This window comes from Pseudomonas sp. HC1(2025) (genome assembly GCF_058742075.1).
The window spans coordinates 2,399,130-2,456,069 of the sequence record NZ_CP196017.1 but is presented as its reverse complement, the minus strand read 5'-3'; the positions used below and the strand labels follow the sequence as shown (position 1 = coordinate 2,456,069).

Sequence of the window (56,940 nt, the reverse complement as noted above, 5' to 3'; positions counted from 1 at the left end):
GAACACTGAGTAACTGTCGTTGTAGATCATGTGCCCGGCGCGCCCCCAGAGCATCACCATCGGCACCGGCGAAGCCAGGAGCATCTGCACGGCGCAGGTCAGGCTGGTGGACCAACTGTCAATCGAGCCCAGGTCCGTGGTCGACCAGTCAAAGGCACGAATCCTTTGGGCCATTTCACCGCCCCAGCCGTCACAACCATGGGTATTGGATAAAAATTGCATGGATCAACTCGGTGCAGAGAGAGGGCAGTCGCCAATGTTGGAGCATAGCCGGACGCGATGGTTTCACTGCATCTGCGAACCATTGCAGGAGCAAGCTTGCCGGCGATGGTCGTTAACCATGGCGTGGGCCCTAGGTGTTCTTGCTGGCAAGCCTGCACCCACAGAGGATAGCGCTCCGCGCGCAGGCTCTGCCCGTTACACCACGATGGCCGCAGGAAGGTTGCCCCCCTCAGCGGAAATCCCGGCTACGCACGCTGATCCCCGCCAACAGCGGCGTCAGGTCGCTCAAGCGGCCAGCGATCAAATGGCGCACTTCGCCTACCGCTTCCCAGCGCCCATCCACCTTGAGCAGCCGTGAGCCCACCAGCACCTGGCGCTGACGCTCGGCCAGGTCGCGCCAGACCACCACGTTGATGTTGCCAAACTCATCTTCCAGGGTCACGAAGGTCACGCCGCTGGCGGTGCCCGGTCGCTGGCGCCCGGTGACCAGGCCGGCAACGCTGACATTGCGCCCATGCTCCACCGCCTGTAGCTCCTGGGAACTGCGACAGCGCCGTGCGCGCAGTTGATCACGCAGCAGCGCCAAGGGATGGGGCCCCAGGGTGGTGCCCACGCTGGCATAGTCGGCGTACAGGTCTTCGCCGACGCTGGGGGCCGGCAGTTGCACCGCCTCTTCCTGCGGGCTCGACACCCCGGCAAACAAGCCCAGCTGTTTTTCCACCCCGGCCACGTCCCAGCGCGCCCGATGCCGGTGCCCGGCCAACTGGCGCAAGGCCCCGGCATCTGCCAGTAGTTCCTGGGCCCGGCTGTCCAGTTGGGCGCGTTCACCCAGGTCGGCGATAGTCGCAAACCTGGCGCCCTGGCGAGCTTTTTCGATACGCCGGCCCTCTTCTTCGCGAAAGCCGCTGATCATGCGCAACCCCATGCGAATCGCCGGTTGCTGGCCGTCGATGGGTTCCAGGCTGCAATCCCAGTCACTGGCGGTCACGTCCACCGGGCGAATCTGCAATTGATGGCGGCGTGCGTCCTGCAGGATCTGGTCCGGGCTATAGAAACCCATGGGCCAGCTGTTGATCAGGGCACAGGCGAATGCCGCCGGTTCATGGCATTTGAGCCAGCAACTGGCATAGGTCAGCAAGGCGAAACTGGCCGCGTGGGACTCCGGAAAACCGTAGCTGCCAAAACCCTTGATCTGCTCGAACACCTGGGCGGCGAAGGCCTCGCTGTAGCCGTTTTTGAGCATGCCGGTGCGCAGCCGCTGGCGATGGGGCTCCAGGCCGCCATGGCGCTTCCAGGCCGCCATCGAGCGGCGCAACTGGTCTGCTTCGCCAGGGGTGTAGTGCGCCGCGACAATGGCGATCTGCATCACTTGCTCCTGGAACAGCGGGATACCCAGGGTGCGCTTGAGTACCGCCTCCAGCTCGGGCGACGGATAGGTCGTAGGCTCTTCCTTGTTCCGCCGCCGCAGATATGGATGCACCATGCCGCCCTGGATCGGCCCGGGGCGTACGATGGCCACCTCGATCACCAGGTCATAGAACGTCTTGGGCCTGAGCCGGGGCAGCATGGACATCTGCGCCCGCGATTCGATCTGGAACACGCCTATCGTGTCGGCGCGGCTGATCATTGCGTAGGTTGCCGCATCGTCCGGGGGCACTGTCGCCAGCGTCAGGTCGCGATGGCGATGGCGGCGCAGCAGGTCGAAGCAGCGGCGGATCGCGCTGAGCATGCCCAGGGCGAGGATATCCACCTTGAGTAGGCCCACCGCGTCCAGGTCGTCCTTGTCCCACTGGATGATGGTGCGCTCGGCCATGGCGGCGTTTTCCACCGGCACCAACGTGTCCAGCGGCTGCTCGGAAATCACGAAGCCGCCGGGGTGCTGGGACAGATGGCGCGGAAAGCCGATCAGTTGTTGGGTCAGCCCCAGCACCCGCCGCAATACCGGGCTGTCCGGGTCGAAACCACCCTCGCGCAAGCGTTCCAGGGGCGGCGCCTCATCGCTCCAGCGCCCACAGCAATCGGCCAGCGCGTTGACCTGATCCGGTGGCAGGCCCAGGGCCTTGGCCACATCCCGCACTGCGCCGGCACCGTGGTAGCTGCTGACCACCGCGGTCAAGGCCGCGCGACGCCGGCCATAGCGCTGGAACACGTATTGCAGCACCTCTTCGCGGCGTTCGTGCTCGAAGTCCACGTCGATGTCCGGTGGCTCGTTGCGTTCGCGGGACAGGAAGCGTTCGAACAGCATGTTCATCCGCCCCGGGTCGATCTCGGTGATGCCCAGGGCAAAGCACACTGCCGAGTTGGCCGCCGAGCCACGGCCCTGGCAGAGGATCGAACGGCTGCGGGCGAAGCGCACGATGTCGTGCACCGTCAAAAAGTAGCTTTCGTAGCCCAGTTCGCTGATCAACTGCAGTTCATTATCGATCTGCTCCAGGGTCTTGGCTGGCGCGCCCTCGGGCCAGCGATGGGCGATGCCCTCTTCGGTCAAGGCACGCAGCCAGGATTGTGGGCTCTGCCCTTGCGGCACCAACTCCCTGGGGTATTGATAGCGCAACTGGCTCAGGTCGAAAGTGCAACGGCTAGCAATGTGCAGCGACTCCGCGAGCAAGTGCGCCGGGTACAGCGCGCGCAGGGCCTCCAGGCTGCGCAGGTGCCGCTCGCCATTGGGGTGCAGGCGCTGGCCGGCCTGCGCCACCGGCAGGTGGTGGCGGATGGCGGTCATGGTGTCTTGCAAGGCGCGCCGGCTGCGCACATGCATATGCACATCGCCACAGGCCACGGCCGGCAGGTGCAGGCTGGCGGCCAGTTGCAGGCGCTGCGCCAGGCGGCGGGCATCGTCCTGGGCGCAATGCAGCTCTACCGCCAGCCATAGCCGCCCGCTGAAGGTCTCGCACAGCCACTGGCCGTCGGCAGGCGTATCGCCCTCCTCGGCCAGCCACAGCACCAGCAACCCCGGCAGCGGGTCGGCAAAGTCTTCGCGCAACAGGCGGTACTGGCCTTTTTCGGCACGCCGCCGGGCCAGGGTGATCAACCGGCACAGGTGCTGATAGCCCTGCAGGTTCTCCACCAGCAACACCAGTTTCGGGCCGTTTTCCAGGCGCACCTCACTGCCGACGATCAACCCCAGCCCGACCTCCTTGGCCGCCTGCCAGGCGCGCACGATACCGGCCAGGGTGCATTCGTCGGTGATTGCCAAGGCCTGATACCCCTGCTGTTTGGCGCGCTCGAACAACTCGCGGGCACTGGACGCGCCACGCTGGAAGCTGAAGTTGGACAGGCAATGCAGTTCGGCGTAGCCCTCCATCATGCAAACCAGCCTTGCAGCCACAACCCGGCGCTGTCGCCCACGGTGCGATAGGCCCAGCCTTGCTGCCCGGCGCGAGTGCGCACCAGGTAGTAATCGCGGCGGATATCGGCGCCATCCCACCAACCGGATTCGATACGCTCCGGGCCCAGCAGGATCTGGATGCCCTGCTCGGCCAGCAAGGTCGGTTCGTTGAGCAGCCAGCCAGGGCGTTGCACCGGGCTCAAGGCTGGGCAGGCGCGGCTGTCGGCGCCCGGCAGCCAGGCACACTCGGGGCGGTGGTCAGCATTAAAGCGCAGGCCCTGCACCGCCTCATCCCCCAGGCGCGCCCGCAGACGTTCGCGCAATTGCACCCACGGCAGGGTTTGCTGCGGGCGCTCATCGAACAGGTCCTGGCGCTGTGGCACAAACACCGGCAGGTCCTCGGCCAGCAGGCGCAGGCCACGCACCGGTGCGGCCACTTGCACCTGCTCCAGGCGGCCACGGGCCAGTTCAAACAGCATCGAGGGTTCGCGCTCAGCACTCAGCAGGCCCACCGTGATCACGCTGTCTGGCGCCTCGGCATGCTCCAGGTGCAGGGCAAAACGCTGCACGCCACTGTCGCGGCCACAGAGAAACGCGGCGAGGTCGCCAGTCAGGCGCCGCAAGGGAAACAGCAACGCCTGGTGGGACTGCACATCGAAATTCAATTCGATGCGCAGGTCAAACCGATCCGGCGGCTGATAAAAATCCAGGCCCAGCGGCCGCAGCCCGGTCAAGGCATCCAGGTGCTTGAGCAACCCGGCGTCGAAGCGCCTGGCCAAGGTATGCCGGGGCAACGCCTGGACCTGGGCCAGGGTCCGCAGGCCCATGCGCGACAAGGCTGTGGCGGCTTGCGGGTCGATGCCGACGCGATCGATCGGCATCGGCCCAAGGGCTTGCTGGAGCGCCTCGGCATCGGCCACCGCCAGGCCATCGTAGGCATTGGCCAACACCCGCGCGGCGGCCGGGTTGGGGGCGGCGACGATACGGTGGCGAAAGCCCAGGTCGCTCAGTTCCTCGCGCAAGCGTGCTTCCAGCAGCGGCCACGGCCCGAACAGGCCCAGGCTCGATTCGATTTCAAACAGCAAGGCCCGTGGATAGAACACGCTGACCTGGGAACTGAAACGGTAGGCCCAGGCCGCGAGCAGTTGTTGGCAGCGCTCGATATCCACCGGGTCGTATTCGACGCAGGCAAAGGCCTTGGTCAGGGCATGGGCCGCCGTCAGGGATAGGCCGGGGCGCAGGCCCAAGGCACGCGCGGCGCCATTGACGGTTTGCAGCACCCGGCGTTGCGGCGGGCCGGCCAACAACGCCAAGGGTTGCTCGGGCTCGGGACGTCGACGCAAGACCCCGTCCAACGCCAATTGCGGGAAGACAATACACACCCAGCGCATATCAACCTCAGTGCCCGCTGGCCAGGGCAATGGGTGCGGGATGGGCCAGGCCACCGCGGCACTTGAGCACCCGCACCTGGCTCGGCTCGACGGCCAGGCGCAGGGCGGCCGGTGACGGGTTGATCGCCTCGCCCATGGCCCGCCAGGCAAACGCCAGGGTCTGGCCGGTCTCGGCGGCCACCTGCAAGCGGCGCAAAGCCCGGTCATCCGCCTTGCGCGGCCAGCACAGCACCGCGCCGCAACTGCCGGAGCGCAGGCACTGCTCGGCCGCCCACAAGGCATCGCGCTCATCGGCCTGGATCACCGAGAGCTGGCGCAGGTCCACCCCGGCGTTCTGCCAGGCGTGGGGGTATGGGGTATACGGCGGCGCCACCAGCACAATGCGCTCGCCGGCCGCCGACAGCCGCGCCAGGGTCGGCCAGACCAGTTGCAACTCGCCCACGCCCTGCTGGGCCACGAGGATTTCACTCAAGGCCGCCGGCGGCCAGCCACCGCTGGGCAACACCGCATCCAGGGCCACCAGCCCGGTGGGATACACACTGGCCGGCGGCGAGGCCTGCCGCCCCTTCCACACCCGCCCGCCATTGAACAGCGAGTCCAGTGCAACCACGGCGCCCATCACCCTTGCCTCACCAGGCCACAGAACACGCCTTCGATGGCCAGGTCCTGGTCGGCACGGACCACGATAGGTTGATAGGCCGGGTTGCGCGGCAACAGGCGCACGCTGTGGCCCATCCGCTCGAAGCGCTTGATGGTGACCTCGCCGTCCAGGCGCGCGACCACGATCTGCCCGTTCAGCGCCTCGGCACTGCGGCGCACGCCCACCAGGTCGCCATCGAGGATGCCGTCTTCGATCATCGAGTCACCCTGGACCCGCAGCAGATAATCCGGGACCCGGGCAAAGGTCGCCGGGTCCAGCATCAGCCGCGCATGCACTTCGGCGTCGGCGCCGATGGGCAGGCCGGCGGCCACGCGGCCCAGCACCGGGACCTCCAGCCATTGCGGGCGCGCCGGTTGATTGAGCAGGCGAATACCCCGGGCCTGGTTCGGGTTGACCTCGATAAACCCGGCCTCGGTCAGCGCCAGCACGTGTTTGCGCGCCACACTGCGCGAAGCAAAACCGAAGGCCTCGGCGATCTCGGCGAGGCTGGGGGACTGACCTTGCTGCGCGATACGTTCGCGGATGAAGTTCAGGATGGCGGAGCGGCGGGGAGTGAGAGTCGTCATGGAGTACATTTGTACTCCTGTGGGAAATTTCTGACAATAGCCGCCAGTCAGACAAACACCTTGGCGGCTCCGACAAGGGTGGGCGGGGTCAGGGCTTGCGCTGCAACACCCGATCCATGATGCGGTCGGTCTTCAAGGCCTCGATCGCCAGTGCCGGGTGTACGCTCTCGCCACGGATATGCGCGTTCATGCCCAGCACGTGATGCCACTGGATATGGGGGTGATGGGCAATATGCAGGGTCTGGCTGACCTCGGCCTCAAGGTGCAACGGCTGCTCGTCGAACACTGCAAAGCTGATCCGCCCTTTGCTACCGATCAACTCGACCCGGTCTTCACGCCGGTCCGCCACAAAGTTCCAGCAGCCCATCCCCAGCGCGCCCGAGCTGAAGCTCCAGCAGGCGGTGACCGCATCTTCCGCCGCATAGCGCCCGGCCTGGCGCGCGGTATACCCCGTGACCTCGACGATATCCCCCGCCAGGTACTGGAACAGGTCGAAACCATGGCTGGCGAGGTCGGCAAAATAACCACCGCCGGCAATCGCCGGGTCGGTGCGCCAGTTGCTGGCGTTGGTGTCCGTGGGCGATGGCGGCTTGCACAACGTCCAGCTCAGGTGCCGCAACTCACCGATGCGCCCTTCTTGCAGCCAGGCACGGACCTGCTGGAAGCGCGGCAGGGAACGGCGGTAATAGGAAACAAACAGATGCAGCCCGGCCCGCTCGAAGGTGCGCTGCATCAACGCGCTCTGCTCGGCATTCAGCGACATCGGTTTTTCTACACAGCAATGCTTGCCCGCCGCTGCCACCAACAGGCTGTACTCCAGGTGGCTGTCGGGTGGCGTGGCGATGTACACCGCATCCACTTCGGGGTCATCGATCAGCGCCTGGGCATCCGTGTAAAAGCGGGCAATCCCGTGGCGTGCCGCATAATCGCGCACCGCTTCCTCGCGACGCCCCATCACGGCCACCAGGGCCGAGCCTGGCGCTTTGTAGAAAGCGGGTCCACTCTTGAGTTCAGTAACACTGCCACAACCGATCATGCCCCAGCGGATGGTGCTCATCAGACTTTCCTTCAGCGGTATTTTTTCAGTCGGGCAGTATCGGCGTTTTCCTGCGTGGTCTCCAGCCTCCCCCTATAAAGACCTAGCATGACAATTGCATTACACTTTTATGACAATCATCCAGCTGCGGGGGCACAGACGATGAAAATACGCGCAACGGTGATTTGCGAACACGAGGGGCACATTCTGTTCGTGCGCAAGGCCAGGTCGAAATGGGCATTGCCCGGGGGCAAGGTCGAGCGCGATGAGCGCCCGGTCGGCGCGGCCGAGCGGGAGTTGCAGGAGGAAACCGGGCTGAACGTGGATGGGTTGCTGTATCTACAGGAATTGAAAGCCAGTGACACGCTGCATCACGTGTTTGAAGCCTCGGTGGTGAACATCGACCAGGCCCGGCCCTGCAATGAAATCATCGATTGCCAGTGGCATGCCTACAGTGCGTTGGAGCAACTGGACGCCACCGACGCCACCAAGCGCATTGTGCGCTCGTTTCTGCGCCGGCTCTGACGCCTAGCCGAATGCCGCAAACCCACGGCGCCCGGCCTTGAGCTCGGTGCGCAGCTCGCCGATCAGGTTGGAGATGGCACGGATGCTATCCAGGCCCTGGGGCGACACGCCGGTCAACAGCAGGTCGACGCGACCGGACTCCGGTTCAAAGACACGGATGGTCAAGAAACCCTGGGGGTTGACGCTACAGTCGCACGCCAGCGGGACGAAACCGGACGCCATGATGCGGCTCAACTCAACGATCGGAATCATCCTGGGCACCCTTGCTCGCACATGACGCGATGGACGTGATCCATGCAGGGTAGATCAGGTTGTGCAACGCGTGTAGGCAATCCTACGAAAGTGTTAGCTACCCCACACTTTTCCCCGAAAGCGCCGGCGCAATGACGCCAGAAAAACCACGAACACTTATCTGCCAAGCAGGTATGAAGGTCAAATCCCGGGCAAAAAAAATCCCAAGTAGCTGATGGAAACTTGGGATTTAAAAATGCATAAACCGTGGGAGGTGAACGCCCGGTCATAATAACCACCGAGACAACCTGTAACAAGTTTATTATTAGCCTTTCGTCGGATTGAAACAGCGCTAAGTCATTCAATAACCACACATTTTTCATGGTTCGCGATATCTTTAGTGCCACTTTTTGGTGCAACTTCCAAACTTGCCGGGTTAAAACCCTAATAACTATCAGGTTAATAAACCAGTCTGCAGCGTGTCTATCTACGCGCCAGTTTGTAGCGCACGCACTCTTCATAAAAACTCGAACGCACCGCCGTCGGCTTGAGCCGCGAGGGGCTGTCATAAGTCTGCTCGGTGATGCCCATGGCCATCATGCGCATCCACGACTTGTCGAACTTGTACCGCTGGATCTTCTGCCGCGCCGCATACAACGAAACGCCAGCCAACTTCAGCTCCTGGGCCCTGGCCGCCGTACCCGCGCCCCAACTGCACATGTACCGATCCCCTTCACGCAGCGCCTTGCCCTGGGCTGCCGCTGCCCCGCCCGCCAGGGCCAAGGCAATCAGCGTGATTTTTACGTTGCGCATTGGCATCCACCTAACCACCTGAAAATAAAAGTGATTTTGGCGAAACATGCGGCAGATGGGGGCCAGCAAAATGCCTTCTTGGCGATCTCCCCTTCCCGCGCGGGTTGCCGCCCTACCAGCGGCTGACCATAATCGCGCCCCCCTACCCCCCTCACGCAAGGAAATGCCGTGAAGAAGTTTCTTATGTTGGCCCCACTGGTCTTACTGCTGCTGCAAGGTTGCGGCGTGACCATGACGCAATACGAGCCCAATTTCGACAACGTCCAGCGCCTCAAGCAGACGCCAGCGCTGCAACCCATCAGCCAGGCCAAGGTTACTGCCGCCTCGGGCCAGGGTTCGTTGATGGTCCGGGCCAATCCGATCAGCTCGCCCACCGGCAGTATCCCGGCCCATGTGCAGGCGGCGCTTACCCAGGAACTGTCCCTGGCCGGCCTGCTGAATCAAAGCGCGCCGCGGCGCCTTGACGTACTGCTGGTGAAGAACGAGCTGACAGCTGGCGTGGGTTCCGGCCACGGCACACTGGCCGCGCGCTTTACGTTGCTCAAGGATGACGCCGTGGTGTACGACGCCACCAAGGAAGTGACCAGCGTATGGTCCAGTTCATTCTTCGGCCCCATTGCGATTCCGAATGCGGCGAATGCCTATAACCCGCTGGTGCGTGACTTGCTCAAGGCCTTGTACAGCGATCCGCTGTTCATTCAGGCACTCAAGTAAAAACCCGGGTAAAAAAAAGGGAGCCGGTCAGCCGGCTCCCTTTTTTTGCGGCCAAAATCAGGCCCGCGGCACACCGGCATCCAGTGCCGAGTACTTCAGGTTATTGCTCTCGACCATCTGTTTGAGCAGCGCATTGACCTGGCGCGTGAAGGTATCGGTCACCGCTTCTTTTGGCGTGTAGGCCATCATCGGGATAAACCAGATACCCAACCAGGTGTTGATCGCATCGTGGTTGCTGCCTTTGCTCAGCGCCTGGCCCTGTGGGTCCAGGGCCTCCAGGCTCATGGTGTACTGGTCGGTACCCAGCGCCGGGATAATGGTGAAGGTGAAGCCGCTGATAAACGCCAATGCCATCTGACCGCCACCTGGCGGATGGTTGTAGACCTTCAGGCGCAGGCTGTAGTCGCCCGGCTGCTTCTGGAACTCATCCAGGGTCACGCGGCCGAACAGGCCGGAATCGGTGAGGATCTTTTGCAGTTGCGGACGCAGCATGTCCCGCGCCTGGGGGACTTCGGCAGCGGCAGCGTTGGTCGGTTCGCCCTGATAGAAATCAAAGTCGACATAGACGTTCGGCTTGTTGGCGAAGCTCGCCTTCGATGGCAGGGTGACTGGCGCGACTTCGTCCTTGGTGAAGCTGGCGCAGCCACTCACTGCCAACATCATCAGGGCCAACCCCAGCATTTTTCCAATGTGCATTACGACTTCCTTAGTTGATGGAGCGTCTCCATGGCCGGAGGTGCTGGGGGCGGATAATAGAGAGTCAACGGCCCGGGTAAAAGGCCGCCGTAGGAAAAATCCTCACTCGTTATCGGCATTTACCACTGATACGTCGCACTGGCCTGCACCGTGCGTTGCGAGCCGTACCAGCACCACGAGTACGAATAGCAGGACGCCACGTACTCTTTGTCCGCCAGGTTGGTGGCGTTCAGCGCCAGGCGCAGGTTGTCGCCCAGGGTGTTGATGTGCGGGATGTCGTAGTGCACCGACGCATCGAACAAGGTGTAGCCGGGAACCTTCAAGGTGTTGGCCGTATCGCCCCAGGACGAGCCGACATAACGCGCACCCGCGCCGACGCCGAAGCCCTTGAGGTTGCCGTCATGCAGGGTGTAGTCGGCCCACACCGAAGCGGTGTGGCGCGGCACAGCGTAGGTGGTGGTGCCCTGGGTCGGCACGGCCGGGCCTACGCCGATGTCGGTGATCGGCGCGTAGCGCACGGTGCTGTTGGATTTGCTGATGCGGTTATCGAGGTAGGCATAGGCCGCCGTGATATCCAGGTTGTCGTTGAGGCTGGCCTTGCCTTCGAGTTCAAAGCCACGGGAGCGCACTTCACCGTCCTGGACCTGGCAGCGACCGTTGCCACACAGGTGGGTGGGATCCGGGTCCATGGTCGGCACGTTGTTCTGGCGCAGGTCGAAGATGGCGGCGGTGATAAAGCTGTTGCTGCCTGGCGGCTGGTACTTGATGCCGATTTCGTACTGCTTGCCTTCGGTGGGCTTGAACACCGAACCGCCGTAGCCGGTACCGGTTTGCGGCGAGAAGGATTCGGAATAGCTGGCGTAAGGCGCCAGGCCGTTATCAAAGAGGTAAACCACGCCCAGGCGGCCGGTGAAGGCCTTGCTGTCCAGGGAGGATTTGGTTTTCTTGCCGTCGGTCAAGCTCAACGAGCTGTTATCCGTGCTGGCCCAGTCATAACGACCGCCCATCAACAGTACCCATTTATCCCACTTCGCCTGCTCCTGCAGGTACACACCGGTCTGCTCGCTACGCTGGGTCGCGTCGCTGGAAAATGCCGGGGTGGTCACCGGCGCACCGTACACCGGGTCGAAAATATCCAGGTCCGGTCCCTTGCCGTAACCGGCCTTGGTATCGACGCTGGTGTTCTGGTAATCAAGCCCCATCAACAGCGTGTGCTGCACCGGGCCGGTGTCGAACTTGCCCTGCAACTGGTTATCCAGGTTGTAGGCGTCCATGTCGACATCGGTGGCGATGGTCGAGCGGTTCAAGGTGCGGTAATCGGCCTGCAGGTTGCTGCTGTAGATACTGCGGTAGATCCCTTCGCTGCGCATATAGCGGGCGTTCTGGCGCACGGTCCAGACGTCGTCGAGGTGATGCTCGAAGGCATAGCCGATGGAGTAATGCTCGCGGTCACTCTTCTCGAAGTTTTTCTCGCCATCGTAGAAATCGACATCGATCTTGCGCCCCAGCGGGCTGTGCAACACCGAGCCCCACGCCGGCATCGAGCCGTAGGAAGCTCCCTTGGGATCCTTCTGAAAATGCCCCAGCAGGGTCAGCGAGGTGTCCTCGTTCGGGCGCCAGGTGAAGGCCGAGGACAGCGATTGACGACGGGTCTCGGTGTGCTCCACCTGCCCGTCGGCATCGTCGAACAATCCGGCGACGCGGTAGGAATACACCCCTTGCTCATCCAGCGGGCCGCTGAGATCGAAGGTGGTGCGCTTTTTGTTGAAGGTGCCGTACTCCACGCCGACTTCATGGAACGGCGTATCCAACGGGCGCTTGGTGACCATATTGATCACGCCACTGGGGCTGCCCTGGCCGTACAACACCGAGGCTGGGCCGCGCAGGACCTCCACGCGCTCCAGGTCGAAGGCATCCTTTTGCGGCGAGGCATCGCGGCTCGATGCCACGCGCAGGCCGTCGAGGTAAGTCACCGGCGAGAAGCCGCGAATGGTCAACTGGTCCAGGCGCGAGGCGGTGGCGCCACGGGTTTCCGGAACAACCGCGGCGCTGTAGCGCAGGATCTGGTTGAGGCTCTCGGCATTCTGCGCACGCATCTGGTCTTTGGTGACCACCGAGATCGATTGCGGGGTCTCGATCAGCGCGGTGTCGGTCTTGGTGCCCGACAGGCTGCGCGTGGCCACATAACCGGACACCGGGCCGACGGGGCTTTCACTTTGAGCAGCGCCGCTGATGGTGGTGGCCTGCAACTCCACCGAGCCATCCGCCTGGGGAATCGGCTCGATACGATAGCGCTGGGCAGACAGCGCCTGGGCACGCAAACCGCTGCCCGCCAGCAACTGGGCGAGTGCCGCGTCGCTGCTCAACTGCCCATTCAAACCACTGCTGCGCTTGCCGCGGGTCAAGACCGGATCAAAGGCCAGGACCAGCCCGGCCTGTTCGGCAAAGCCGTTGAGGGCCTGGCTCAGGTCACCGGCAGGGATCGAGAAATGGCTGCTTTCATCAGCCCATGCGGTGTGAATGGTCAGGGGCACAGCGGCAAAAGCCATCGCCACTGACAGCGCCAGCGGGTGCAACGGACGAGCAAAGCGTGACATGAGAGGTCCTGGAAAAGAGGGTTCTATATTCCATGACGGCCATGTCGGGAAATCGGGTATGAATGAGACCGGTTTTTATTTGAACGGGCGTCTTCAGGCAGATCAGAGGGGCTTGATCACCACCAGCAGGTCGGTGAAATACTCCACCTTGATCGGCAGGTTATCCGCCAGGGTCGCCAGCGCCGCGTCGCTGTCATCGAGCTTGAACACCCCCGACACACGCATCCCGTGCAACGCCTGGGCATCAAACCGCATCACCCCATGGCGATAGCTGGCCAGGGTTTGCAGGACTTCGCTCAACGGCCGGTCATCCACCGTGAGCAAGCCCCGGGTCCAGGCCGCCGGGTCGCCGCTGCCGACCGCTTGCGCTGGCTGGGCGTGCCCCTGCCTGAGAATCGCGCGCTGGCCTGCCGTCACCTTCACGGCCTCGCTGTCAGTGCCTTTGGCGGCCACCGCTGACTCGATCACCGTGACCACGGTCGAGCCATCCACCGCACGCTGCACCAGGAAACGCGTGCCCAACGCGGTCGCCGTGCCCTGATCGGTGCGCACCACGAACGGCCGTTGCGCATCCTTGGCCACCTCGACCCACATCTCGCCCTTGAGCAATTCGATCACACGCTGTTGGCCGTCGAACTTCACGTCCAACGCCGAGTTGCTGTTGAGCTGCACCTGGCTGCCATCGGTCAATACCACCTGACTGCGCTCGCCGACGCCGGTGCGTTGGTCGGCCATCCACAGCGGCAGTTGCTCGACGCTCGCCCAGCCGGCCACCAACACCCCCAACAACGCCAGGGCTTGCCCGCCGCGCACGGCGTACCCGGCTTTGCGTGGAATGAAGGCTTGCTTCAACGCCAGGCGTGCAGGTTCCGCAGGCAGTTCATCGAGGCTGCCCCACAACGCCCCCATGCGCTCGAAGGCCACCCGGTGGCGTGGATCGGCCGCACACCAGGCTTCAAATGCCTGACGGTCGGCGGCGCTGACGTCCTCGTCATTGAGCAACGCCAACCATTGCGCTGCCTCGCTGACAATCTGTTCGGCGGGCATCAGAGCGGGTCCGCGCCATAAAGGGTCTGGTAGCAATGCACCAGCGCGCTGGAGATGTAGTTTTTCACCGTGCTGGACGAGACCTGGAGCTGGGCCGCGATTTCACTGTAGGTCAGCCCATCCAGGCGACTGAGCAGGAACGCCTCGCGGGCCTTGTCCGGCAGGCCGGCGAGCATCAGCGCAATGCGTTCCAGGGCCTGCAACGCCACATGAATAGTCGCAGGGTCAGGCATGCCGACGTCTTCGTATTGGATGGCCAGGGCTTGCATATAGGCTTTCTCGATCTTGCGCCGCCGCGCACCGTCAATCAGCAAGCGCCCGGCAGTGGTCGCGAGAAATGCCCGAGGCTCCTGAATGTTGTGGGGCTCGGCCAGCAGCAACACCCGCACGAATGCATCCTGGGCCAGGTCCGCCGCATGCTGCGAACAGCCGAGCTTCTTGCGCAGCCATCCCTGGAGCCAGGAATGGTGGTCGCTGTAGAGCGCGGTGAGTGTCTGCTGGCGGCGGGCTGTATCACAATCGGCCACGGGAAAGTCATGCATGCGCAAAAATTTCTCAAACAAGAAAGATTACCAATCGCGCAAACGATGACAGTAAAACGATGGCAGAGCAAGGGCCCAACGATGGCGCCTGGGTATCGGCGTAGGCACCGGCTTGCCGGCGCCTGCAAGGGTTTAGCGCAAGCTCCAGGAAACGCCGGCGTACACGCCCATGCCGTCACCCGGCGTCGAGCGCGCCATATCGCTGCCATGATCGTCATAACCCGGGGTCACGGTATTGGCGTAGCGCTGGTTGGTCAGGTTGCGCAGGTCGACCCAGGCTTGCCAGTCCTGTTTCGGTGCGTCGTAACCGAGGGTGGCACCCAACAAGCCATAGGCCGACGCGTAGTAGGAGTTGGCATAGTCCACCGCCACCCGCGAGGAATACTCGCCATTGAGGCTGCTGAAAAAGCCGCTGGGATGGCTGTAGCGCAACTGCGCCTGGTAATAGTGCTTGGGGATACCGGGCAATGTGTTGTCGCCAAAGCGCGGGTCGTCGCGGTAGTGGAAGTTACTGAAGGTGTAGGCCTGGCGCAGGGCCAGGCGACCGGTATTGCCACCGTCCCACAGCGCGCTGGTGAGGCTCAGTTCCAGACCTTGGTGGAGGGTCGGGCTGGCGTTGGATTCGGCGACCACCTGCGACAAGTTAGGCGTAGCCGCCTGGGTTTCGACGCTCAGCAGTTCATGGCGCACCAGCGAGTGGTACAGCGCCAGGTCCCATTGGCCGAACCACGCTTCGCCGCGCCCGCCCACTTCCAGGGTGGTGGCCGTCTGGTTTTGCAGCTTCACGCCTTCGCGGGTCAAGCCGGCCTCCGGCCTACCCGAGTCTTTGGCAAAGAACTTGTTGGAACCCCAGATCATCGACCAGGCATGCGGCGGCTCCACCGAGCGGCTCAGGTTGCCATACACCTGCAACTGCGGGTTGAAGTCATAGCGCAGGCCCACGCGCGGGGCATAGTCCCAGTCATGAGTGCTCAAGGGGGCATGGGTGTCGGGATAGGTGACTTCGGTTTCGCGACGGGTATAGATCGCCGCCAGGCCGGTGGTCAGCCACAGGTCGGGCAGCAGCTCCAGGTCGTTGCTCACGTGCAGCACGGTATCCGACCCCAGGTAACTGTAGTCACGGGTCTTGGTCCCCGGGGCGAAACCGGCGGTGGCACCGGCAGGCACCCGCACGTACTCCGACACACCGTTATTGGGCAGGCCCTGGGTGGTGCGCAGGCCGACTGTGGTCTTGCTGTCGCGCCCCAGCAGCGTGTCCTGGCGGATGTAGTTCAAGGTGCCGCTGATATCGGTATACGCCACCTTGAGCCGGTTGGTGCCTTCGCGCAGGTCCATGGGGTAGTCGTGATACACCAGCCCCGCTTCGACGCGGGAGTTATCGTCCAATTGCAGCGTGGTCTTGTTGGCGATCCAGGTAGAGCCCGGCTGCAAGCGCTTGGAGTCGCGTGCCAGGTTGAGGGCGTTGGCTGCGCGCGGGCTGTGCTCGATCTGCTGGCGCGTGAGTTTGCCGGGGCTGTCGTTGGCGGTTTCGCGGTAACGGAAATAGAAGCGGGTTTCCAGGTCCGGGTTGAACCGGTAGCCGAAGTTGGCCGCCACGCCTTTGCCGCTGCCGGCGCTTTGTTGCTGGAAGCCATCGTAGTCAGTGTCGGTCAGGCTGATGTAATAGTCGGCATCGCCCAGCACTTGCCCGGAGCTGATTTCCCGCTGGGCATACCCATGGCTGCCGGCCTCGTAGCGCACGCGCAACTTGGGCGCATCGTAGCCGGTGTGGGTGACATAGTTGACCGCCCCGCCCAGGGCCAGTGCGCCGCGATCAAACCCGTTGGCGCCGCGCAGCACTTCGACGCGGCTGAGCCACAGCGGGTCTTTGAGCTCATAAGGCGTTCCGCCGGGGCCGGTCAGTGGCAGCCCGTCGATGGTTTCATACAGGCCGGATGCATGGCTGCCGGGGCCACGGTTGATGCCCGAGCCACGAATGGAGATTTTCACCCCTTCGTTATTCGCCGCCTTGGCGTAGATGCCAGCCTGGTACTTGAACACATCTTCATTGCTGCTCACCCGCCCCTGCTCGACGCTGGCCATGTCGACGTAATTGGTAGCGCCGGGCACCTGCTGGAGTTGCGCCTGGGCCGCTTCGCCTTCGCTCAGTTCGGTGCTGGTGACTTGCAGCGGCGACAACTGCAGCGCCTCCTGGGCCTGGGCCAGATGGGTGAATGTCAGGGCAACGCCAAAACCGAGCCAACGAGGAGGGAGAAACAGCAAAGGTTGTGGCAGGCGCATGGGGCCGAATCCTGGGAAAGTTCAAGCGTTGGAAGAACATCGGATACGGCAGGTCACGTCTGTTTTTAAGTCCAAAATAGAATTAATAAATGCAAACTCAGTATTTAAGGAAATAAGCTGCGCGCAGTAATGTGGAGCAACCGAGTCACCACCGTCACCCGAGACTGCGCCATGTCGATATCCGCCAACGTCATTGATTTCACCCTCCACCGCAAACGCCGCCAGGCTCGTGCAGCGGCCCAGTTGATGTGGGCAATGTACGCCGCGCGCGCCGGGTTGTCGGTATTCACGTTGCAGGCCAGTAACGCGCCCAGCGACACACGCCGGGCGTAACGCCGATGAGTTTTCTCCAGGCCCTTCCCGACGTGCTGCCCCCCATCGCTCAACCCAAGGATTGCGCCAGCCGCGACGACGATGCCATCGGCCAGTGCGTCGCGCACAACCTGCATCGCCTGCGCAGTAAACGCTACCTGTCCCTGGATGCCCTGGCCCGAGCCTGTGGCGTCAGCCGGGCGATGCTCGCGCAGATCGAGTCCGGGCGCAGCGTACCGTCGATCAAGGTGCTGTGCAAAATCGCCAAGGGCCTGAAAGTGTCGGTGGCGGCGTTCCTGGAAAACCGCTCGTTCGAAGGGGTCGAATTACTGCCCGCCCACCAAAGCAAACGCCTGGTGAGCGCCGACGGCACATTCGTCAGCCGGGCATTATTCCCCGACGACATGTCGCGCCAGTCCGAATTCTATGAGGTACGCCTGAGCGCACGCGGTGAAGAGGTGTGCGAAGGCCGCCGGCCTGGGATCCAGGCAAACCTGGTGGTGGCCCAGGGCGTGCTGGAGGTCAGCGTCAACGAGGAACGATACTTGCTGTCCACCGGCGACTCGATCCTGTTCTATGCCGACCAGCCCCACCGCTATCGCAACCCGGCAGACAGCGATGCGCTGGCGTTCCTGGTCATCCTCCACCCCGAACGCTTGGACTGAACGCAAAAAGCCCCGCCTGATTGCTCAGGCGGGGCTTTTTCATGCGCACGAAACGTCGGTTCAGCAGGTGCAGCACATCATCGGCATGCCGTTGCAGCTGATCATCATCGGCATGGCGCAATCGTTCATCATTTTCTTCATCAGCATGCACCAGTTGTCCATCATCACCATGCTCATACCAGGCATCGGCATCATCTTGCAGGTCATGCCATCGGCTTGCAGGGTGCATTCCATGACGCACTTCATCATCGGCATGGTCATCGCTGGCATGTTGTTGAGCATTGCCATGGTGTCCTGCGACATGCACATCATCGACAGGTTGGCGCACTGCATCATCATCGGCATGCCGCAGTTCATCATCATCGCCATCATTTCGGCGTTGTTCTTGAACATCGCCATGTCCATACCGGCGGCCGGCTTCATGGTGCACACCATGGCATCGCCGGTCATCTCGCACTGCATGGTGGCCATCATCATCGGCATGCCCATCATCGGCATCATGGGCATCGTGTTGTTCATTGGCATCTGCATGGCATTCATCATGTTCGAAACTCCGTAATCGACAGGAAAGGTCTAAATTCTGGGGCCGATTCTAGAGATGACGCGCCGCGCTGCAAGACGCTGGCCGAGCAGCAGGAATCGACGCCAGACCGTCCACTTCTGATTAAAAGCAGACTGCAAAAACGTTACAGCAGACGGGCGTTTGTTATTGCATCCAGCGCCTTTGCTGCGACCAGTAAATGGACGCAATGGATATTCACTAAAATGCTATGCACCTTCGATAAGGAAATAAACGATCTAACCCTGATGAAAATAAGCGTCTGATGCAGGCTGGGGCGCAATACTGCGCTACTGTGCCGGGCCTGATCGTCGATCCGCGACCGCCATTTTTGAGGCCGACTCTTTTTATGCGTCTTATGAATTTCGCCGGCGTATGCCTGCTTTCTTCGGTGCTGCTGGGCTGCCAACAGCACCCACCCGCCAACGATCAACTGGATGCGGTGCTGTGGACCCAGACCTCTATCGAACACGAGATGATCTATCGCCAAGTGTTCGCCGACGCCACCCGCCAGCTCGATGTGGCCCTGGCCACCAAGGACTGGGACGCCCTGCCCTTTGCCCCGCGAAACCTCAGCGGCCTGCCGCCGGCAGTGATCGTCGATATCGATGAAACCCTGCTGGACAACGTGCCCCTCAACGCGCGGGACATCGTCAACAACCAGGTCTACTCCTATGACCGCTGGAACACCTGGGTCGACCAGGCCAAGGCCCAGGCCCTGCCCGGCGCCGTGGCGTTTTTGCAGGCGGCGCAGCAACGGGGGATCAAGGTGTATTACCTGACCAACCGCGAGCACAGCCAAGTCCAGGCCACCGTCGCCAACCTGCGCCTGCGCGGCTTCCCGGTGCAGAGCAACGAATACGTACTGGCGGCCGCCACCCCCACCGGCCATTGCGCATCGGCGGGCTACGGCAAGAACTGCCGTCGCCAGTGGGTCGCCAGCCAGGCACGGGTGTTGTTAATGGTCGGGGATTCCCTGGGGGATTTCGTCCAGGCCGAACACAACACCCTGGCCGCCCAACGCCGGGCGGTCGAACCTTATGTGGGCTGGTTCGGCCAACGCTGGTTCCTGCTGCCGAACCCAACCTACGGCAACTGGTACAGCGCGCCCTATGGCGACCGCGAAGAGATTCCATTTGAGCAGAAGCGCTTTTTCAAGCGTGAGGCCCTTCAGTTGCAGCAATGAGGATCAGATGGGGCAGCTGAAATGCAATCCTCCAAACCCTGAGGATCAATGTAGGAGCTGTCGAGCCTTGGCGAGGCTGCGATGGCGGCGGCATTGCTGGGATTGATGTTGGCTGACCCACCGCTATCGCTGGCAAGCCAGCTCCTACATTGGATCATCGTACATTGAGTACCGTGTGCATCCTGCGGTGGCAGTGAAATGCAATCCTCCAAACCCTGAGGATCAATGTAGGAGCTGTCGAGCCCCGGCGAGGCTGCGATGGCGGCGGCATTGCTGGGATTGATGCTGGCTGACCCGCCGCTATCGCTGGCAAGCCAGCTCCTACATTGGATCGTCGTACATTGAGTACCGTATGCATCCTGCTCTAGCAGTGAAATGCACTCCTCCAGACCCTGAAGATCAATGTAGGAGCTGTCGAGCCTTGGCGAGGCTGCGATGGCGGCGGCATTGCTGGGGTTGATGTTGGCTGACCCGCCGCTATCGCTGGCAAGCCAGCTCCTACATTGGATCGTCGTACATTGAGTGCCGTATGCATCCTGCGGTGGCAGTGAAATGCAATCTTCCAACCCCTGAAGATCGAGGTGGAAGCTGTCGAGCCTTGGCGAGGCTGTGATGGCGGCGGCATTGCTGGGATTGATGTTGGCTGACCCGCTGCTATCGCTGGCAAGCCAGCTCCTACATTGGATCGTCGTACATTGAGTACCGTATGCATCCTGCGGTGGCAGTGAAATGCAATCCTCCAACCCCTGAAGATCAATGTAGGAGCTGTCGAGCCTTGGCGAGGCGGCGATGGCGGCGGCATTGCTGGAGTGGATGTTGGCTGACCCACCGCTATCGCTGGCAAGCCAGCTCCTACATTGGATCGTCGTACATTGAGTACCGTGTGCATCCTGCGGTGGCAGTGAAATGCAATCTTCCAGACCCTGAAGATCGAGGTGGGAGCTGTCGAGCCTTGGCGAGGCTGCGATGGCGGCGGCCTTGCTGAAGTTGATGTTGGCTGACCCGACGCTATCGCTGGCAAGCCAGCTCCTACATTGGATCTTCAGTACATTGAGTACCGTATGCATCCTGCACTGGCAGCTGAAATGCAATCCTCCAATCCCTGAGGATCAATGTAGGAGCTGTCGAGCCTTGGCGAGGCTGCGATGGCGGCGGCATTGCTGGGATTGATGTTGGCTGACCCGCTGCTATCGCTGGCAAGCCAGCTCCTACATTGGATCGTCGTACATTGAGTACCGTATGCATCCTGCGGTGGCAGTGAAATGCAATCCTCCAATCCCTGAGGATCAATGTAGGAGCTGTCGAGCCTTGGCGAGGCTGCGATGGCGGCGGCATTGCTGGGGTTGATGTTGGCTGACCCGCCGCTATCGCTGGCAAGCCAGCTCCTACAGGGACGTGCGCCCACTCATTAGCGGGTGGCCTGGCGATACTGGCGTGGCGTAAAGCCGGTCAACGCCTTGAACTGGCGGGTGAATGCACTGTGGTCGGTGTAGCCGCATTGCAAGGCCACTTCGGTGATCGGCAACTCGGTATGCAACAGGCGATGGGCATGTTCCAGACGTACTTTCTGGATCATTTGCCGGGGAGTCAGGTGGAACACGCGCTTGCAGTAGCGCTCCAGCTGAGCCACCGACGTGCCGGCGATGCGCGTCAGTTCACCCAAGGTCACGCGCCGGTTGAAATGGGCCCGGATGTGCTCGTCCACCGCCGCCAATCGCTGATAGGCCGGGTGGGTCTCGCTGGCGGATTGCAGGTCGACCGAGATCCCCGCCAAGCCAATGATCGCGCCCTCGCGGTTGTATAACGGCCACTTGTGGGTCAGGCACCAACCGGGTTCGCGGCTGCCGTACAGGTGCAACTCCAGTTGATCCTCCAGCACCAGGCCCTGTTCGAGCACGCGCCGGTCCTGCTCGGTGTAGCCCGGCCCCAACTGCGCGGGGAACACCTCGGCGCTGGTCTTGCCCAGTAGCGGGCGCCGGTCTTTCAAGCCACAACGCTGTACCAGGGTGTGGTTGGCCATGACATAGCGCGCCTGCACATCCTTGATAAACATCGTCGCATTGGGAATCACGTCGAGCATCGGCAACAGCATGGCCACGCCCGCCAGCAGCTGTTCGAGGCTGTGTGGCCGCTGCTCGCCACCTTGGCACAGGGTTGCAAACGCGTTGTGCATCATGCCGCTCACCGCCTTGTTTATAGCCTCGCCGGGCCAGCAGATTGCCCGATGGCCATGGCCCTGTCGAGCACCGCTGCGCATCCGGCAATTGTGCTGAATTCGTCATTGATGACCGCGCAAAACATCAATCGCCAGCGGGCTGATGGGTTCACTGTAGCGCCACTGCATGCCTATCCAATAACCCACAAGAAGGCGCCGCTATGTCAGCCCAAGGCAAGTTCAAGAAACAGCTGTCTCTGATCGACCTCACTTTTATCGGACTGGGAGCCATCTTCGGTTCCGGTTGGTTGTTTGCCGCCAGTCACGTGTCGTCCATCGCAGGCCCGGCAGGGATTTTTTCCTGGTTGCTCGGCGGTTTTGCGGTGCTGTTGCTGGGCATTGTGTATTGCGAATTGGGCGCGGCCCTGCCCCGTGCCGGGGGCGTGGTGCGCTACCCGGTGTATTCCCACGGCCCGTTGCTGGGCTACCTGATGGGCTTTATCACACTGATCGCGTTTTCCAGCCTGGTGGCGATTGAAGTGGTCGCCTCAAGGCAATACGCCGCCGCCTGGTTTCCCGAGTTGACCAAGGCCGGCTCCAGCGACCCCACCACCCTCGGCTGGCTGGTGCAGTTCGGCCTGCTCTGCCTGTTTTTCGTGCTCAACTACCGCAGCGTCAAGACCTTCGCCATCGCCAATAACCTGGTCAGCATTTTCAAGTTCATCGTGCCGCTGCTGGTGATCGGCGTGCTGTTCACCTTCTTCAAGCCGGCCAACTTCCACTCCCAGGGGTTCGCCCCGTTCGGCCTGTCGGGGATTGAAATGGCAGTGTCCGCCGGCGGGGTGATTTTTGCCTATCTGGGGCTGACGCCGATCATCTCGGTGGCCAGCGAAGTGAAAAACCCGCAACGCACCATTCCCATTGCCCTGATCCTTTCGGTGCTGCTGTCCACGGCAATTTATGTGCTGCTGCAAGTGGCCTTCCTCGGCGGCGTGCCCACCGAAATGCTCGCCAATGGCTGGGCCGGCATCAGCAAGGAACTGGCTCTGCCCTATCGCGATATCGCCCTGGCCCTGGGGGTGGGCTGGCTGGCCTACCTGGTGGTGGCCGACGCGGTGATCTCCCCCAGCGGCTGCGGCAATATCTACATGAACGCCACGCCACGGGTGATCTATGGCTGGGCGCAGACAGGCACCTTCTTCAAGATTTTCACGCGCATCGATGAGAAATCCGGCATCCCGCGCCCGGCGCTGTGGCTGACCTTTGGCTTGTCGGTGTTCTGGACCCTGCCGTTCCCGTCCTGGGAGGCGCTGATCAATGTGGTGTCCGCCGCCCTGGTGTTGAGCTACGCCGTGGCCCCGGTGTGCGTGGCGGCGCTGCGACGCAATGCGCCGGACATGCCGCGCCCGTTCCGGGTCAAGTGGATGAGTGTGCTGGGCCCGCTGTCATTCATCATCGCCGCGCTGATCGTCTACTGGTCGGGCTGGAGCACCGTGTCCTGGCTGCTGGGCCTGCAAATCGTGATGTTTGTGGTGTACCTGCTGTGCCGTCGCCTGGTGCCGACCCAGCACCTGAACATCGCCCAGCAAGTGCGTTCCAGCGCGTGGCTGATCGGCTTCTACGCCGTAACCATGGTGCTATCAAAACTCGGCAGTTTTGGCGGCCTGGGCGTGCTCAGCCATCCCTTCGACACCCTGGTCGTCGCCGCCTGCGCCCTGGGCATCTACTACTGGGGCGCCGCCACCGGCGTGCCGGCGCACCTGGTGGAACTGGAACACGAAGACGACGAAAGCGAAGCCGTGCTGCCCGCGAGCGGCATGCACCCGGCGAACGCATAACTGGCCAATCACCAAGGAATAGCTGGATGAAACGACTGCATGTGATTGACTCCCACACCGGCGGCGAACCGACGCGCCTGATCATCAATGGCTTCCCGCAGCTGGCCGGCCAGACCATCGCCGAGCAGCTCGACAGCCTGCGCACCACACACGACCAATGGCGCCGCGCCTGCCTGCTGGAGCCCCGTGGCAACGATGTACTGGTTGGCGCGCTGTACTGCGAGCCGGTCTCGCCGGGGGCCACCTGCGGGGTGATTTTCTTCAACAATGCCGGCTACCTCGGCATGTGTGGCCACGGCACCATCGGCCTGGTCGCCTCGTTGCACTACCTGGGCCGCATCGCGCCAGGGGTGCACAGCATCGACACGCCGGTGGGCCAGGTCAGCGCCACCCTGCATGAGGACGGCGCGGTCACCCTGCGCAACGTGCCCGCCTATCGCTATCGCCAGCAGGTGCCCGTGGAGGTGCCGGGGCATGGCCGGATCTACGGCGATATCGCCTGGGGTGGCAACTGGTTTTTCCTGGTGTCCGAGCACGGCCAGGGTGTGCACATGGCCAATGTCGAGGCCCTCACCGACTTCACCTGGGCGATGCTCAAGGCCCTCGAAGCCCAAGGCATCCTTGGCGCAGACGGCGCGTTGATCGACCACATCGAACTGTTCGCCGATGACGAGCAGGCCGACAGCCGCAACTTCGTCATGTGCCCCGGCAAAGCCTACGACCGTTCGCCCTGCGGCACCGGCACCAGCGCCAAGCTGGCGTGCCTGGCCGCCGACGGAAAACTTCAGGCCGGTGAGCCCTGGGTGCAAGCCAGCATCACCGCCAGCCAATTCGAAGGCCGTTTTGAATGGGAGGGCGAACACATCCGCCCCTTCATCACCGGCCGCGCCTATATGACCGCCGACAGCACCTTGCTGATCGACGAACAGGACCCTTTCGCCTGGGGCATTTGAGCACCCGGCAGCTTTTAAACAGACCCTTCCAAGGAGCTAGAACCATGAGCGATAACATCTTCACCGGCTGCATCCCTGCCCTGATGACCCCGTGCACCTCCGAGCGCCAGCCGGACTTCGACGCCCTGGTCGCCAAGGGCCGCGAGCTGATCGATATCGGCATGAGCGCCGTGGTGTACTGCGGCTCCATGGGCGACTGGCCGTTGCTCACCGAAGCCCAGCGCCAGGAAGGCGTGGCGCGCCTGGTGGCGGCGGGCATCCCGACCATCGTCGGCACCGGCGCGGTCAACAGCCGTGAGGCGGCCTCCCATGCGGCCCACGCGGCCAAGGTCGGCGCCCATGGCTTGATGGTCATCCCACGGGTGCTGTCCCGTGGCGCTTCAGCCAGCGCGCAAAAAGCCCACTTCGCGGCGATCCTCAGCGCCGCGCCGAACCTGCCGTCAGTGATCTACAACAGCCCCTACTACGGCTTTGCCACCCGCGCCGAGCTGTTCTTTGAACTGCGCCGCGAGTACCCGAACCTGATCGGCTTCAAGGAGTTCGGCGGCGGCGCCGACCTGCGCTACGCCGCCGAACACATCACCTCCAAAGACGATGCCGTGACCCTGATGGTCGGTGTCGATACCCAGGTGGTGCACGGTTTCGTCAACTGCAACGCCACCGGCGCGATCACCGGCATCGGCAACGCCCTGCCACGGGAAGTCCTGCAACTGGTGGCCCTGAGCAAGCAGGCCGCCAAGGGCGATGCCAAGGCCCGACGCCAGGCCCGCGAGCTGGAGGCGGCGCTGGCGGTGCTGTCGTCCTTCGATGAAGGCTGCGACCTGGTGCTCTATTACAAGCACCTGATGGTGCTCAATGGCGACCTGGAATACAGCCTTCACTTCAACCAAAGCGATGTACTGAGCGATGCCCAACGCCGGTATGCCGAGCATCAGTACGCGCTGTTCCGCCAGTGGTACGCCAACTGGTCGGCAGAACAGAACGTCGACTGACTGCTCGCACGCCGCTGTTGCACAGCGGCGTTCCTTCTTATTTCAGGAACAGGCCATGACTCTGACAGGCACTATGCTGATCGGTCAGCACTCCATTCCCGGCACCCGCGCAGCCATCCGCGCGATCAACCCGGCCACCGATGCTGCGCTGGAGCCGGCCTATCCCGGCGGTTCCACCGAGCAGGTGGCCCAGGCTTGCGCGCTGGCGTGGTCAGCCTTCGACAGCTACCGCGAGACATCCCTGGCGGCGCGTGCTGAGTTTCTCGAAACCATCGCCAATGAAATCGAAGCCCTCGGCGATGAGTTGATCGAGCGTGCCGTGGCCGAAACCGGCTTGCCCCACGCGCGGATCCAGGGCGAACGGGGCCGCACCTGCCAGCAACTGCGCACCTTCACCCGCACCGTACGCGCCGGCGAATGGCTGGACGTGCGCGTCGATAGCGCCCAACCAGGCCGCCAGCCCCTGCCCCGTGCCGACCTGCGCCAACGCCAGGTGCCGCTGGGGCCGGTGGCCGTATTCGGCGCCAGCAACTTCCCGCTGGCGTTCTCGGTGGCCGGCGGTGATACCGCTTCAGCCCTCGCCGCCGGTTGCCCGGTGATCGTCAAGGCCCACGGCGCCCACCCCGGCACCAGCGAACTGGTGGGCCGTGCGCTGGCCCGTGCCGTGAAGCAGTGTGGCCTGCCCGAAGGTGTGTTCTCGCTGCTGTACGGCGCTGGCCGCGAAGTGGGGATTGCCCTGGTCAGCGACCCACGGATCAAGGCGGTGGGCTTTACCGGCTCGCAAAGTGGCGGCATCGCTTTGTGCCAGGCGGCCCAGGCGCGGCCGGAGCCGATCCCGGTGTATGCGGAAATGAGTTCGATCAACCCGGTGTACCTGTTCCCGGCCGCCCTCAAGGCGCGCGGCGAAGCGCTGGCGCAAGGGTTTGTCGCCTCGTTGACCCAGGGCGCCGGGCAGTTTTGCACCAATCCCGGGCTGGTGATTGCGGTTCAAGGTCCGCAACTGCAGCAGTTTGTCAGCCTCGCCAGCGACTTGCTGCAACGTAGCCCGGCGCAGACCATGCTCACCCCGGGCATCTTCCAGGCCTATGAAGCGGGCGTCGGCGCACTGGCCGAGCATGCCCATTGCGTAGCCAGCGGGTTGCCGGCGCAAGGGCCGAACCAATGCCAGGCGCAGCTGTTTACCACCCACGCGCAAGACTTCCTTGCCAACCCGCATTTGCAGGCCGAAGTCTTCGGCGCCGCCTCGCTCCTGGTGCAGTGCGCCGACAACGCGCAAATGCGCCAAGTGACCGAGCACCTCGAAGGCCAGTTGACCGCCACCTTGCACCTGGATCAGGACGATCTTGAGCAGGCACGGGCATTGCTGCCGGCCCTTGAGCGCAAGGCTGGCCGGCTGTTGGTCAATGGCTGGCCGACCGGGGTCGAGGTGTGTGATGCCATGGTGCATGGCGGGCCCTTCCCCGCGACCTCGGATTCGCGCTCGACCTCGGTCGGCACCGCCGCGATCCGGCGTTTCCTGCGGCCGGTGTGCTACCAGGATTTCCCCGACAGCCTGCTGCCCGCAGCCCTGAAACAAGACAACCCGCTGCGGCTGCGACGCTTGCTCGACGGCCAGAGAGAAGCCTGAACATGCAAGACAACCGTCAACCCGAGATCGACATTGCAGTGGTCGGCGCCGGCATCATCGGCGTCGCCTGCGCGCTGCAACTGGCGCGCCAGGGCCGGCGCGTGGTGGTCATCGACCAGCAGGAACCGGGGATGGGCGCCTCGTTCGGCAATGCCGGGCATTTGGCCACCGAACAGGTGTTCCCCATCGCCGACCTGTCGATCCTGATGCGCCTGCCCGCGATGCTCATGGACCCCATGGGCCCGCTGCGCCTGGACTGGAAATACCTGCCCCGTGCGCTGCCCTGGTTTGCTCGCCTCTTGTTAAACCTGCGCCCGGCCGCTTACCAGCGCACGGTCGCCGGTATCCGTGCCCTCAACGAAAGCAGCCTGGGCGCCTGGCAGCGCTTGTTGGCGAACATCGACCGGCCCCAGTTGATGCGCGAGGACGGCTCGCTGCTGGTGTTCGAGCGTGCCGAGTCGCGACAAGCGATTGAAGGTTTGCAAGCACGCATGACCCAGCAAAACGTGCCGGTGGATTGCTGGTCGGCCAGCGCCGTGCAACAGGCGGCACCGCAGTTAAGCGAGCGGATCCAGGGGGGCTTGTTCTTTCCCCGCACCGGGCATTTCCTCGATCCGTATCGCGTGGTGTGCGAACTGGTCGAGGCCGCCAAGGCCAGCGGCGTGACCTTTCTCAAGCGTCAGGTCCAGGATGGCCAGCTTCAGGCCCAGGGCGTTGCACTGATCACCGACCAGGGCCGCTTGGCCGCACGCCAGGTGGTGATCGCCTGCGGCGCCCACTCGGCCAGGCTCACCCAGGCGCTGACGGGCAAAAAGGTGCCCCTGGACACCGAGCGCGGTTATCACCTGATGCTGCCCCACGAGCAAGACCGCTTGCCCTTCGCCGTCACCTCGCTGGAGCGCAAGTTCATCATGACGCCCATGAGCGGTGGGCTACGGCTGGCCGGCACCGTGGAATTCGCCGGCCTCGACCGCCCGCCGAACATGCGGCGCGCCTGGCAGTTGCACCGGCTCAGCCGCGGCCTGTTGCGTAACGAACTGAGCGCTGAGGACGCCACGCCGTGGATGGGCTTTCGGCCCTCGTTGCCGGACTCGCTGCCGATCATCGACCGGGTGTGCGACGGCAAGGTGTTGCTCGCTTTCGGGCATCAACATTTGGGGCTGACGCAAGCGGCCGTCACTGCCGAGCTGGTCGCCCAGTTGGTATCGCCGATCTCCCTGCCCCTGCCCCTGGGATTGCCGGCATTGGCGGCCTATCGGTTGGATCGGTTCTGACGCAGGCCTTGCAGGAGCAATCACTGGTAAATAATCGTAAACGTCGCCGAGGCATTCGCCGGGCCGGGGGTTACCTTGCTCGCCGTCTGCAGGTAACGGGCGCGCAAGGGGATCGTATAACTCCCCTCGTTGGGGCGCAGGGTGAGGCCGCTGCTTTGGTTGGCCCCAAGGATGACCGAGTTGCCGTTGCGGTTCTGCACCTGCACGCCAACCCCTGTGGCGGCGGGCGCACTGCCCGTGGCGCCAGGGTCGAGGCTCAGTACACCGTTATTCGTGTTGATCGCCGTACGCGCGGGGTCGATGCGGTACTGCAGGGTGTTACGCACCAGAGAGCCACTATCGACGTTCGTACCAAGAGGCGACGTGCCACTTTGCGATGACCAGGCCGGCCCCGTTGTCGTATAGATCCCGTTGAACGCCGGGCAGTCATTCAAAGCGATGGAAAAATCCGTCCAGCCCGTGCTGCTGTTGAGCCCGGTGAACTTGGAGGTCAGATGAGAGCCCATGGGCACCGAGACATCCGGTGTACGACAGGTACTCGAGACAATCTGGATATTGCCGGAGATCCCCATACTGAAGCCGCGCATTCTCGCATCGCCGAAGTTGCCGAACAGACTGACGACCGGCAACGTACTGCCCACCAATACACCAGGCGTTACATCGCCCAGTTTGATCAAGATCAGCTCAAAGTTCGAAGGCCCGTCAAATGGGACCAAACACCTGTAGCCAGATGTGCATGTGGTCCATGCCTTGCCAGATTGCCTTGGCAGCAGGCCGCCCGAGCTGTTGAAGGCAACCCCCAGCCCCGGAATGCTGGTTCTATAGACCTTGTTGGCGTAGGTCCCGCTGGACACATTGGCCATGGCATAACTGGAGTCGACTGTCATCTCAGTCCACTGCTGATACGGGGCATAGAGGCATTCAAGCTTGGGCGCCTGGCCCGCAGCCATGCTGAAGCGCTGACGATATACCTCGGTACCCACCGGCAGATCGCGCCCGATAGTGATCGCCGAAATCTGCAATGGCATGGAGCCCACGGCCGGCTGGATACCCTCCATGTAGGTGCAGGTGACCGCCATGGCCGTCCCCGCCGCCGCCCACAATGCCGCGACGGCCAGGCCCGCCTTGATCAAAGCGCCAATATTCATAACTGTACCTTTTGAAGAGTGTTGGGCTGCACGCTGCCAGCGACTTGCTTACCGGCCGCACAAACCGCGTCTACCTGTTGCAATTGCTGCCCTTCGCCGGGGCCCGCCGGGATGACCAGTGCGCACTGTTGATGGGTCTTGCTTCCCCAGTTGATCAGTAACTGACGGGTTTGTGGCTTGATCCGTGCGTAGAGCTGGCCACCCTGCCCGACCACACCGACCGAGGTGCCGTCGATATCTGTCACGCCAGCACCAAAGGGCAGGCTGCTGCCATCGTCGAGGCGTACGTTGAGCAACACTGCGCGGCCCTGGTTGGTGGTGTACTTGAGGTGCACCACCGCACCGGCACGCGGGGCCACCTGTTGGCTGGTTTCGCTGAGCTCGACGTCCAGCGAGCTACCAATAGGGTCGATTGCCACTTCGTTCAACTCATATGGCCGCAGGTACGGCACCACGGCATTGCCGCGGCTGTCGAGCTTGAGGCCAGGGTAGCCGGACACCTTGGCCCCCTGCGCACCCGGGGCACTGACCACCGCCATGGTTTCACCGCGATAAGGAGTCATGGTCACCCCATCGGCATGCGCCACCACGCTGCCGCTCGCGCCCACCGAGGCGCTGGTGTAGCCATCACCGCGTCCCAGGGCAGCGCTGAGCATGGCGCGCGCGCCGGTGTATTGGCCATTGAGGGCCGCGCTCTTGCTGTTACTGGCACCGTCATGGCCGACTGTCGCGCCGTAGCCATATTGACGGTCCTCGCCAGCGGTGCCGCTGATGCCGGCCTGCTCGCTGTAGTTGCCTTGGGAGTCACGTCCTACCTGTGCGGTCATTTGCGGGCTGAAGCCTGGACCGCCAAATTCCAGAGGCATGCTCATGGTCAGCAAAAAGCTGTTTTCCATGTCCCCCAGGCCCATTCGGCTGCGGTTGGCGTTCACACTGAAGCTGATGCGATTGAACTGCTTGCTGTAACTGAACTGGTACTGCAAATCACTGCCCGGCAGGTTCCAGTAGTTCTGCGCATAGCCGCTGATTGCCACTTGCCCCCACTCCCCCAGGCTCTGGTCGGCGGTGACCGAAAAGCGACTGCGCGGGCGCCCGAACATGCTGGTGTCCCACCCCGTTTTCTCGGCATCGAGCAGTTGCATGGCGTTACTGAAGTCCAGGTATTCGCTGGTAGAAAAACGATAAGCCGCAACGGTGAAGTTACTGCCCGTGCTGAGCACATTTTTGCTGTAGGACACCCGCATGCTCTGCCCTTTGGCGGCACCGGTGGCCAGGTCGGTCTGGGCGTGAGTCAAGTCGATGGCCATGGCACCGATCGGCGTGCCAAACGCCAGGCCGGTGAGCACGGCGGTGTAGTCATCGCTGGACTGCATCCCGGCAAATCCGGTGAACGTATTGTTCAGGCCATATTGCACAGTGCCTTGTAGCAAGCGCGATTGCTTGTCGACGTAGTTGTTGCGGGTCTCGCCTGCGGTCAGGCTGAAACGCGAGGTACCGGGGCGCAGCAACTGGCTGACCGAGGCATAGGGCACGATGAAGTTCTGCTCGGTGCCGTCGGCTTCCGCCACGCTGACGCTGAGGTCGCCGCCGTAGCCAGTTGAATACAGGTCATCAATCACAAATGCCCCGGGCGCCACGGTGGTTTCCAGCAGGATGTTGCCGGCCTGGCGAATGGTCACACGGGCGTTGGTGCGTGCAATCCCACGGATCACCGGGGCATAGCCGCGCATGGAGTCGGGCAGCATGCGGTCGTCACTGGCCAGTTGCACACCACGGTAGGCCAGGGTGTCGAAGATCTCGCCGGTGGTGTTGGACTCGCCCACCGTCAGTTGGCTTTTCAACGCGGTGATGTCGCGTTGCGCATAGGAGTCCAGGGCTTGGTAATTATTGCCCTGACGTGACTGCCAGCTCATCGACGCGTTGTGGCGCAGGCGCCAGTCACCCAGGTTGAGGCCGGTGTGCAGGCCCAGGAATGCCGAGTCAGAGTTGCCACTGCGGGTACGGTTACGGCTGCCATTGAAGCTGTAGCTGAGCATGCCTGCGGTCACGCCGCGATCCCACAGTTCCGGGCTGACGTATCCCCGGACATTGCGCCGCAGCGCCGCCTGGGGAATGCTCAGGTCGAGGGCCTGGTTTTCCGGGGAAAAATTCGCGGTTGCACCCGGGATCAGACTGCCCACGGCGGCACAGCCCTGGCTGTCCAGCGCCAAAGTGCTTTCAGGCGACAGCTTGCTCATCTCCACGCCCTGACGCTCAAGCAAGCTACGCGTCATGCAGACCACCGGCTTGCTGCCGTCGGCCTGGGCGTCGATGCGAATGTCCTGGCGGCTGTTCAACTGGCCGTTAAGCACTACGTCTGCACGGTATTGCCCGGGCATCACCGGGTTGCCGGTCTGGTAGGCGCCCAAGTCGAGATTGCGCGAGTCTTCAGGCAGGAACGCATCGTTGAACTGCACCTCTTGCGCCAGCGCACCCTGTATACCCCATGCACCTGGGGCGATGGCCAATACCCTGAGGATCAAGGCAGAGAGCGGATTCAAGGCGAAGCAAGGCCGCGCCCGCAGAGAAAGCCTGCAGCTGGAAGAGGTCGACATAAATGACTCGCGACTAAAAAACTTGAGGTTTAATCAGGGCTTGAGTGCTTTACGGGTCGGGATCAGTGCGCCGTAATCGTTGATAGCGCTGAACTCCACCTGAGCACCCGCAGCCGGTCGGACCTTGAGCGTTGGGAGCACAAATTGGCGGGTTTCACCCGGAGCGATCATGCCGTCTTCACTGCGCTCACGCTGGGCGCCAGCCACCAGTTCCAACTCGATCAGCGAAACATGGAACGCCGACGGATTGAAGGCCTGCAAGGCCAAGCCTTGCCCATCGCGTGCGGGCACCAATTGCCACTGCACCTGCTCGATCGCCTCGCTGGCAGTGCCTGGCAAGCCGGTCGGGCGATAAAACAATTTGATCCGCGAACGGAATGCCATTTGCAGCGTATTGATATCTGCACCCGCCTCGGGCTTGGGTGGAATTTCCAATACGTTGAGCCAGAACACCGACTCTTTGTCCTGGGCCATTGGAGCCCCGGTAAACAACACCCGCAGGCTTTGGCCCTTGGTCGGATCGATGCGCGCCACCGGCGGTGAAAGCAGGAACGGCGCCTTGGAGCTGGTCGGAGTCGACTCGACGCTGCCGGTGTCGATCCACGACTGGATCAGCGCTGGCTGCGTGCCATTGTTGTTGAGTTTTACCGTGATTTCTTTCTGGTCCGCCGGGTAGAGCAGGCGTGTTCCGGTAATCACTACACCCCCGATAGCCTGGGAACACGTCAGTGTCACAAGGCTTGCCAGGAGCAATTGTCTGAGGGCAGATGTGCAAGGCATTACGTAATCCCGTTGCTGCCTGGAAGCACGCCCTTTTGTTGCTGAACAGGGCGTGTATCCATGAGCGGCGACTTACTGATAATTGATGGAGTAAGTCACGGAGCCAACTACGGTACCCGGAGTGGTCGGGGCTTGAGCGTAGTACTGGACAGCGTATGGCAGGATGGCGGCCTTGGAGGTTGCATTGATGGCAATACGGCTGGTGGAAGTGACCTGCGCAGTGTTGCCGGCCTTGATCGCGTTGCCATTGGTTGCGTCAACCAATTGCAGCTGAACCTGGGTGGCAGTACCGCTCACGTTCTTCAGGTTGCCGCTGGTTGCATCAACGCTGCCGCTCGACTCAAAGAATGCAGCCGCTGTTTTCAGCGCGGCAGAGCAATCGCTCAGCTCGATATTGAAACCGGTCTGGCCTGCCACTTGGCCTTTTGCTCCCAGGGCAGCGGTAGAGATGGTTGGCAGCGTGACAGTCGACGGGCTCGCACCAGCCGCGCCGTTAACCGCAACCTTGCAGGTTTCGGCTTTCAGTTCGCCGTTGAAATCGATTTTGCCGTCTGAAGCCAGAGCAACGGTAGAGGCGGTGGCAGCGACCAGTACAGCGAGGGCGCGGGCTTTGTAATTCATGAGTAACTCCGAGAGAGCGATGTTCTACAGTAAGTTGTAAAGCCTCCGTTTATCGGAGAGCTTCTGTGCTGTTGCGGGGCTAAGTTTAGGGAGCCCACATCGAACTCAATATAGGAGTGCTCTGAAAAACAATTGAGCACGGTAAATTCCCAACAATTAAAACCACTATAAAACTTACTGTTGCACTGCACTGTTTAATGGAAAAACATTAATAGCCCGTCTATAGGAGCACTCCTAAAAACAGGCGCTGCAATGTTTATCAATAGAGAAGCTGCGAACAACCGGTGGCCGCCATCGAGCTTTATCGAGGCGGTGAGGCATATGTTGCGGCAGGGCATGCAATTCGCGGCGATTGCATCATTCCCAGAGCAACCTGTCCTGCTGTGAAGCCCCTACTCTGCCTAGGCTCCACAGGGAAGCCCGGCCCTGTGCTCAAGCAGGCTACGGGCATGACCCGCAACCGCTTCTGCTGGCCAGCTCACTTCGTCCTGCAACAGCACTTCGATACGCTGCGCCGTGGCCGCGAAGTCCTCCCAACCGACGTCCAACGCGGCAGTGCGCAGCCTGTGTAGCGCCTCCAGCGCCATGCTGCGATCGCGCAGGGCAAGTAGTTCTATGAGGCTGTTAAGTTCCTGGCGCACGGCCTCCGGCGACCCTGGAGTTTCCAGGTACTCTGCAACTTGCGGCGCCGGGGTTACTTCGCACCAGAGTTCAATCATCTGCTGCAACATGGCCTGTTGGAGCGGTTTGCTCAGTACACCATCCATACCGGCATCGAAACAACGTTGCAGGTATTCATTCCCGCTAAATTGCGAGAGCGCGATGATCGGGCAATATGAGCGTTCCTGTTGGAGCTGCGACTCACGAAACGCGCTGACCATGCGCTCGGCGTCGCCCTCTGGCGAGTCACAGTCGATCAGCACCATATCGACCCGGTGCGCACTGAACAACGCCACCGCCTGGTCGGCATCAGCCGCCAGCAGCACCGCGCAACCAAGGCTGTCGAGTTGTGCCTGCAACACTTGCCGACTGGGTAGCGAGTCGTCCACCACCAACACCTGCAAACCGTTAGCCGATTCCGCGCTCGGCGCAGGCTCAGGTGCCGGCAGTTGCGGGGAAACAGCCCGTTCAACTGGCAACCGTACCTCGACCTGGGTACCGACCCCCTGCAAGCTGCTGAGCACCAACCTGCCACGCATCAACCTGACCAGGCGCCGGCAGATCACCAGGCCCAGGCCGGTACCGCCAGTGCGCCGATAGGATTGCGTGGCCTGGGCATACGGCCGGAACAGCGAGGCTTGCGCCTGCTTGGACAAGCCTATGCCCGTATCGATGACCCGGATCACCAGTTGTCGCACCTCGACCGCAGGCTTTTCCAGCTGTAGCAACTGCACCTCTACCCGACCCACATCGGTGAACTTGACGGCGTTGCAGATCAGGTTGCGCAGCACCTGCGCCAGACGCAGTTCGTCCAGCAACAATGGGTCGCCGGGACGCTCGCCGGTGACGAGCAGCTCAATGCCCTTTTCCTGCGCTTGCGTTCGATGCTCGTCGACTACCCGCAAGACCAGCGCCCATGGGTCCACCGGTTCAAGATTGAGGGCCAGTTGCCCGGCTTCCATCTTGGAGATATCCAACACATCATCCACCAGCCGCAGCAAGGTATTGGCGCCGCTATTGGCCAAGCCGGTGAAATGTCGCTGCTGCTCATCGAGCGGGGTGTGCTCCAGCAGTTCCACGGCGGCCAGCACTGCGTTCATCGGCGAACGCACTTCATGGCTGATGACCGCCAGGAACATCGCCTTCTCCCGTTCGCTGTTCATGGCCTGGCGCCGTTGCAGGCGACTTTGCACGACCAGTCCGACGAGCACTGCCACCACGGCCAGCAGCAACCACAGCTCACCTTGGTAGTGCTCGGCAATGGCCTTGACGGTAGGAATGTCCAGGTCCATATCCGCAAACCAGGCGTCATAGATCGCCTTGCGCTCTTCGCCGCTGATGGACGCCAGCACCTTGTCCAAAATAGACAGCAGGAGCACATCGCTGTCACGTACTGCCATGCTCACACCGGTATGCAGCAACGGCAGCACCCCAGAAATCTGCAGTACCCCATGATATTGGCGGGACAGGTAGGGAATCAGCAGCCATTCCGAAGCAATCGCCGCGTCCGTGCGGCCGTCCTTGACCATCGCCATCATGTCCAGCGCATTCAGGGCAGAAACAATGGTTATCCCCGGGGCCTTACGCTTCAAAAAAGCGACGTAATCCTCCTCGCGCCCCAGCATCACCACCCGCTTGCCGGCGAGTTGCTCCAAGTCGGCAAACGGTTGATCGCCAAAACGGCTGACGATAACGGTCGAGCTGGTGTTGTAGGGCGTGGTGTAACGCAGCCCGAGATCCTTTGCCGGGTCATCGTCCCGGCGCCGGGTGGACAAGATATCGACTTCGCCGCTGATCAGCATGTCCTTGCGGGCGCTGCGCGTAGTGGTGGTGACGGGTTCGAAATACAGGCCCGTGCGCGATGCAATCAACCCCAGGTATTTGGCTGACAACCCTCTGAGTTGGCCATTGCTGATGTATTCAAAAGGCAGCAAGTTATCGAATACGCCAACACGCAGCACCGGATGGGCAGCAATCCAATCACGCTCCTGCTGGGTCAGCTCCAGCGGCGTCGGGCCGGCCTGCACCCCGACGCCCAGGTTTCCCAGCACGAACGCTATCAGCAGCAGGCGTAGCAATTTGGCGTTCATCGCTGGGTCACCCGCGTGGCACGCGCGGGCGGCAGCACTTCCAGGGGAGCATCCCCGCCCAAGGCCCGCCAATGCTCAACCAACGCCCGCAGGGCCTGGGCGTAGGCCGGGCTATCCCAGCCCTCCTGCGCACGCAGCAGGCGCTCCAGATACTCGGCACTCTGCCCCAGGGCCAGCCACTCCATAATCAGCGCAGCACCGTGCAGACGATGGGCAACGTGGACGGCGCTGGGGCGGTCACAGAGCGCTATGGCCTTGATCAGGCTCCCCAGGTCACTGGCCATCTCCCGATTGATCGCCGCCTGATCCAGCTGTGGGGCCATCAGGCTCGCACGGGGTGCAGCCAGGGTGACGTCGCACCAGCGCTCGATCACTTCGCGCAGTTGCCCAAGGCGTATCGGCTTGCTCAATGCGGCGTCCATCCCAGCATCCATGCAACGTTTGAGGTGCTGTTCACCGGTCAGGGCAGAAATGGCAATGATTGGGCAGCGTGGACGCCCCAAGCCGCGCTCGAACTCACGCAGTTCGCGAACCAGGCTGTAACCGTCCTGGTCCGGCAGGTCACAGTCCATCAGGATCAATTGGTAGGCCTGCTGCGCGAACAAGCTGTGGGCCTGGGCGGCATCGGCGGCGATCACCGCCTCGCAGCCAAAGCCGCCGATCTGCGCCCGCAGCACTTCCTGGTTGGCCAGGGTGTCTTCCACGACCAGGATTTGCAGGCCGCCCGTCTCGGCCTCTGGCGCGGACTGCTGAATCTGCGGTGGTTCAGCAGTCTGGGGGGCAACCGTTACCGGCATGCAGAGGATGAAGGTCGTGCCAACCCCCGGCTCACTGCTGAGTGTGAACGACCCCTGCATCAAGTTCGCCAGTTGCTGGCAAATCACCAGGCCCAGCCCGGTACCACCGGAGCGCTTGTAGGATTGACTGGCCTGGGCATATGGCCGGAACAACGACGCCTGTACCGCTTCGCTGATACCGATCCCGGTATCGCGCACCTTGACTTGCAACTGTTGACCACCGGCCGGTAGGTCCAACAGGCACAGCTTGATGTCGACACCGCCGGCATCGGTGAACTTGATGGCATTGGAAAGCAGGTTATGAAGAATCTGCGTCAGGCGGGAGCTGTCGAGTAACAGCAAGGGCAGCGCGGTGTGGATGCTCACATTCAGGCTCAGGTGCTTTTCCCGGGCGCGCAGGCGGTGCAAGCCCGCTACGCCCTGCACCAGCGCCGTCACATCGGTCGGTTCAATGCTCAGGCGCAACGCCCGCGCACCCGAGCCTGGCGTGTCCAGCACGTTATCCAGCAAACGCACCAACGCATTGGCGCCGCCATTGGCAAGGTGCACAAAGTGGCGCTGCTGCTCATTGAGCCGGGTGTGCCCCAATAACTCCATGGCCGCCAGCACGGCATTCATAGGCGAACGAATTTCATGGCCCATGACCGCCAGGAACATGGTTTTTTCCTGCTCGTTGCGCACAGCCTGACGCCGCCTGCGATGGCCGCGATAGACCAGCACACACAGGCTGGCCAGCACCAACGCCCCCATGATCAGGACATGCCAGTAGTGGCTGGAGATGGCAAGCAGGGTTGGAACATCCAGATCCAGCTCGTGATACCAGTGGTCGTACATGTCATTGCGTTGCTCGGCAGTGATCGAGCCCAGGACTTTTTCGAGGATCGAATGCAGCAGTGCCTGGTCCGAGCGAACCGCCATGCTGACATCCAGCATCTGGCTGCCGACCACACCTGAAGCCTCCAGGATGCCCTGGAACTGGCGGTACAGATAAGGCATCAGGAAGGTTTCCGTGGCAACGGCCGCGTCAGCACTGCCGTCCTGGACGCGGGTCAGCATCTCCAGGGCCGATTTGCTTTTGATCAGCGTGACCTCGATTCCTGATGCTCCGACGATCTCTTCGTAATGATCCACGTCAGGAACCATCACGGTTTTGCCATGCAGTTGGTCGAGGTCGAAAATATCCGGGCCTTCGAAACGCGTCACGATGATCGGCGAGGTGGTCTGGTAGGTCAGCAAGGCAAGGCCCTTGGTGGCCGGCTCAGACCTGAAACGCAAGTAAGAGGACAGCAGATCCACCTGGCCATCGAGGAGCATTTGCTCGCGTATCTCAATGGTCTTTCCCGGAACATAGGTGAATTCAAGGCCGGTGGCATCGGTCACCAATTGCAGGTAATGCACTGAGCGTCCCTGCAGGGTGCCATCACGCAGGTACTCAAAAGGTATCAGGTCTTCGACCACGCCCACCCGCAACACCGGATGCTGCTGTATCCAGCGCTGCTCCTGCTCGCTCAACTGAACCGGGCCAGCAGCGAAGACGGCCCCTCCAAGCGACCACAACAACAAGCCCCCCAACCACCACCGCCTCATGGCGAGCCAATGATTTTGTTGAGCTTGAACAGTTCGTTGTTCGACGTAACCCCCAGCTTGCGAAACGCCGAGGTTTTCTGGGTGCTGATGGTCTTGATGCTGCGATTGAACTTCTCGGCAATTTCAGTGATGGTCATGCCCGCCAGGTAACAACGAATGACCTCCTGCTCGCGACTGGTCAACTCCGCCAGGATCAGGGCGTCCGGCACTTCGTCAGAGCCTTTGCGGGTATCACTGGTGACGGTTTCGGCCAGGCGATAGGTCATGTCGGGACTCAGGTACACCGCCCCCGATGCCACTTTGCGGATGGCCTTGACCAACTGGTCCATGTCCTCACCCTTGCCGACAAACCCGCGGGCTCCGACGCGCATGGCCAGGCCCACGGTCGCCGGGTCGTGGTGGGTGGACAACACAAGGATGTGGCTAGCGGGAAACTTGACTCGCAAGGCACGGATCAATGAGACGCCGTCCAACTCCTCGGGACTCAGGGAGAAATCCAGTAGCAACAAGTCTGCAGGCGCCGTGGCGAGACCGGCGATCAGGTCGCGGCTGCGCTCATAAATGCCTACCACTTCAAAGTTCGCCTCGGCCGCCAGGGTATTGGCCAGACCATGTCGAACAACCGCGTGATCATCCAACAAAGCAATACGTATAGATTTCATTATGATCGAGCCCACTCAACCCAGCGCAAGCCGCGCTGCCGAAAACAGGGATACCCAACGATAGAACAGTATATGCAACAAGCGGCAAATGACACGGCGCCAACCCGCCAGGTTCAGATACCTTCAATGAGGTGCTTGATCTTGAATAGCTCGTTGTTCGATATCACACCCAACTTGCGAAAAGCCGAAGCCTTTTGGGAGCTGATGGTCTTGATGCTACGGCTGAATTTCTCAGCAATTTCGGTGATGGTCATGCCCGTCAGATAACAGCGAATCACTTCTTGCTCACGGGCAGACAGACTGACAAAGCGCAACGCGTCCTCGCGATTGCGCGCCTCGCCGTCATAGTTGACCGCAGTGGCTTCGGCAACCCTGTAGGCCATGTCCGGGCTCAGGTAAACCGCCCCCGACGCCACCAACCGGACGGCGTCGACCAACTGACCCATATCTTCACCCTTGCCGAGAAATCCCCGGGCACCGGCACGCAAGGCCAGGATCACGGTGGCGGCGTCATGGTGCGTAGAGAACACCAGGATGCGGCATTGTGGAAACTTCACCCGTAACGCTCGAATCAGTAACACGCCATCCAACTCGCTGGGCCCCAGGACATAGTCCAGTAACAGCACCTGCGCCGGGTCCTTGGCCAGCCCTGCCAATAGTTCACGCGTACGGGCGTAGACACCGACCACTTCAAAATCAGGTTCCTGCAGCAATCGATTGACCAGGCCATGTCGCACGATTGCATGATCATCCAGCAAAGCAATTTGTAAGCGTTTCATAGATCACAGGACACTCTGTATAACGAGCAAAAAGATGAAAAATAACGCTATCTCATCATTGGTAAGTTGCCGCCAGGGAAGACGGACCTACAACATCAATTCCATCCGTGCAACTGAGCCATCGCACATTAAAAACAAACAGGCGAACTTTCGATCAGGCAATACAACACCCACCGGCAAACTTTAAGTTGCCAGGCAAGTAGTCGACTTTTTGAGATTCAAGACATCCAGCAGTGGTTATCGAATGGGCAGAGCAGTTAACTCCAGCGGCATACAATTTAAAAAAATCGATGATGGAAATTTAAAGCCATGGCGAAACAATTGAAATAAGAGCACTCCTAAAAACCGCCTCCTCCCAGAGCCACACAGACAGAAGTATGTTTACGGGTGTTTCCCCCGCTCAATCAGGAAGCTCAAAAAGGCCTCGATTTCCATCGGCCGCGCCAGCGCATAACCCTGCCCGACGCGGCAGCCCAGGCGATGCAGCAGAGGGATCGTGGACTCATCCTCAATGCCCTCGGCCACCAGGTTCAGATTCAGCAGGCCGGCCCAACTGACGATACCCGCAATCACCTTGCGTGATGACGAGTGCTGCTCTACGGCACGCACGAATGAGCCGTCGATTTTCATCTCATCGAACGACAGGTTCGCCAACAGGTTCAACGTGGCCGCGCCGGTACCAAAATCATCCAGGGACACCTGGAAACCCTTGGCGCGGATTGCCGTCAGCGATGCGGAAAGATGCAGTTCGTCCGGTTCGGGTACGTCCTCGGTAAGCTCGATTTTCAGCAAGTGGTTTGGCAATTCGGCCTGCTGCATCCGTGTGGCGAGGCGGTCGGCAAAATATGGGGTGCAAATGGTTTTTGCCGAGGCATTCACCGCGATGGGGATCAGAATGTTTTCACGCTTGAGGGCCAGCATCGCCCGGATGCTCCACATTTCCACCAGGCTGAACAGCAACAGGTCCAGGCCCAGTCGGTTAACCAACGGCATCAGCACCGACGGCGGGATTTCACCAAAGCGCGGGTGCTTCCAGCGCACCAATGCCTCGGCTCCCACTACACGCCGGCTCAACAGCTCGAATTGTGGCTGGAACACAAAGCGTAAGCCCTCCCCCGTGGTCAGCGCATTGATCACTTCATCCTCGGCCAAGGCGTCGAATGTGGTCATGTGCAACTGCGGGTCCGGTTTCGCGCGGGTCAGCATCACGGCTCGCAAGGCATCGCCCAGTTCCAGGGTTGCGCCTTCGCGCAGGATCTCCACCAGAATCCCGGCGGCGCGGGCCAATCGGGCATGGGACTCCAACGCACTGATGGCGACCCCGCCCATGTGCTTGATCCAGCGCTGCGGGGTGCCGCCATGCAGGGAAGCCACGCCGCCCTCTTCCACAGCACGCACCTGCGCATTCAAGGTGGTTTCACCGGTCCAGAAGATGCTCGGCAACTGCGCCACGGCGCCGGCTTCGTGCAGCCCCTTGAGCAGGCTTGGCAGCATCAGCCCATCATCAGACCCCGGACGAATTTCGCAGCAGATGACGTCCACCGGCTGGTCGACCAGCCAGGCCTCTACGTCGCTCAAGGATTTAGCGTTGGCCAGCGCTGTAACGCCCATACTGCTCAACGCGCCGGACAGCCAATTGGCACAGGTGGCGTCGGTTGCCAACGTGATAACGCGTAGGGCGTTGAACTCGTTGGGTACGGCGGCATTTACGATCATGACAAGAATTTCCCGATACTTTTCCAGGAAAAAAGCTTATCAGTGGCAAAAAAGAAGCAAATAGGATTGGGACTAAAAGCACCCTTGTCTGCGGGGTGGGCGACCATAACGGAGCGCTGTGCGGTGGGTATCAGGGCAGTTGTGCTGCGTCAGCGTTGACGAATATCGCCGGCAAGCCGGCTCCTACAGGAAAAAAAACATTAAGCGGTGAATTATTTCGTGTCCTCATGTATCTGACCGAGTAGACCATGCCATTAAAACAATGGCATCGACACCGTTCAGTGACAGAGTGACCTGTATGAAATCACGCAAGAAAAGTGTCAGCCCAATCGGGTTGAAAGACATCACCATTGTCGACGACGCCAAGATGCGCAAGGCGATCACCGCCGCAGCACTGGGCAATGCCATGGAGTGGTTCGACTTCGGGGTGTATGGCTTCGTGGCCTATGTGCTGGGCAAGGTGTTCTTCCCCGGCGCCGACCCTGGCGTGCAGATGATCGCGGCGCTGGCGACCTTTTCCGTGCCGTTCCTGATCCGCCCACTGGGTGGCCTGTTCTTTGGTGCGCTGGGGGATAAGTACGGGCGGCAGAAAGTCCTCGCGGCCACCATCGTGATCATGTCCATCAGCACCTTTGCCATCGGCCTGATTCCGTCCTATGCCTCGATTGGCATCTGGGCCCCGATCCTGTTGCTGTTGGCCAAGATGGCCCAGGGCTTCTCGGTGGGTGGTGAATACACCGGGGCCTCGATCTTCGTCGCCGAATACGCCCCCGACCGCAAGCGCGGCTTCCTCGGCAGTTGGCTGGACTTCGGCTCCATCGCAGGCTTTGTGCTCGGTGCGGGCGTAGTGGTGGCGATCTCCAGCGTGCTAGGTGAAGAACAGTTCCAGGAGTGGGGCTGGCGCCTGCCGTTCTTCCTAGCCCTGCCCCTGGGCATGATCGGCTTGTACCTGCGCCACGCCCTGGAAGAAACCCCAGCCTTCCAACAGCATGTCGAAAAGCTTGAACAGGGCGACCGCGAAGGCCTGGCACGTGGCCCGCGCGTATCGTTCAAGGAGGTCGCCACTCAGCATTGGCGCAGCCTGCTGACCTGTGTCGGCGTGGTGGCCGTGACCAACGTCACCTATTACATGCTGCTCACCTACATGCCCAGCTACCTGACGCACAACTTGCACTACAGCGAAAACCACGGGGTGCTGATCATCATCGCGATCATGGTCGGGATGCTGTTCGTGCAACCCATGATCGGCTTTATCAGCGACAAGGTCGGGCGCCGGCCCTTTATCATCGCCGGCAGTATCGGCCTGCTGGCCCTGGCTATTCCGGCCTTTATGCTGATCAACAGCGGCAAGCTCGGGCTGATCTTCGCAGGCTTGCTGATGCTGGCGGTGGTGCTGAACTTTTTTATCGGCGTGATGGCGTCCACCCTGCCCGCGATGTTCCCCACCCACATCCGCTACAGCGCCCTGGCCAGTGCGTTCAACATCTCGGTACTGATCGCTGGCCTGACCCCGACCGCCGTGGCCTGGCTGGTGGAAAGTACCAACGACCTGTACATGCCTGCGTACTACCTGATGGTCATTGCCGTGGTGGGCCTGGTCACCGGCCTGACCATGAAGGAAACCGCCAACAAGCCCCTGCGCGGCGCGGCCCCGGCAGCGTCGGACATGGAAGAGGCACGGGAGCTGTTGCAGGAGCATCACGACAATATCGAACAGAAGATCGAAGACCTCGACGAACAGATCGCCGAGCTGGAAGCCAAGCGCCAGAACCTGGCGCAACAGCATCCGCGGATTGACTGATTGCGCTACACAACAAATGTAGGAGCTGGCTTGCCAACGATAGCGGTGGGTCAGCCGCCGACAATGGTGACTGAACCACCGCCCTCTCGAGCAAGCCCGCTCCTACAGGGGATGACGGCGGACCAGTCGACAGTATCGCCGACTCGCCGGGGCTCATCTGATTTCGGAACCTGTGGCTTAGAAAGCGTATTGCAGGCGCATCACCACCCCATCACCGGTGTCATCACCCAGGGTGTTGCTGACGTTGTCCGTGCGGGCCTTGACGTAGTTGGCGCTGACCTTGACCGCCTCATTGGCGTACCAGTTGACGCCCAGGGTATGCGCCTTGCCCTGGCTGTCACCTACCTGGCGCACATTGGTGCTGACCACGACATTATCGTCTTCGACGGTAAACGCGTCGTAGCGGTAGAACACCTCCCAGGCGCCGATTTGTTTGTTTTGCGGTTTGATGGAGTCGAACTTGGCGCCATCGAGTTTGTAGATGCGAGGCTCGCCGGTCAGGGTATAGGCCAGTTGTGCGTAGTAGCCGCTGGCCTTGATGTCACTCTGTGCTGCATCGGCCTTGAGGGTCCGTCGCAGGTACTCACCCTGCACCGAGAACGCATCCAGCGCCCAAGCACCTTCCAGGCCCCACACCGAGTCGTCCTGCCACAAGCCTTGCTGGGCCGCACTCCCGCCAAATACCGAGCGGGTGCCATTGGTGCCGGCACTGTTGCCGCCGTTGGTCTCGACGCCACGCATGCCCATGCGTGAGCGGATGCGCGTGTCGATGGCGGCGTCCTTGAGGTCTCGGTAGGCGTATTGCAGCCCTACGTGCAACACATTGCCGGATTCGTGCAGGGGCGCAAACACGCCGCGCAGGTTGTAGCGCTTGACGCTGTCGCCGTCAGTGTCGTTGTTGTTTTCGCTGAACACACTGCCGGACAAATAGGCCATCTGTCCCACCACGCCGTTGGCCTGTACGCCCATGCCGACGTTGTCGTTGACCCACTCGGCCACATCGTAGGAAAGGTTACGCTCCAGGGCCGTGACCCATTTGGAACTGGTGGCTTTCTCCAAGCCAAAATCGGTGTAGAAACGCCCTACTTTTACATTCAACGGATTGAACCCGGTGTAGGTCACGCTGCCTTCGTCGAAGTAACCTGCGCTGTCATTGCCCACGTTACGGGACAGGTCGTAGTTGATCTGGTATTTCCAGTCCTTGTAGACCGTGCCGCCAAACTCCAGATAGGCACGCCGAAAATACGCGGCGTCCGCCGTGTTGCCGTTACGGGTGTAGTAATCATCAAACCGGGCGTAATCGGCCTGGATACGCCCGCCCAGCTTGAAGCTGAACTCTTTGTCGGCAGTGGCCACTTCCAGGCCGCCCTTGGTTTTGAGCACAATATCGGCGCCATCGGTGGTTACCGTGCCTGCCTGCGCCGAAATGGCCAATACGCTCCCCGCCACCGCCAGGCTGAATTGAGTTAACCGAACGCACTTTGAATAACTAATCGACATCAACTTCCCCTCACTATCGTTAAGTATTACTTGGCGACGGGGAGTTTCCAAAGACCAAATGACATTTTGGATTTATTCACAAGACAGTTTTGTGACCATGGATATTTCTTGCCCTTTAACCGCGACAAGGACCTTATAAACAAGGGAATTACAAGTTACACAGGCATTCACATCGAATATTTCAGAATGGTTAAAACCAATACCAACTTAGATGACTCTTTCAAACCAGTCACGCCGTTCTTCGAACACTTTGTGAATCAACGCCACCAGCGCTTGCACATGGGGTTGCTCAGCGGTCAAGGGCGCCGTGGACAGCCATGCCAGCCGTTCCATAGGCTCACCAAACAAGGGGGTCAGGGCCAGCAGGTTTTTATCCAAATGGCCGATGTAGTCCGGTAACAAACCGACACAGGCACTGTGCCTGACCCACTCCTGCACCCACGCCTGGGAATGCACCTGGGCCACTGCGCGCTGGCGCTGTTTGACCAGGCGGTTCCAGGGTGCAAACGCCGCAACCGGCGCATTCGTACGGCCTTGCACCAGCATAAAGTCGGACAAGTGCGCAATTTGCGTCGGCAAACGGTTGCCGCGACAGTAACGCTTGGCCATATGCGGGCTGAAGTCAATGCGCGCCAGACGTTGCGGCGTGGTCATGGCAAACCCCGGCGCTGGACGAGGACGGTCAGCATCCGCCAACCACACCATGACATCCGCCTGGCGTGTTGGCTCGCCCGTCAGCGGGATGACTTCCAACTGCATTGCCGGGTGCTTGCGCATAAAATCCAGCACCTCACGCGCCAGCAGGTCGTGCATGAGGGAGTCTTCCACGGCAAGACGCAACAGCGGTTGAGGCACGGCGCCCACTTGTGGTTGAACATCGCCAAACCGCGCTATCAGCAGCGCTTGCAGGCGCTGCCCCTTGAGGGTCAGGCGTAGGGCATTTTCTCGTAATACAAACAGCGGGCTACCCAGCCGCCCCTCCAACTGGGCCAGTTGCTTGCGCAGTTCTGCAGTACGGATATTCAGGCTACGGGCAGCCTGGCGAAAGCTGGCACAGCGTGCGCATGTCAGAAAACGCTGCGCCAGCTCGCGGTCAATCAACGGTGCCTGCGCAGTCATAGGGCAACCTTTCAGCGGCCATTATTACGGCAATGCCCCATGACTTGATATTCGATAGTGTTGAGCTTGCCGCTCGAGTCCTCGTAAGTCATGCGCGACGGGACGATGTCGCAGGAGCTGATCTTAGGGGTCACGTTGACCACCTTGGCGATGTCCAGTTTCATGCCATAGCGATAGTCCTGGATCTGGGGTTGTTCCTTACCTTGTTTTAGCGCATAAGCAGCCATGGCTTGCTGGTTATCGCTCATCAACTTCTCATACCCACGATCACCGCCGTTTGTGGCGAACGCGACCGTGGATAATGACAACGCCAATGCAGCAATACTTAGTTTCAACAGGTTCATCAGATTTATCTCTCAAGTCATTTTTCCAGACTTGAGATTAACTAACCGACCCTTTCACCAAGGTAGCTTAAAGATTACCTTTCTGTTATGTGCAACTAAGCCTGACGATAATCACCGCCCCAGTGCCGCCGCCGCCAGGTGCGCCACCCCGAGGGTGATTCCCGGCTCTTCACCGTCTTCGAGCATCCAGGTCGACGACAAACCTGCCCAGGCGAGCACCCATTGCAGGAGCCTACGCCGCTCGATTCCAGAGGCTTTGGCGACCACTTCGATCCGCCGCGCAAAGCACTCGGGAGCCAGGGCGCTTTGATCGGGGTTGCAGAAGAGGTTGGCGTAATCAAAGCCGCGCTCGCCGTAGAGGCCCTTGGGGTCGATAGCCAGCCAGCCGGCCGCGGCAAAATCCAGGACATTGCCATGGTGGATGTCGCCATGCAGTACCGCGACATCCTGGGGCGCCGCCAGCAGATCGCGGGCGGTGCTGGCGCACTGCGCAAGGATCCCGCCGTGCCTCGCCGCCCCCGGCCATAGCGCTTCGAACCACCGCGCCAGGGGAACCAGCGCGGGAATCGGCTTGGCCCGTGGCGCATGCAGGCGCGCGGCCACGCCACAAAGGATGCGCGTGGCCTCTTCATCGCGACCGCCGTTGGCCATCTGTACAAGCGAAGCCGAGCCCAGCGCACGCACCATCAGCAAGGCCTCCCCGTCATAGGCCAGCACCGGCGCTGCACCGTCACCGTCCCACCAGGCCATCAGCACGCTGCCGGCTTGCTCCTCGGCCACTTGGGAGACCTTGAGCATGGCCGGCACACCGTCCTGGCGAACAGGCAATAGATTGCCGTTGCGCGAGGCGAATGCATCGCCATCGACGGTCAGGTCCCATCGCTCCAGGTATTGATCAAATAGACACATCATGGCTGAGGCGGGAACTTCACAAAGCCCATGGCAAACAGCCAACCGCTGAGCATGGACAGGTAGATGGAGGTATATGAAGCAACGGTGTAGTCCAATAAGAAGTTGAGCGCGGTGAACGCAATGGCAGCGCACAGGAACTGCGTGCGGGTAAACCGCCTCACAAAGCGTTCCATTGCGGCATTCAAGGTGCGCAGGTACTTCATTGGTTTTCCCCTGGAAATGGTGACGGCATCTACACACTTGCGCCCGTCGGTCCTGAAAAGCGCAAGAACAGTGCTGCATGGAGTTGACGAGAATCAACCACCGAGATGCCCTGGTGGCCCGTACAGCAAAACTGGCCGAGGCTGCGATAGCGCACGCGTTGCCAGCCCTAGGCCAGGGTATTCCACACCTGCGCCAACCCCACCAGGTGCACCAGCCCGTACACCACGCAAATCCCCGAGCTGATCATGATAAAGCGCGTACTACGGCCCGTGCCGGCCAACACGAACGGGCCCAGCAGACCACGCAACAGATACACCAGGGTGATTACGCACAACGCAGGGCGCAGCAGGGGCAAGGGGCCGATCACTCCGGCGCCGGACAGCGCATAGGCCGACCACGCGGCGAGCACCAGGGCAATCCCCGCCGTCACCACCGCCGGGAAGCGGCGACCGGCCTTGGCTGCACGTACAAAGCGCTCGCCCGCGCCAAACAGGTGATACCAGGACGGCCCTTTGATGATGACCCCGATATGCATCAGCGCCACCAGCAGGTTAAGCCCGGCAGCGACCAGCAGTGCCGTGTTGTATTCCATTCCATCACTCCCTGATGCCAATTAGCCACATTGCGCGCAAAGGTATCATGCCCCCTCTCCCACGGCGATCAGCGCATTAAAATCGGCCCCGCAAGCCTGATCACTATCGACTGCCGCGAGACTGGACCGACCGGCGGCAACCCTTTCGGCCAGTTGATGCCGCACTATATCCGGCATGCCTCTACGCCCGACTCTCCCCGCCCCACCCTTTGAATACCCTGCCCACCTTCGCGCCCAGGCCGAGGCGGCACCGCGTGCGCCCGGCGTGTATTTTTTCTACGCGCAAGGTGAATCGATGCCGCTGTACATCGGTAAAAGTGTCGATATCCGCAGCCGCCTGCTGGCGCACCTGCGTACCCCCGAAGAAGCGCGCATGTTGCGCCAGGCACAGCGGATCGAATATCAGCAAACCGCGGGAGAAATCGGTGCGCTGTTGCTGGAGTCGCGCCTGATCAAAGAGATGCAGCCTTTGAAGAACAAGCGCCTGCGCCGGCAGCGCCGCCTGTGCTCGCTACGCCTGCACGGGGGCAAACTGCAGATCATCGACACCACCGCGCTGGCCGAGGGGCCGCAGTTGTACGGGCTGTTTCGCAGCCGACGCATGGCAATCGAAGCGTTGATCCTGCTCGCCGACGAGCACCGCCTCTGCCATAGCCTGCTGGGTATAGAACCACCCAGCGCGAAGGGCTGTTTCCGTGCGCAGATCCGTAAATGCGCCGGGGCATGCCGGGGCGATGAAACCCATGCAGCCCACACCGAGCGTTTGCTGCAGGCGTTGGCCCACTGGGCCGTCCATCGCTGGCCATACCCCGCCGCCATTGCACTGCACGAACGCCATGGCCAGTTGGAGCAATACCACGTCGTGGATAACTGGCGGTACATCGGGACTTACGCCTGCGAGGCCGAGGCCCGATTGGCGCCGGCCTTGCCATCGCAGTCGTTCGATGCTGACAGCTACAAAATCCTTGTACGGCCCGTGCTGTTCGAGAGTGCTCGTGTGGTGCTGCTGTCGTAAGAGGCGCCTTGCAGAGCCAGCGCGCCAGGAACCTTTTGCACAATCGGGAATCAGTGCTGCATGTTTTCACACCAACAACTCAGCGAATTCCCAATGATTTTCAGAAGATCCCTGCTCTGTATCGCCTTGGTGGCCATCGGCTTTATTGCCGGGTACGCCGCAAAACCCAATGATGTGCTTCAACTGACCGCTGGCCAACTCATAGAGTGTGGCGAGGTGACCATTCCTACGCTGGGCATGTGAGCCCGAAATCCGGCCGCTTTCGGTAGAGGTTACTCAGGCTTGGATTCCGGAACCCGCAGGTGCGCGCCGCAACCATAGCTGCCTGAACTACTTTGATAAAACGTCTCCCCCGTATGATGAGCGGCATTCTGTTTCAGGAAATCAACGCCGTTAAGATCGCGAGATACTGGTTCATGGACTCGTGGCGAGCGATCTGCGGGAGGAAACTTAATGCACAAGATGCCTATAATTCTGGCACCGAGGATAGAGAGCAGCAAAATTGAAAAAGAACTCGTACCTTTATTTGGTGCCTATGATTTTTGGAACGATGCTGACTATTTCATTGCTTTTCGCATGGCGTAGCCATATTTACTCAGTGATTTTTTTCAAGCCGAACTTTCAAAAAATCTATATCACCAGCTCATTAATCTTGGCAGCTATAAGCTCGTTAGGCTTTATCATCTTTAAAAAAGACATATTGTCTGGAAGCCTCATAAACACTCTAAAAAAGATTACAGTACTTCCACTGGCATTATTTTTAGTGTGCCTGCTAGCCCTACAAATTCCGCTCTCACTTTTAATTTATTTATCCGACGGAACTCAAAGCACTTACACAACGGCATATACACAATCCCCTGCCGGTAGAAATAGCTGCCGCGGCATTGAGATTTTTGAGCCAGAGCTAAACAAGGAAATAAAAATATGTCACTCCAGTGGCGACAGCAATAAGGGTTTAGTCAAGATTTATAAAACCAGCAATACGAAAGGCATCGTCATAACAGGCGCCGCATTTTATTGACGGTTTTCCAGGTTTGAGATGACTGGCTGGAACAGCTGGACTCCCCTAACCTGCCTTCAAGCTGCGATGCGTAGTAAGCACGCCTTTGTCGTCAAACAGGAAAATCATCTGGTTCCCCCCATTATCCTGGCAAACCACACCTTCAGTTTCCCCGTCAACAATCCCTTGGCAAGCCATGTTCCAGACATAAGGACGGATTTGGCACTTCAGCGTCTTACCGTCTTCAATCACCAGATGATGGGTGGCGGAGATGCTTTCTGGAGCGGGTTTTGGGCAGGCTCCCTCCCCCCAGTTGATACCTTGGTGATTAGGTTGGGAAACACAACCAGCCAGCAGGAGCATGGGCAACAGGCATTTGTAATTCATGATCACCATCCTTAGTTGTTGCTCTGTAACAGGGCGCGGGATGCTCGACCCCGTAAAGATGTAGCAGATACTCTAGAACCCCGGCGGAATGTAACCAGGGACGTAAGGAATATTTTTACACTTATTACTGACTATACGGCCATTATCAATCTTGAAATCCACAATCTTGCCAAACGGGTTGACGGTGGCCTCAATCGTACAATCAGAACTGTGCCCTACAGTTTCATAATACTCCGTGTACACCATGCCGTTACCGGTATGATTCATCGAGGTTCCTGCAGCTTCGGTATTGGTCCAGCTTGAAGACTTCTCCCATGTCAGGACAATAAGTTCCTCTCCATTCGCGCCCTTTACCTTCTTGACTGCTGCTGGTTTACCAAATAGGTTCAAGGCTTCCTGATCTGACCTTCCCACCCATCGCTCCTGAGCAATCACCCGGCAACCATTAACAAGCAAGATAACCGGAATTATTGTGGCAACCAGCAACACCTTCGAGATGCGATTAAACATAAAACCTCTTTCACAATAAAAACAAAGTAAAAAAGTTAGCATTGATGCCCTTGCTGGGGAATTAGCACAGATGTGCTAATGGCTCATTGCCCCGTTGTAAAACAAGTAGTGATTGCGCCGATTGTTTAGCTGATACCCTTGCGGTTCAACGTGCTACCTACTCAACTGTTTTGCCCCCCCTTCCCGGCGTCCTGCCGACAGAACACAAGCTCCCGAATAGCACACGAGTCCTGAGACTTATCGTATGCCCGCGCTCAAAAAAGTGTAGGCCGAGTATCGTCAGCCGTCCTGCAGAGCGGCTCCTGCCAGCCACATAAGGAACGCACTCACAGGCTCCTGCCGCTCCCGTCCTGGCACGCACACCGCAACGTAACGCGGACCAAGCAGGCTTACTTCCGGTCTATAGGCTACTAATTCTCCATGCCTGAGGCTGTCGGCGACCAGTACATTGCTTGCCAGCACCAGCCCATGACCAGCAATCGCAGCGCTCAAGGCAAAATACTCATCGTCGAACTCACGCATCTGCGCCGTTTCAAGCCAGGTCTGGCATTCTGCGGCCGCGCACCAGCTTTCCCAGTTGATTGAGAATGCTCCCGGAATTTTCCAGTGTAAGTTGATCAGTTCGATCTGATTTACATTCAACGAGGCCACCAGGCCTGGGGCGCCGTAAACAGAGAATTGCTCTTTCATTAGCTCCTGACAGAATAACTTCGGGTCGTCGCGGCTGACTGAACGAATAGCGACATCGATACTGGAATCACGCAGTAGATCGACTAGTTCGTTACCTGTATCGACCCGCACCTTGACTTGTGGAAAGCTTCGATAGAAACCACCCAGTCGTGGAATTAGCCAGGCAGCGGCCAAGCCCGGCGTAGTAGAAATGGTTAGGGTTTGGGGAACGGTGTCCGGATAAAAAGCCTCCAGGCTGCGGCGAATGTCTAACAAGGCGCGGTGAGTCTGGCGATATAGCAACTCGCCCTCTTCGGTCAATGCGACGCCTTGTCCAGCTCGCTTGAACAGCATCGCTCCGAGGCGGGCTTCCAACATCCTGACCTGGTGGGAAATGGCCGCGGGGGTGACTGAGAGTTCCTCAGCTGCCGCTTTAAAGCTACCCAGTCGCGCAGCCGCCTCGAAGGTGCGCAGCGCGTTCAGCGGAAGAGTCGAAAACACGCATCGTTCCCTAGATGAATTGAATTGATGAATATTTAATTTATCTCATTTTTCTTGGTGTGTACGCAGCGATACCGTCGCAGGTATTCGATCTCGCCACCCTTGGGAAAAAACCATGCAAGGACCTTCGCGAAAAATTCTTCAAGCCATCCTCTATGAATCAATCGCTGTTGCGGTGCTATCGCCTAGCATCTCGTTGATATACGACGAAGGTTTGGCCCATGCGGGTGCGCTGTCGGTGATGTTATCTGTATGCGCGCTGCTGTGGAACGTGCTGTTTAACTACGCTTTTGAACTCTGGGAAGCGCGTCAGCCACAGCGTGCTCGCACGTTGGGCAGACGCTTGCTGCACTCACTGGGCTTTGAGGGTGGGCTAGTTCTAATGTTGGTACCACTGGTGGCATGGTGGCTGGAGATTTCTTGGTGGGCTGCACTGGTCACCGATCTGGGGCTGTTCGTTTTCTTCTTCTTTTACGCGCTGGCGTTTCAGTGGGTCTTCGATAGGATGTTCGATGTACCAAATTCCGCGAAGGGGGAAGTTTCGGTTAACCCATAATTCACGCGGAATCCAGATTCGCCAATCTGTAGCAGCATCAGGATTTGTCCATGAAAAATGCCACCAGAGCGATTGAGAGCTACATCTTCGGTAAGGACGGAAATCGGCCTGACTTATTGCAACATGCTTTCAGTCTAGACGCAGCTCTTAACGTGCTAGTGCAGAGAGGCAACGTCCTTTTTCCTCCCAACGTCCAGGGGCGCGAAGATATTGCTGAAGTACTAGTACGCAGCTTTAGCCTGCAATATGAGAACGTTTATACATTCTGCCTCGGTGACGCGCCAAAGCCCGACGCCAATGTTCATAAGTGCAAATGGCTGGTTGGCATGTCAACAAAAGCGACTGGGGAGTTACGTGTAGGCTGCGGGGAATATCATTGGATCTTTTCACCGCAAAGCGGCTTGGCCACTCAGCTGTCCATTACCATCGAACACATGTTGGAGTGTCCTTCCCAGCATATGCGAAAAATAATGGACTGGCTTCAAGGTCGCAGCTATCCATGGTGTGAACCTACCGAAATACTTGATTCGGCACCGCCGCTCACTTGCCTCCAGCCGGTTCTTGTCTACGTTGCTACATGACCCCTACTGATATAAACGTAAGCGTTTGGCCGATTGCGGACCTCATGATAGGCAGCAAACGGCCAAAAGCAGCCTCTCAACGCGTCGCACATTGACCTCTGCGAAGAAAATCTTTAAGCGCCGCCTGATAGAGCGTCAATGGCTGATTGCCCGTATTGAGAAGTGCAAACGGAATCATCGTCAGATGTGAAAACGACGTGGAGTTTATCGAGTAGGTTTTCTGCCTGCAAAAGCGCTGGTCCTTATTCAATATAAAATCAAACTTGAAAAGGTTTGTCCGCGTACACCAACTGGGGATCAAACCCAGACTCAGACCCGTCAAGTAATCTTGTCCGCAAGCGCCGCCAGATGAAAACTCCGAGATCTTAATTTCTAATGCTGGCAGGCTCGGGGCGGCAAGGCTGGAGTTCTTATCCTGCGCACCGGGAATAACGTTGAGTGTCGCTGCGTATGCGTCCTTGCCGAAGCGACTGTCTTTCCATGGAGAATTTATTGCGTAACTGAAGCTGGAGATAATTTCTTGTGTTTCGGGTTCAACGGGTTCGTTGATTGTCGGCTGGGACGAATAAGATGTGCAGCTGCAACAGAGTATAGCAATGCTGACAAACACAAACCCGTTGGCTATTAAACGACGCATACTCAGTTTTCCCTAATTATCAATTAGCCAACATACCTGTCACTTACTGCCGTATAGCATCTTATCTACACGCCGGACGGCTGAATCAGCATAACAGGACAGACTGTACACGCGCACTTCGGGAGAGAGAAAAGGCCGCCGCTATGCTCTCTTTGCCCCAACCCAGTGCGAACCCGCGAACGTTGAAGGCAAACGCTGAACGACAACACCTGCCCAAGCTGTCCAGCGGCTCCTATTGGCCGCAAGCTGACGTTGATCATACCGTGCAAAAGCAGGAAAAAGTGGACGTTAGGCACGAGCCTGTTGAAACTGACGTTGAATTGACCCAGAGGCCTATGCCACTGCCCCATCCCGTCAGTAAATATCTAGCGCTGGTAATAGTTCACAGGGTAGGATCCTGGATCAGTAAAGTTTCTGTAACAGGGCCAATCCAGCACTGGCGATAATAATCTCAGGCGATATACACGTTTTACCAGAGGTGAAGTAATGCCGTTAGATAAAGATTGGCAGCCAAGTTTTGGGACTATCTTCACGTGGTTCGCCATGGATCGACATGGGCGTATAGCTGTAATGGTGAATAACTGTTTCGGTCCTATCCCTTCGAGCTTGTTGGCTATTCCAGAGCTAGAGGAAAAACTCGACAGTATAAATGAGTTTATGTGGGAAGAGTCGCGTGAGTTTCAAAGTTATCCAAAAAACAAGGAAGGTCGAACTCTTTTAGATATATATAGGTTTCGCAGGCACCTCAAACCCTCGTCGCGCGACGAAATGGAACGCATAGTCTTAGAGAGTTCGAACTTTTATCAAGAGCTCACGGAGTATTCACTTCCATCAATAAAAGGCTTCTATGTTTATCACGCGCTAGAAGATTACGTGTCCAGCGAAGACAATCCGATTGGTTATGAGGGAGACGCGGAAATTGGAGACTACTTTCGATATTTGATTCCAACGGTATGCGCTAGCATCGAAGACTTCCCTGAAGAGTTAAGGTCACTAATCGCCGTATCCGACACATTAGATTTCACAGTTGACCGAGCCATATTTAGTATGTCAATCAATCAGAGTTTTAAGCGATTTTTTAATCAACGGAAGTGAAAGATTAGCAGTTTTTAAAAAGTAGTCGTTTCATCGGCTACGCAGTGAAGCGCTCCTGGATTTGTAGACAAACGGAGTGTCAGCTATTGGCCGTTTTCAGTCGGTTGTCACCGGCAGAAATCGGCCAAAAGCGGTCATCGAGAGTCTCCAAAAACAGGAGCGATTCTGGCAGCTGAAATGCAGGGCCGAGATTTGATATCTCAAATTACTGAGCTAGGATCTTGGCTAAATGCCATCACTCGAAAAGGAAATCACCTTGGCCTTACCTGATACCCTCCGCCTCGCTGTGCTCGGTGTTTCAGCGGACACTCCATTTGAAAGTGCATAGAGCAATGTCAATACGAGGGCATTGGATATAAACCCTTTCATTACTCAGAACCATTTAATGATTGAAAATTAAAGTCCGTGAGCCATGGTAAGCGATTACTGGAAAGGGCGTCGAACCGCCTAAAACGGAGTGTCGGTGAGAGGCTGCCATTGATCGAAAGGAGAAACCCCTAAAGCAGGCGTACCAAACACCAACTGCTACGCTGTTCACTCCAAGGAGGAACACCGATGCCGAGCTCAGACCTGCCCCCCTCCCCGCGGTCCAAAATCAACGAAAACCAACTCACCCTTGAAGCAGCCATCATGGAGCTTACAAACTGGGTTGAGCAGTGGGGCCGATATCCAGGCTGGCACAGACCTCGGTAACCGGCTGACCCTCATCAAGCACCATGCTGGCAGCCTTGAGCTTGAACTCACTCGAAGACGATTGACGCATATCCAGACACCTCAGATTTGGGCGCTATCATAGCGCCCGATTGAAGTGTCCAAGATCATTAGGTCACCAGCAAACTCGCCGAACTCCAAGCGATGGCCGACGCCAGGAAGAACACCGTCGGCAAGCTCGTCGAGTACCTGCGCAAAAACATGGAGGCCACCGATATAAAAACGATCAGGCGGCCCTTGTTCACGATCACTTTGGCTCTAGCGCCCGAAAAGATCATCGTCGATAAAGAGGACGATATCCCGGACGACTTCATCGACACTAAAACCGTGTTCTCTCCCGACAAGCGCACCATCACGGCCAACCTCAAGGAAATCCGAGAGCACAACGTAGCCGTACGAAAACGCATGGCCGCCGGTGAAGATGCAGAACACGAACTACTCGAAGAGCCGATCTGGGCACACCTCGAGCGCGGTGACAGTTCCATACGGATCAAGTAAGACAACAGGGTTTTGTAGCAAAAGTGGCGTTATGACGGCGATCATACGCTTCGGGCCAGTTCGGCCTGCACTCATAAGCACTTCACTTAAGGATGAGTAACATGAACGATGATTTGAAGCAGTCAGGCTCTACTACCACCTCGCAAACCACCACCTCGTTAGAGCAGGTTAAAACCGGCAGGGTCTTGGATTTCACCTGGGCGCCAAACGCCAACACAACGACCACCACCGTCTCGGCGGACTTTGTCGACTACAAGGTCGACACCTCCCAGGGCAGCCCTACTGGAGACAGCCACTCCATTGCGCGGTTTACCTATGTCCAAGGTAAGGGTGGTGGCCAGATCAGTCAGCTGTTCCTTGAAGAGATGCGTGCCGGCGTACGTGCCAACACCCAGATCGGGCTGATGGTAGGACGCAAATGGGTTCTGGATCCCAACGCTGAAGTATCAGGCAGCATCGGCACCTACGTGGTCGAGCAATTCGATGACATGCGCGCCAGTGTCAATTATGTCGGCGCCTTCGCCCGCGTCTTCGCCGACCCACGAATGGTCAGCTACCACGCCGGGGGCCACGTACACACAAACGTCTCCATCACCGGCAGCAGACCACTGACTATGGCGGACTCAGGTAAGTCGATTCTGGTTATCAGCGATACAGACGTCAC

55 protein-coding genes (2 of these 55 running past the window's edge) are annotated in these 56,940 nt (G+C 60.1%); 20 read left to right on the top strand and 35 right to left on the bottom strand.

The window, feature by feature from the left end; genetic code table 11:
• From ACSSVH_RS11185 to ACSSVH_RS11160, 6 genes are all read right to left on the bottom strand, one after another.
• Positions 1-222: the beginning of a hybrid sensor histidine kinase/response regulator gene (locus ACSSVH_RS11185; protein WP_492634547.1), read on the bottom strand. Its footprint begins 1,908 nt before the window's first position; 222 of the gene's 2,130 nt are visible here — the first part of the coding sequence; its start codon is at positions 220-222; the stop codon falls past the left edge of the window.
• A 229-nt stretch (positions 223-451) separates the two neighbouring features.
• On the bottom strand, positions 452-3,550 hold the full coding sequence (locus ACSSVH_RS11180; RefSeq protein WP_432755614.1) for an error-prone DNA polymerase: 3,099 nt from the start codon (positions 3,548-3,550) through the stop codon (positions 452-454).
• Positions 3,526-4,941, bottom strand: coding sequence for a Y-family DNA polymerase (locus tag ACSSVH_RS11175; RefSeq protein WP_169956957.1), 1,416 nt, complete (start codon positions 4,939-4,941; stop codon positions 3,526-3,528). Before ACSSVH_RS11175 ends, ACSSVH_RS11180 begins: the two co-directional genes overlap by 25 nt.
• Before the next feature lie 7 nt (positions 4,942-4,948).
• Entirely contained in the window at positions 4,949-5,560 is a 612-nt protein-coding gene (gene imuA, locus ACSSVH_RS11170; RefSeq protein WP_492634546.1) for a translesion DNA synthesis-associated protein ImuA, read from the bottom strand.
• Positions 5,560-6,177 (bottom strand): transcriptional repressor LexA, encoded by a 618-nt coding sequence (gene lexA / locus ACSSVH_RS11165; RefSeq protein ID WP_169956955.1) that lies wholly within the window; start codon positions 6,175-6,177, stop codon positions 5,560-5,562. Before lexA ends, imuA begins: the two co-directional genes overlap by 1 nt.
• A gap of 79 nt (positions 6,178-6,256) precedes the next feature.
• On the bottom strand, positions 6,257-7,225 hold the full coding sequence (locus ACSSVH_RS11160) for a Gfo/Idh/MocA family protein (RefSeq protein WP_169956954.1): 969 nt from the start codon (positions 7,223-7,225) through the stop codon (positions 6,257-6,259).
• A 141-nt stretch (positions 7,226-7,366) separates the two neighbouring features.
• On the opposite strand from ACSSVH_RS11160, the gene ACSSVH_RS11155 reads away from it, so the two are divergent.
• Positions 7,367-7,729: an NUDIX hydrolase gene (locus ACSSVH_RS11155; protein ID WP_169956953.1), complete on the top strand. Its 363-nt coding sequence runs from the start codon at positions 7,367-7,369 to the stop codon at positions 7,727-7,729.
• 3 nt (positions 7,730-7,732) lie between these two features.
• Here the strand turns inward: ACSSVH_RS11155 and ACSSVH_RS11150 are convergent, their stop codons facing one another.
• Positions 7,733-7,981: a DUF1652 domain-containing protein gene (locus ACSSVH_RS11150; protein WP_169956952.1), complete on the bottom strand. Its 249-nt coding sequence runs from the start codon at positions 7,979-7,981 to the stop codon at positions 7,733-7,735.
• Positions 7,982-8,443: 462 nt separating this feature from the next.
• Complete coding sequence (locus tag ACSSVH_RS11145) at positions 8,444-8,773, bottom strand: hypothetical protein (RefSeq protein WP_170043206.1); 330 nt, start codon at positions 8,771-8,773, stop codon at positions 8,444-8,446.
• A gap of 168 nt (positions 8,774-8,941) precedes the next feature.
• On the opposite strand from ACSSVH_RS11145, the gene ACSSVH_RS11140 reads away from it, so the two are divergent.
• The gene (locus tag ACSSVH_RS11140; RefSeq protein WP_169956950.1) at positions 8,942-9,487 is read left to right on the top strand and encodes a hypothetical protein; all 546 of its coding nucleotides are present in this window, start codon (positions 8,942-8,944) and stop codon (positions 9,485-9,487) included.
• A gap of 57 nt (positions 9,488-9,544) precedes the next feature.
• On the opposite strand, the gene ACSSVH_RS11135 is transcribed toward ACSSVH_RS11140, so the two are convergent.
• The 5 genes from ACSSVH_RS11135 to ACSSVH_RS11115 all read right to left on the bottom strand — a co-directional run bounded on the left by ACSSVH_RS11135 (position 9,545) and on the right by ACSSVH_RS11115 (position 16,649).
• On the bottom strand, positions 9,545-10,183 hold the full coding sequence (locus ACSSVH_RS11135) for a hypothetical protein (protein ID WP_169956949.1): 639 nt from the start codon (positions 10,181-10,183) through the stop codon (positions 9,545-9,547).
• 119 nt (positions 10,184-10,302) lie between these two features.
• Positions 10,303-12,780 carry a TonB-dependent siderophore receptor gene (locus ACSSVH_RS11130; protein WP_492634545.1) on the bottom strand — a complete coding sequence of 826 codons (2,478 nt, stop codon included), beginning with the start codon at positions 12,778-12,780 and terminating at the stop codon, positions 10,303-10,305.
• A 102-nt stretch (positions 12,781-12,882) separates the two neighbouring features.
• Positions 12,883-13,827 carry a FecR family protein gene (locus ACSSVH_RS11125; protein WP_492634544.1) on the bottom strand — a complete coding sequence of 315 codons (945 nt, stop codon included), beginning with the start codon at positions 13,825-13,827 and terminating at the stop codon, positions 12,883-12,885.
• Complete coding sequence (locus ACSSVH_RS11120) at positions 13,827-14,369, bottom strand: sigma-70 family RNA polymerase sigma factor (RefSeq protein WP_492634543.1); 543 nt, start codon at positions 14,367-14,369, stop codon at positions 13,827-13,829. The genes ACSSVH_RS11125 and ACSSVH_RS11120 overlap by 1 nt, the downstream gene beginning before the upstream one ends.
• A gap of 132 nt (positions 14,370-14,501) precedes the next feature.
• Positions 14,502-16,649, bottom strand: a complete 2,148-nt coding sequence (locus ACSSVH_RS11115) for a TonB-dependent receptor family protein (protein ID WP_432755610.1) — start codon at positions 16,647-16,649, stop codon at positions 14,502-14,504.
• Between the two features lie 171 nt (positions 16,650-16,820).
• Between ACSSVH_RS11115 and ACSSVH_RS11110 the strand changes: the two genes are divergently transcribed.
• The 4 genes from ACSSVH_RS11110 (at position 16,821) to ACSSVH_RS11095 (ending at position 19,371) form a co-directional block, all read left to right on the top strand.
• The gene (locus tag ACSSVH_RS11110; RefSeq protein ID WP_169956945.1) at positions 16,821-16,982 is read left to right on the top strand and encodes a hypothetical protein; all 162 of its coding nucleotides are present in this window, start codon (positions 16,821-16,823) and stop codon (positions 16,980-16,982) included.
• A 5-nt stretch (positions 16,983-16,987) separates the two neighbouring features.
• Positions 16,988-17,626, top strand: coding sequence for a helix-turn-helix domain-containing protein (locus tag ACSSVH_RS11105; RefSeq protein ID WP_170058001.1), 639 nt, complete (start codon positions 16,988-16,990; stop codon positions 17,624-17,626).
• 67 nt (positions 17,627-17,693) lie between these two features.
• Positions 17,694-18,185, top strand: coding sequence for a hypothetical protein (locus tag ACSSVH_RS11100; protein ID WP_170058084.1), 492 nt, complete (start codon positions 17,694-17,696; stop codon positions 18,183-18,185).
• 349 nt (positions 18,186-18,534) lie between these two features.
• Complete coding sequence (locus ACSSVH_RS11095; RefSeq protein WP_492634542.1) at positions 18,535-19,371, top strand: 5'-nucleotidase, lipoprotein e(P4) family; 837 nt, start codon at positions 18,535-18,537, stop codon at positions 19,369-19,371.
• Here the strand turns inward: ACSSVH_RS11095 and ACSSVH_RS11090 are convergent.
• Complete coding sequence (locus ACSSVH_RS11090; RefSeq protein ID WP_492634541.1) at positions 19,356-20,438, bottom strand: hypothetical protein; 1,083 nt, start codon at positions 20,436-20,438, stop codon at positions 19,356-19,358. The two genes, ACSSVH_RS11095 and ACSSVH_RS11090, sit on opposite strands and share 16 nt — an antisense overlap.
• A gap of 341 nt (positions 20,439-20,779) precedes the next feature.
• A complete protein-coding gene (locus ACSSVH_RS11085) occupies positions 20,780-21,547 on the bottom strand; it encodes an AraC family transcriptional regulator (protein WP_169956941.1) in 768 nt (255 codons plus the stop codon).
• A gap of 200 nt (positions 21,548-21,747) precedes the next feature.
• On the opposite strand from ACSSVH_RS11085, the gene ACSSVH_RS11080 reads away from it, so the two are divergent.
• From ACSSVH_RS11080 to ACSSVH_RS11060, 5 genes are read left to right on the top strand one after another with little or no spacing between them, the layout of a single operon-like run.
• Positions 21,748-23,364 (top strand): APC family permease, encoded by a 1,617-nt coding sequence (locus tag ACSSVH_RS11080; protein ID WP_170043069.1) that lies wholly within the window; start codon positions 21,748-21,750, stop codon positions 23,362-23,364.
• 26 nt (positions 23,365-23,390) lie between these two features.
• The gene (locus tag ACSSVH_RS11075) at positions 23,391-24,317 is read left to right on the top strand and encodes a 4-hydroxyproline epimerase (protein WP_492634540.1); all 927 of its coding nucleotides are present in this window, start codon (positions 23,391-23,393) and stop codon (positions 24,315-24,317) included.
• A 44-nt stretch (positions 24,318-24,361) separates the two neighbouring features.
• On the top strand, positions 24,362-25,309 hold the full coding sequence (locus ACSSVH_RS11070) for a dihydrodipicolinate synthase family protein (protein ID WP_492634539.1): 948 nt from the start codon (positions 24,362-24,364) through the stop codon (positions 25,307-25,309).
• A gap of 55 nt (positions 25,310-25,364) precedes the next feature.
• Positions 25,365-26,936 carry an aldehyde dehydrogenase (NADP(+)) gene (locus ACSSVH_RS11065; protein WP_492634538.1) on the top strand — a complete coding sequence of 524 codons (1,572 nt, stop codon included), beginning with the start codon at positions 25,365-25,367 and terminating at the stop codon, positions 26,934-26,936.
• Between the two features lie 2 nt (positions 26,937-26,938).
• A complete protein-coding gene (locus ACSSVH_RS11060; RefSeq protein ID WP_492634537.1) occupies positions 26,939-28,210 on the top strand; it encodes an NAD(P)/FAD-dependent oxidoreductase in 1,272 nt (423 codons plus the stop codon).
• Positions 28,211-28,230: 20 nt separating this feature from the next.
• On the opposite strand, the gene ACSSVH_RS11055 is transcribed toward ACSSVH_RS11060, so the two are convergent.
• The 9 genes from ACSSVH_RS11055 to ACSSVH_RS11015 all read right to left on the bottom strand — a co-directional run bounded on the left by ACSSVH_RS11055 (position 28,231) and on the right by ACSSVH_RS11015 (position 41,644).
• Positions 28,231-29,358: a fimbrial protein gene (locus tag ACSSVH_RS11055; RefSeq protein ID WP_169954306.1), complete on the bottom strand. Its 1,128-nt coding sequence runs from the start codon at positions 29,356-29,358 to the stop codon at positions 28,231-28,233.
• Positions 29,355-31,814, bottom strand: a complete 2,460-nt coding sequence (locus ACSSVH_RS11050) for a fimbria/pilus outer membrane usher protein (RefSeq protein ID WP_492634536.1) — start codon at positions 31,812-31,814, stop codon at positions 29,355-29,357. The genes ACSSVH_RS11055 and ACSSVH_RS11050 overlap by 4 nt, the downstream gene beginning before the upstream one ends.
• Positions 31,815-31,985: 171 nt before the next feature.
• On the bottom strand, positions 31,986-32,687 hold the full coding sequence (locus ACSSVH_RS11045; protein ID WP_346266500.1) for a fimbria/pilus periplasmic chaperone: 702 nt from the start codon (positions 32,685-32,687) through the stop codon (positions 31,986-31,988).
• 117 nt (positions 32,688-32,804) lie between these two features.
• Entirely contained in the window at positions 32,805-33,353 is a 549-nt protein-coding gene (locus ACSSVH_RS11040) for a fimbrial protein (RefSeq protein ID WP_169954308.1), read from the bottom strand.
• Positions 33,354-33,754: 401 nt separating this feature from the next.
• On the bottom strand, positions 33,755-36,103 hold the full coding sequence (locus tag ACSSVH_RS11035; protein ID WP_492634535.1) for an ATP-binding protein: 2,349 nt from the start codon (positions 36,101-36,103) through the stop codon (positions 33,755-33,757).
• Positions 36,100-38,412, bottom strand: coding sequence for an ATP-binding protein (locus ACSSVH_RS11030; RefSeq protein WP_492634534.1), 2,313 nt, complete (start codon positions 38,410-38,412; stop codon positions 36,100-36,102). Before ACSSVH_RS11030 ends, ACSSVH_RS11035 begins: the two co-directional genes overlap by 4 nt.
• 71 nt (positions 38,413-38,483) lie before the next feature.
• Complete coding sequence (locus ACSSVH_RS11025) at positions 38,484-39,149, bottom strand: response regulator transcription factor (RefSeq protein WP_169954311.1); 666 nt, start codon at positions 39,147-39,149, stop codon at positions 38,484-38,486.
• Between the two features lie 113 nt (positions 39,150-39,262).
• A complete protein-coding gene (locus tag ACSSVH_RS11020) occupies positions 39,263-39,928 on the bottom strand; it encodes a response regulator transcription factor (RefSeq protein ID WP_169954312.1) in 666 nt (221 codons plus the stop codon).
• 381 nt (positions 39,929-40,309) lie between these two features.
• Complete coding sequence (locus tag ACSSVH_RS11015; RefSeq protein ID WP_492634533.1) at positions 40,310-41,644, bottom strand: EAL domain-containing protein; 1,335 nt, start codon at positions 41,642-41,644, stop codon at positions 40,310-40,312.
• 298 nt (positions 41,645-41,942) lie between these two features.
• Here ACSSVH_RS11015 and proP point away from each other — a divergent pair, with 298 nt between their 5' ends.
• Complete coding sequence (gene proP, locus ACSSVH_RS11010; RefSeq protein ID WP_169954314.1) at positions 41,943-43,445, top strand: glycine betaine/L-proline transporter ProP; 1,503 nt, start codon at positions 41,943-41,945, stop codon at positions 43,443-43,445.
• A gap of 177 nt (positions 43,446-43,622) precedes the next feature.
• On the opposite strand, the gene ACSSVH_RS11005 is transcribed toward proP, so the two are convergent.
• From ACSSVH_RS11005 to ACSSVH_RS10980, 6 genes are all read right to left on the bottom strand, one after another.
• Positions 43,623-44,879, bottom strand: a complete 1,257-nt coding sequence (locus ACSSVH_RS11005) for an OprO/OprP family phosphate-selective porin (RefSeq protein WP_432755602.1) — start codon at positions 44,877-44,879, stop codon at positions 43,623-43,625.
• Positions 44,880-45,152: 273 nt separating this feature from the next.
• Positions 45,153-46,064: a LysR family transcriptional regulator gene (locus ACSSVH_RS11000; RefSeq protein ID WP_169954316.1), complete on the bottom strand. Its 912-nt coding sequence runs from the start codon at positions 46,062-46,064 to the stop codon at positions 45,153-45,155.
• 11 nt (positions 46,065-46,075) lie between these two features.
• The gene (locus tag ACSSVH_RS10995) at positions 46,076-46,408 is read right to left on the bottom strand and encodes a DUF2790 domain-containing protein (protein WP_492634532.1); all 333 of its coding nucleotides are present in this window, start codon (positions 46,406-46,408) and stop codon (positions 46,076-46,078) included.
• 111 nt (positions 46,409-46,519) lie between these two features.
• Complete coding sequence (locus ACSSVH_RS10990) at positions 46,520-47,320, bottom strand: aminoglycoside phosphotransferase family protein (protein ID WP_492634531.1); 801 nt, start codon at positions 47,318-47,320, stop codon at positions 46,520-46,522.
• Positions 47,317-47,523 carry a hypothetical protein gene (locus ACSSVH_RS10985; protein WP_172314089.1) on the bottom strand — a complete coding sequence of 69 codons (207 nt, stop codon included), beginning with the start codon at positions 47,521-47,523 and terminating at the stop codon, positions 47,317-47,319. The genes ACSSVH_RS10990 and ACSSVH_RS10985 overlap by 4 nt, the downstream gene beginning before the upstream one ends.
• A 167-nt stretch (positions 47,524-47,690) precedes the next feature.
• Complete coding sequence (locus tag ACSSVH_RS10980) at positions 47,691-48,116, bottom strand: hypothetical protein (RefSeq protein ID WP_492634530.1); 426 nt, start codon at positions 48,114-48,116, stop codon at positions 47,691-47,693.
• Between the two features lie 175 nt (positions 48,117-48,291).
• On the opposite strand from ACSSVH_RS10980, the gene ACSSVH_RS10975 reads away from it, so the two are divergent.
• From ACSSVH_RS10975 to ACSSVH_RS10965, 3 genes are all read left to right on the top strand, one after another.
• The gene (locus tag ACSSVH_RS10975; RefSeq protein WP_169954320.1) at positions 48,292-49,131 is read left to right on the top strand and encodes an endonuclease; all 840 of its coding nucleotides are present in this window, start codon (positions 48,292-48,294) and stop codon (positions 49,129-49,131) included.
• 60 nt (positions 49,132-49,191) lie between these two features.
• The gene (locus ACSSVH_RS10970) at positions 49,192-49,374 is read left to right on the top strand and encodes a hypothetical protein (RefSeq protein WP_170058695.1); all 183 of its coding nucleotides are present in this window, start codon (positions 49,192-49,194) and stop codon (positions 49,372-49,374) included.
• A 259-nt stretch (positions 49,375-49,633) separates the two neighbouring features.
• On the top strand, positions 49,634-50,152 hold the full coding sequence (locus tag ACSSVH_RS10965; RefSeq protein WP_492634529.1) for a hypothetical protein: 519 nt from the start codon (positions 49,634-49,636) through the stop codon (positions 50,150-50,152).
• Between the two features lie 45 nt (positions 50,153-50,197).
• Here the strand turns inward: ACSSVH_RS10965 and ACSSVH_RS10960 are convergent, their stop codons facing one another.
• The 3 genes from ACSSVH_RS10960 to ACSSVH_RS10950 form a co-directional block, all read right to left on the bottom strand.
• Positions 50,198-50,518, bottom strand: a complete 321-nt coding sequence (locus tag ACSSVH_RS10960; RefSeq protein ID WP_169954322.1) for a hypothetical protein — start codon at positions 50,516-50,518, stop codon at positions 50,198-50,200.
• Between the two features lie 72 nt (positions 50,519-50,590).
• Positions 50,591-51,028, bottom strand: a complete 438-nt coding sequence (locus ACSSVH_RS10955; protein ID WP_169954323.1) for a hypothetical protein — start codon at positions 51,026-51,028, stop codon at positions 50,591-50,593.
• A gap of 279 nt (positions 51,029-51,307) precedes the next feature.
• On the bottom strand, positions 51,308-52,198 hold the full coding sequence (locus ACSSVH_RS10950) for a LysR substrate-binding domain-containing protein (protein ID WP_492634528.1): 891 nt from the start codon (positions 52,196-52,198) through the stop codon (positions 51,308-51,310).
• A 115-nt stretch (positions 52,199-52,313) separates the two neighbouring features.
• Between ACSSVH_RS10950 and ACSSVH_RS10945 the strand changes: the two genes are divergently transcribed.
• Both ACSSVH_RS10945 and ACSSVH_RS10940 read left to right on the top strand, forming a co-directional pair.
• A complete protein-coding gene (locus ACSSVH_RS10945; RefSeq protein ID WP_169954325.1) occupies positions 52,314-52,754 on the top strand; it encodes a PACE efflux transporter in 441 nt (146 codons plus the stop codon).
• Between the two features lie 50 nt (positions 52,755-52,804).
• Positions 52,805-53,335, top strand: coding sequence for a hypothetical protein (locus ACSSVH_RS10940; RefSeq protein WP_170057985.1), 531 nt, complete (start codon positions 52,805-52,807; stop codon positions 53,333-53,335).
• Positions 53,336-53,411: 76 nt separating this feature from the next.
• Here the strand turns inward: ACSSVH_RS10940 and ACSSVH_RS10935 are convergent, their stop codons facing one another.
• Positions 53,412-53,972, bottom strand: a complete 561-nt coding sequence (locus tag ACSSVH_RS10935; RefSeq protein ID WP_170043084.1) for a hypothetical protein — start codon at positions 53,970-53,972, stop codon at positions 53,412-53,414.
• A gap of 486 nt (positions 53,973-54,458) precedes the next feature.
• Between ACSSVH_RS10935 and ACSSVH_RS10930 the strand changes: the two genes are divergently transcribed.
• Positions 54,459-55,067: a hypothetical protein gene (locus ACSSVH_RS10930; RefSeq protein WP_492634527.1), complete on the top strand. Its 609-nt coding sequence runs from the start codon at positions 54,459-54,461 to the stop codon at positions 55,065-55,067.
• Positions 55,068-55,704: 637 nt separating this feature from the next.
• Here the strand turns inward: ACSSVH_RS10930 and ACSSVH_RS10925 are convergent.
• On the bottom strand, positions 55,705-55,830 hold the full coding sequence (locus ACSSVH_RS10925; protein ID WP_262380976.1) for a hypothetical protein: 126 nt from the start codon (positions 55,828-55,830) through the stop codon (positions 55,705-55,707).
• Between the two features lie 92 nt (positions 55,831-55,922).
• On the opposite strand from ACSSVH_RS10925, the gene ACSSVH_RS10920 reads away from it, so the two are divergent.
• Together ACSSVH_RS10920 and ACSSVH_RS10915 are read left to right on the top strand one after the other, a co-directional pair.
• The gene (locus ACSSVH_RS10920; RefSeq protein WP_169954329.1) at positions 55,923-56,276 is read left to right on the top strand and encodes a siphovirus Gp157 family protein; all 354 of its coding nucleotides are present in this window, start codon (positions 55,923-55,925) and stop codon (positions 56,274-56,276) included.
• 101 nt (positions 56,277-56,377) lie between these two features.
• A protein-coding gene (locus tag ACSSVH_RS10915; RefSeq protein WP_492634466.1) for a hypothetical protein crosses the window boundary here: on the top strand, positions 56,378-56,940 show its 5' portion. It continues 214 nt past the right edge of the window; only the first 563 of its 777 coding nucleotides appear in the window; it begins with the start codon at positions 56,378-56,380; its stop codon lies off the right edge, out of view.

Bases quoted from the DNA above. Each gene is read 5' to 3' on its own strand.
- ACSSVH_RS11060 (WP_492634537.1), top strand. From the start codon at position 26,939: ATGCAAGACAACCGTCAACCCGAGATCGACATTGCAGTGGTCGGCGCC.
- ACSSVH_RS11120 (WP_492634543.1), bottom strand. From the start codon at position 14,369: ATGCATGACTTTCCCGTGGCCGATTGTGATACAGCCCGCCGCCAGCAG.
- imuA (WP_492634546.1), bottom strand. From the start codon at position 5,560: ATGGGCGCCGTGGTTGCACTGGACTCGCTGTTCAATGGCGGGCGGGTG.
- ACSSVH_RS11155 (WP_169956953.1), top strand. From the start codon at position 7,367: ATGAAAATACGCGCAACGGTGATTTGCGAACACGAGGGGCACATTCTG.
- ACSSVH_RS11025 (WP_169954311.1), bottom strand. From the start codon at position 39,149: ATGAAATCTATACGTATTGCTTTGTTGGATGATCACGCGGTTGTTCGA.
- ACSSVH_RS10930 (WP_492634527.1), top strand. From the start codon at position 54,459: ATGCCGTTAGATAAAGATTGGCAGCCAAGTTTTGGGACTATCTTCACG.
- ACSSVH_RS11175 (WP_169956957.1), bottom strand. From the start codon at position 4,941: ATGCGCTGGGTGTGTATTGTCTTCCCGCAATTGGCGTTGGACGGGGTC.
- ACSSVH_RS10990 (WP_492634531.1), bottom strand. From the start codon at position 47,320: ATGATGTGTCTATTTGATCAATACCTGGAGCGATGGGACCTGACCGTC.
- ACSSVH_RS10940 (WP_170057985.1), top strand. From the start codon at position 52,805: ATGAAAAATGCCACCAGAGCGATTGAGAGCTACATCTTCGGTAAGGAC.
- proP (WP_169954314.1), top strand. From the start codon at position 41,943: ATGAAATCACGCAAGAAAAGTGTCAGCCCAATCGGGTTGAAAGACATC.
- ACSSVH_RS11090 (WP_492634541.1), bottom strand. From the start codon at position 20,438: ATGCATACGGTACTCAATGTACTGAAGATCCAATGTAGGAGCTGGCTT.
- ACSSVH_RS11115 (WP_432755610.1), bottom strand. From the start codon at position 16,649: ATGCGCCTGCCACAACCTTTGCTGTTTCTCCCTCCTCGTTGGCTCGGT.
- lexA (WP_169956955.1), bottom strand. From the start codon at position 6,177: ATGTACTCCATGACGACTCTCACTCCCCGCCGCTCCGCCATCCTGAAC.
- ACSSVH_RS11070 (WP_492634539.1), top strand. From the start codon at position 24,362: ATGAGCGATAACATCTTCACCGGCTGCATCCCTGCCCTGATGACCCCG.
- ACSSVH_RS11085 (WP_169956941.1), bottom strand. From the start codon at position 21,547: ATGATGCACAACGCGTTTGCAACCCTGTGCCAAGGTGGCGAGCAGCGG.
- ACSSVH_RS11105 (WP_170058001.1), top strand. From the start codon at position 16,988: ATGAGTTTTCTCCAGGCCCTTCCCGACGTGCTGCCCCCCATCGCTCAA.
- ACSSVH_RS10960 (WP_169954322.1), bottom strand. From the start codon at position 50,518: ATGAATTACAAATGCCTGTTGCCCATGCTCCTGCTGGCTGGTTGTGTT.
- ACSSVH_RS10945 (WP_169954325.1), top strand. From the start codon at position 52,314: ATGCAAGGACCTTCGCGAAAAATTCTTCAAGCCATCCTCTATGAATCA.
- ACSSVH_RS11000 (WP_169954316.1), bottom strand. From the start codon at position 46,064: ATGACTGCGCAGGCACCGTTGATTGACCGCGAGCTGGCGCAGCGTTTT.
- ACSSVH_RS10980 (WP_492634530.1), bottom strand. From the start codon at position 48,116: ATGGAATACAACACGGCACTGCTGGTCGCTGCCGGGCTTAACCTGCTG.
- ACSSVH_RS10995 (WP_492634532.1), bottom strand. From the start codon at position 46,408: ATGAACCTGTTGAAACTAAGTATTGCTGCATTGGCGTTGTCATTATCC.
- ACSSVH_RS11035 (WP_492634535.1), bottom strand. From the start codon at position 36,103: ATGAACGCCAAATTGCTACGCCTGCTGCTGATAGCGTTCGTGCTGGGA.
- ACSSVH_RS11160 (WP_169956954.1), bottom strand. From the start codon at position 7,225: ATGAGCACCATCCGCTGGGGCATGATCGGTTGTGGCAGTGTTACTGAA.
- ACSSVH_RS11075 (WP_492634540.1), top strand. From the start codon at position 23,391: ATGAAACGACTGCATGTGATTGACTCCCACACCGGCGGCGAACCGACG.
- ACSSVH_RS11110 (WP_169956945.1), top strand. From the start codon at position 16,821: ATGTCGATATCCGCCAACGTCATTGATTTCACCCTCCACCGCAAACGC.
- ACSSVH_RS10925 (WP_262380976.1), bottom strand. From the start codon at position 55,830: ATGCGTCAATCGTCTTCGAGTGAGTTCAAGCTCAAGGCTGCCAGCATG.
- ACSSVH_RS11145 (WP_170043206.1), bottom strand. From the start codon at position 8,773: ATGCGCAACGTAAAAATCACGCTGATTGCCTTGGCCCTGGCGGGCGGG.
- ACSSVH_RS11020 (WP_169954312.1), bottom strand. From the start codon at position 39,928: ATGAAACGCTTACAAATTGCTTTGCTGGATGATCATGCAATCGTGCGA.
- ACSSVH_RS10955 (WP_169954323.1), bottom strand. From the start codon at position 51,028: ATGTTTAATCGCATCTCGAAGGTGTTGCTGGTTGCCACAATAATTCCG.
- ACSSVH_RS11065 (WP_492634538.1), top strand. From the start codon at position 25,365: ATGACTCTGACAGGCACTATGCTGATCGGTCAGCACTCCATTCCCGGC.
- ACSSVH_RS11130 (WP_492634545.1), bottom strand. From the start codon at position 12,780: ATGTCACGCTTTGCTCGTCCGTTGCACCCGCTGGCGCTGTCAGTGGCG.
- ACSSVH_RS11125 (WP_492634544.1), bottom strand. From the start codon at position 13,827: ATGCCCGCCGAACAGATTGTCAGCGAGGCAGCGCAATGGTTGGCGTTG.
- ACSSVH_RS11135 (WP_169956949.1), bottom strand. From the start codon at position 10,183: ATGCACATTGGAAAAATGCTGGGGTTGGCCCTGATGATGTTGGCAGTG.
- ACSSVH_RS10935 (WP_170043084.1), bottom strand. From the start codon at position 53,972: ATGCGTCGTTTAATAGCCAACGGGTTTGTGTTTGTCAGCATTGCTATA.
- ACSSVH_RS11080 (WP_170043069.1), top strand. From the start codon at position 21,748: ATGTCAGCCCAAGGCAAGTTCAAGAAACAGCTGTCTCTGATCGACCTC.
- ACSSVH_RS10985 (WP_172314089.1), bottom strand. From the start codon at position 47,523: ATGAAGTACCTGCGCACCTTGAATGCCGCAATGGAACGCTTTGTGAGG.
- ACSSVH_RS11040 (WP_169954308.1), bottom strand. From the start codon at position 33,353: ATGAATTACAAAGCCCGCGCCCTCGCTGTACTGGTCGCTGCCACCGCC.
- ACSSVH_RS10970 (WP_170058695.1), top strand. From the start codon at position 49,192: ATGTTTTCACACCAACAACTCAGCGAATTCCCAATGATTTTCAGAAGA.
- ACSSVH_RS11015 (WP_492634533.1), bottom strand. From the start codon at position 41,644: ATGATCGTAAATGCCGCCGTACCCAACGAGTTCAACGCCCTACGCGTT.
- ACSSVH_RS10920 (WP_169954329.1), top strand. From the start codon at position 55,923: ATGGCCGACGCCAGGAAGAACACCGTCGGCAAGCTCGTCGAGTACCTG.
- ACSSVH_RS11055 (WP_169954306.1), bottom strand. From the start codon at position 29,358: ATGAATATTGGCGCTTTGATCAAGGCGGGCCTGGCCGTCGCGGCATTG.
- ACSSVH_RS10975 (WP_169954320.1), top strand. From the start codon at position 48,292: ATGCCTCTACGCCCGACTCTCCCCGCCCCACCCTTTGAATACCCTGCC.
- ACSSVH_RS11150 (WP_169956952.1), bottom strand. From the start codon at position 7,981: ATGATTCCGATCGTTGAGTTGAGCCGCATCATGGCGTCCGGTTTCGTC.
- ACSSVH_RS11095 (WP_492634542.1), top strand. From the start codon at position 18,535: ATGCGTCTTATGAATTTCGCCGGCGTATGCCTGCTTTCTTCGGTGCTG.